Origin of the sequence: Kocuria palustris (genome assembly GCF_016907795.1) — a bacterium.
Lineage (GTDB): Bacteria > Actinomycetota > Actinomycetes > Actinomycetales > Micrococcaceae > Kocuria > Kocuria palustris.
The window spans coordinates 115344-173014 of the sequence record NZ_JAFBCR010000001.1 but is presented as its reverse complement, the minus strand read 5'-3'; the positions used below and the strand labels follow the sequence as shown (position 1 = coordinate 173014).

53 protein-coding genes, 3 pseudogenes and 1 other annotated feature (2 of these 57 cut by a window edge) are annotated in these 57671 nt (G+C 68.8%); of the genes and pseudogenes, 29 read left to right on the top strand and 27 right to left on the bottom strand.

Annotated features, from left to right (window positions below; genetic code table 11):
- Nucleotides 1-745: the 3' portion of a DUF3097 domain-containing protein gene (locus JOE55_RS00775; protein WP_006213247.1), read on the top strand. The gene continues 122 nt to the left of window position 1, outside the view; only the last 745 of its 867 coding nucleotides appear in the window; its start codon lies off the left edge, out of view; its stop codon occupies nt 743-745.
- Nucleotides 746-892: 147 nt separating this feature from the next.
- Nucleotides 893-1486, top strand: a complete 594-nt coding sequence (locus JOE55_RS00770; protein ID WP_338125382.1) for a DUF4870 domain-containing protein — start codon at nt 893-895, stop codon at nt 1484-1486.
- 117 nt (nt 1487-1603) lie between these two features.
- On the opposite strand, the gene hemW is transcribed toward JOE55_RS00770, so the two are convergent.
- The 3 genes from hemW to lepA all read right to left on the bottom strand — a co-directional run bounded on the left by hemW (nt 1604) and on the right by lepA (nt 5641).
- Complete coding sequence (hemW, locus tag JOE55_RS00765; protein WP_204781718.1) at nt 1604-2848, bottom strand: radical SAM family heme chaperone HemW; 1245 nt, start codon at nt 2846-2848, stop codon at nt 1604-1606.
- An 88-nt stretch (nt 2849-2936) separates the two neighbouring features.
- Complete coding sequence (locus JOE55_RS00760) at nt 2937-3791, bottom strand: protein phosphatase 2C domain-containing protein (protein ID WP_204781717.1); 855 nt, start codon at nt 3789-3791, stop codon at nt 2937-2939.
- 2 nt (nt 3792-3793) lie between these two features.
- Nucleotides 3794-5641, bottom strand: a complete 1848-nt coding sequence (gene lepA, locus JOE55_RS00755; protein WP_024290505.1) for a translation elongation factor 4 — start codon at nt 5639-5641, stop codon at nt 3794-3796.
- A 189-nt stretch (nt 5642-5830) separates the two neighbouring features.
- Between lepA and JOE55_RS00750 the strand changes: the two genes are divergently transcribed.
- Both JOE55_RS00750 and rpsT read left to right on the top strand, forming a co-directional pair.
- A complete protein-coding gene (locus tag JOE55_RS00750) occupies nt 5831-6421 on the top strand; it encodes a type II toxin-antitoxin system PemK/MazF family toxin (RefSeq protein WP_053447337.1) in 591 nt (196 codons plus the stop codon).
- 172 nt (nt 6422-6593) lie between these two features.
- Nucleotides 6594-6857, top strand: coding sequence for a 30S ribosomal protein S20 (gene rpsT, locus JOE55_RS00745; RefSeq protein WP_058870931.1), 264 nt, complete (start codon nt 6594-6596; stop codon nt 6855-6857).
- A 240-nt stretch (nt 6858-7097) separates the two neighbouring features.
- Here rpsT and holA read toward each other — a convergent pair whose 3' ends face one another.
- The 3 genes and pseudogenes from holA to JOE55_RS13255 all read right to left on the bottom strand — a co-directional run.
- On the bottom strand, nt 7098-8105 hold the full coding sequence (gene holA / locus JOE55_RS00740) for a DNA polymerase III subunit delta (RefSeq protein ID WP_204781716.1): 1008 nt from the start codon (nt 8103-8105) through the stop codon (nt 7098-7100).
- Nucleotides 8106-8237: 132 nt separating this feature from the next.
- Nucleotides 8238-9245 (bottom strand): ComEC/Rec2 family competence protein, encoded by a 1008-nt coding sequence (locus JOE55_RS13260; RefSeq protein ID WP_275580814.1) that lies wholly within the window; start codon nt 9243-9245, stop codon nt 8238-8240.
- Nucleotides 9222-9917: pseudogene (locus JOE55_RS13255) on the bottom strand (ComEC/Rec2 family competence protein); the annotation flags it as partial. The pseudogene JOE55_RS13255 and the gene JOE55_RS13260, both read right to left, overlap by 24 nt.
- Nucleotides 9918-10087: 170 nt before the next feature.
- Between JOE55_RS13255 and JOE55_RS00730 the strand changes: the two are divergent.
- From JOE55_RS00730 to JOE55_RS00680, 11 genes are all read left to right on the top strand, one after another.
- Nucleotides 10088-11713 carry an ATP-dependent nuclease gene (locus JOE55_RS00730; protein WP_204781714.1) on the top strand — a complete coding sequence of 542 codons (1626 nt, stop codon included), beginning with the start codon at nt 10088-10090 and terminating at the stop codon, nt 11711-11713.
- A complete protein-coding gene (locus JOE55_RS00725) occupies nt 11713-13365 on the top strand; it encodes a UvrD-helicase domain-containing protein (RefSeq protein ID WP_204781713.1) in 1653 nt (550 codons plus the stop codon). Before JOE55_RS00730 ends, JOE55_RS00725 begins: the two co-directional genes overlap by 1 nt.
- A 286-nt stretch (nt 13366-13651) precedes the next feature.
- A complete protein-coding gene (locus JOE55_RS00720; RefSeq protein WP_204781712.1) occupies nt 13652-14500 on the top strand; it encodes an AbiV family abortive infection protein in 849 nt (282 codons plus the stop codon).
- 414 nt (nt 14501-14914) lie between these two features.
- Nucleotides 14915-15682, top strand: a complete 768-nt coding sequence (locus JOE55_RS00715; protein WP_204781711.1) for a YfbU family protein — start codon at nt 14915-14917, stop codon at nt 15680-15682.
- A 35-nt stretch (nt 15683-15717) separates the two neighbouring features.
- Complete coding sequence (locus JOE55_RS00710; protein ID WP_204781710.1) at nt 15718-16428, top strand: hypothetical protein; 711 nt, start codon at nt 15718-15720, stop codon at nt 16426-16428.
- 210 nt (nt 16429-16638) lie between these two features.
- Nucleotides 16639-17886 carry a hypothetical protein gene (locus JOE55_RS00705; RefSeq protein ID WP_204781709.1) on the top strand — a complete coding sequence of 416 codons (1248 nt, stop codon included), beginning with the start codon at nt 16639-16641 and terminating at the stop codon, nt 17884-17886.
- A 154-nt stretch (nt 17887-18040) separates the two neighbouring features.
- On the top strand, nt 18041-19249 hold the full coding sequence (locus JOE55_RS00700) for a HEPN-associated N-terminal domain-containing protein (RefSeq protein ID WP_204781708.1): 1209 nt from the start codon (nt 18041-18043) through the stop codon (nt 19247-19249).
- A 137-nt stretch (nt 19250-19386) separates the two neighbouring features.
- Nucleotides 19387-19560, top strand: coding sequence for a hypothetical protein (locus JOE55_RS00695; protein ID WP_204781707.1), 174 nt, complete (start codon nt 19387-19389; stop codon nt 19558-19560).
- A complete protein-coding gene (locus tag JOE55_RS00690) occupies nt 19557-19883 on the top strand; it encodes a hypothetical protein (RefSeq protein ID WP_204781706.1) in 327 nt (108 codons plus the stop codon). The genes JOE55_RS00695 and JOE55_RS00690 overlap by 4 nt, the downstream gene beginning before the upstream one ends.
- Nucleotides 19884-20094: 211 nt before the next feature.
- A complete protein-coding gene (locus tag JOE55_RS00685; protein ID WP_204781705.1) occupies nt 20095-20301 on the top strand; it encodes a hypothetical protein in 207 nt (68 codons plus the stop codon).
- A gap of 563 nt (nt 20302-20864) precedes the next feature.
- Nucleotides 20865-21545, top strand: coding sequence for a recombinase zinc ribbon domain-containing protein (locus tag JOE55_RS00680; protein ID WP_204781704.1), 681 nt, complete (start codon nt 20865-20867; stop codon nt 21543-21545).
- A 98-nt stretch (nt 21546-21643) separates the two neighbouring features.
- On the opposite strand, the gene JOE55_RS00675 is transcribed toward JOE55_RS00680, so the two are convergent.
- A complete protein-coding gene (locus tag JOE55_RS00675; RefSeq protein WP_204781703.1) occupies nt 21644-22015 on the bottom strand; it encodes a hypothetical protein in 372 nt (123 codons plus the stop codon).
- A 387-nt stretch (nt 22016-22402) separates the two neighbouring features.
- On the opposite strand from JOE55_RS00675, the gene JOE55_RS00670 reads away from it, so the two are divergent.
- The 9 genes from JOE55_RS00670 (at nt 22403) to JOE55_RS00630 (ending at nt 30036) form a co-directional block, all read left to right on the top strand.
- Nucleotides 22403-22762 (top strand): recombinase family protein, encoded by a 360-nt coding sequence (locus JOE55_RS00670; protein ID WP_239358058.1) that lies wholly within the window; start codon nt 22403-22405, stop codon nt 22760-22762.
- A 121-nt stretch (nt 22763-22883) separates the two neighbouring features.
- Nucleotides 22884-23870: an Abi family protein gene (locus JOE55_RS00665; RefSeq protein ID WP_204781702.1), complete on the top strand. Its 987-nt coding sequence runs from the start codon at nt 22884-22886 to the stop codon at nt 23868-23870.
- Between the two features lie 178 nt (nt 23871-24048).
- A complete protein-coding gene (locus JOE55_RS00660; RefSeq protein ID WP_420870969.1) occupies nt 24049-25284 on the top strand; it encodes a sensor histidine kinase in 1236 nt (411 codons plus the stop codon).
- A complete protein-coding gene (locus JOE55_RS00655; protein ID WP_204781700.1) occupies nt 25281-25946 on the top strand; it encodes a response regulator in 666 nt (221 codons plus the stop codon). The genes JOE55_RS00660 and JOE55_RS00655 overlap by 4 nt, the downstream gene beginning before the upstream one ends.
- A gap of 129 nt (nt 25947-26075) precedes the next feature.
- Complete coding sequence (locus tag JOE55_RS00650; protein WP_204781699.1) at nt 26076-26984, top strand: ABC transporter ATP-binding protein; 909 nt, start codon at nt 26076-26078, stop codon at nt 26982-26984.
- Nucleotides 26981-27721, top strand: a complete 741-nt coding sequence (locus tag JOE55_RS00645; RefSeq protein WP_204781698.1) for an ABC transporter permease — start codon at nt 26981-26983, stop codon at nt 27719-27721. Before JOE55_RS00650 ends, JOE55_RS00645 begins: the two co-directional genes overlap by 4 nt.
- A gap of 1 nt (nt 27722) precedes the next feature.
- Nucleotides 27723-28472, top strand: a complete 750-nt coding sequence (locus tag JOE55_RS00640) for an ABC transporter permease (RefSeq protein WP_204781697.1) — start codon at nt 27723-27725, stop codon at nt 28470-28472.
- Nucleotides 28473-28500: 28 nt separating this feature from the next.
- Nucleotides 28501-28896, top strand: coding sequence for a hypothetical protein (locus tag JOE55_RS00635; RefSeq protein WP_204781696.1), 396 nt, complete (start codon nt 28501-28503; stop codon nt 28894-28896).
- 33 nt (nt 28897-28929) lie between these two features.
- Nucleotides 28930-30036: a VanZ family protein gene (locus JOE55_RS00630; RefSeq protein ID WP_204781695.1), complete on the top strand. Its 1107-nt coding sequence runs from the start codon at nt 28930-28932 to the stop codon at nt 30034-30036.
- A gap of 284 nt (nt 30037-30320) precedes the next feature.
- On the opposite strand, the gene JOE55_RS00625 is transcribed toward JOE55_RS00630, so the two are convergent.
- Nucleotides 30321-31247 (bottom strand): IS3 family transposase, encoded by a 927-nt coding sequence (locus JOE55_RS00625; protein ID WP_204781694.1) that lies wholly within the window; start codon nt 31245-31247, stop codon nt 30321-30323.
- Nucleotides 31161-31289 (bottom strand) — a sequence feature (AL1L pseudoknot). Its footprint overlaps the gene before it by 87 nt.
- 87 nt (nt 31290-31376) lie before the next feature.
- On the opposite strand from JOE55_RS00625, the gene JOE55_RS00620 reads away from it, so the two are divergent.
- Nucleotides 31377-32534, top strand: coding sequence for an IS30 family transposase (locus tag JOE55_RS00620; RefSeq protein WP_204781693.1), 1158 nt, complete (start codon nt 31377-31379; stop codon nt 32532-32534).
- Between the two features lie 6 nt (nt 32535-32540).
- On the opposite strand, the pseudogene JOE55_RS13505 reads toward JOE55_RS00620, so the two are convergent.
- From JOE55_RS13505 to JOE55_RS00550, 14 genes and pseudogenes are all read right to left on the bottom strand, one after another.
- Nucleotides 32541-32804, bottom strand: a pseudogene (locus JOE55_RS13505) (transposase); the annotation flags it as partial.
- 56 nt (nt 32805-32860) lie between these two features.
- Nucleotides 32861-34048 (bottom strand): annotated as a pseudogene (locus tag JOE55_RS00610) (IS256 family transposase); the annotation flags it as partial.
- A 253-nt stretch (nt 34049-34301) separates the two neighbouring features.
- Entirely contained in the window at nt 34302-34829 is a 528-nt protein-coding gene (locus JOE55_RS00605) for a DinB family protein (RefSeq protein WP_053447552.1), read from the bottom strand.
- Nucleotides 34826-35458 carry a class I SAM-dependent methyltransferase gene (locus tag JOE55_RS00600; RefSeq protein ID WP_053447553.1) on the bottom strand — a complete coding sequence of 211 codons (633 nt, stop codon included), beginning with the start codon at nt 35456-35458 and terminating at the stop codon, nt 34826-34828. The genes JOE55_RS00605 and JOE55_RS00600 overlap by 4 nt, the downstream gene beginning before the upstream one ends.
- Nucleotides 35459-35628: 170 nt before the next feature.
- The gene (locus JOE55_RS00595) at nt 35629-36234 is read right to left on the bottom strand and encodes a cadmium resistance transporter (RefSeq protein ID WP_053447554.1); all 606 of its coding nucleotides are present in this window, start codon (nt 36232-36234) and stop codon (nt 35629-35631) included.
- A 135-nt stretch (nt 36235-36369) separates the two neighbouring features.
- The gene (gene lspA, locus JOE55_RS00590; protein WP_053447555.1) at nt 36370-36888 is read right to left on the bottom strand and encodes a signal peptidase II; all 519 of its coding nucleotides are present in this window, start codon (nt 36886-36888) and stop codon (nt 36370-36372) included.
- Nucleotides 36885-38834 (bottom strand): heavy metal translocating P-type ATPase, encoded by a 1950-nt coding sequence (locus tag JOE55_RS00585; RefSeq protein ID WP_053447556.1) that lies wholly within the window; start codon nt 38832-38834, stop codon nt 36885-36887. The genes lspA and JOE55_RS00585 overlap by 4 nt, the downstream gene beginning before the upstream one ends.
- Nucleotides 38831-39202: an ArsR/SmtB family transcription factor gene (locus tag JOE55_RS00580; RefSeq protein ID WP_053447557.1), complete on the bottom strand. Its 372-nt coding sequence runs from the start codon at nt 39200-39202 to the stop codon at nt 38831-38833. Before JOE55_RS00580 ends, JOE55_RS00585 begins: the two co-directional genes overlap by 4 nt.
- A gap of 152 nt (nt 39203-39354) precedes the next feature.
- Nucleotides 39355-39999, bottom strand: coding sequence for a vitamin K epoxide reductase family protein (locus JOE55_RS00575; RefSeq protein WP_053447558.1), 645 nt, complete (start codon nt 39997-39999; stop codon nt 39355-39357).
- Nucleotides 40000-40050: 51 nt separating this feature from the next.
- The gene (locus tag JOE55_RS00570) at nt 40051-40734 is read right to left on the bottom strand and encodes a DsbA family protein (RefSeq protein WP_053447559.1); all 684 of its coding nucleotides are present in this window, start codon (nt 40732-40734) and stop codon (nt 40051-40053) included.
- Nucleotides 40735-40788: 54 nt separating this feature from the next.
- Nucleotides 40789-41703 (bottom strand): cation diffusion facilitator family transporter, encoded by a 915-nt coding sequence (locus JOE55_RS00565; protein ID WP_053447560.1) that lies wholly within the window; start codon nt 41701-41703, stop codon nt 40789-40791.
- A 167-nt stretch (nt 41704-41870) separates the two neighbouring features.
- Nucleotides 41871-43105 (bottom strand): IS3 family transposase gene (locus JOE55_RS00560; RefSeq protein WP_100244787.1). Its coding sequence is split into 2 segments (ribosomal slippage): nt 41871-42796 and nt 42796-43105, totalling 1236 coding nucleotides; the frame shifts between segments, so codons are not numbered across the junction.
- A 65-nt stretch (nt 43106-43170) separates the two neighbouring features.
- On the bottom strand, nt 43171-43656 hold the full coding sequence (locus JOE55_RS00555; RefSeq protein WP_204781692.1) for a recombinase family protein: 486 nt from the start codon (nt 43654-43656) through the stop codon (nt 43171-43173).
- Between the two features lie 46 nt (nt 43657-43702).
- Nucleotides 43703-44671, bottom strand: coding sequence for a hypothetical protein (locus JOE55_RS00550; protein ID WP_204781691.1), 969 nt, complete (start codon nt 44669-44671; stop codon nt 43703-43705).
- A gap of 523 nt (nt 44672-45194) precedes the next feature.
- On the opposite strand from JOE55_RS00550, the gene JOE55_RS00545 reads away from it, so the two are divergent.
- Nucleotides 45195-47039, top strand: coding sequence for a calcineurin-like phosphoesterase C-terminal domain-containing protein (locus JOE55_RS00545; RefSeq protein WP_204781690.1), 1845 nt, complete (start codon nt 45195-45197; stop codon nt 47037-47039).
- 214 nt (nt 47040-47253) lie between these two features.
- Nucleotides 47254-47466 carry a hypothetical protein gene (locus tag JOE55_RS00540; RefSeq protein ID WP_204781689.1) on the top strand — a complete coding sequence of 71 codons (213 nt, stop codon included), beginning with the start codon at nt 47254-47256 and terminating at the stop codon, nt 47464-47466.
- Between the two features lie 57 nt (nt 47467-47523).
- Here JOE55_RS00540 and JOE55_RS00535 read toward each other — a convergent pair whose 3' ends face one another.
- The 3 genes from JOE55_RS00535 to leuS form a co-directional block, all read right to left on the bottom strand.
- Nucleotides 47524-48636 (bottom strand): ComEA family DNA-binding protein, encoded by a 1113-nt coding sequence (locus tag JOE55_RS00535; protein WP_204781688.1) that lies wholly within the window; start codon nt 48634-48636, stop codon nt 47524-47526.
- Between the two features lie 133 nt (nt 48637-48769).
- Nucleotides 48770-49759, bottom strand: a complete 990-nt coding sequence (locus tag JOE55_RS00530; RefSeq protein WP_204781687.1) for a DegV family protein — start codon at nt 49757-49759, stop codon at nt 48770-48772.
- A 1-nt stretch (nt 49760) separates the two neighbouring features.
- Nucleotides 49761-52277, bottom strand: a complete 2517-nt coding sequence (gene leuS / locus JOE55_RS00525; protein ID WP_204781686.1) for a leucine--tRNA ligase — start codon at nt 52275-52277, stop codon at nt 49761-49763.
- Nucleotides 52278-52512: 235 nt separating this feature from the next.
- Between leuS and JOE55_RS00520 the strand changes: the two genes are divergently transcribed.
- A complete protein-coding gene (locus tag JOE55_RS00520; RefSeq protein WP_204781685.1) occupies nt 52513-53514 on the top strand; it encodes an alpha/beta fold hydrolase in 1002 nt (333 codons plus the stop codon).
- Nucleotides 53511-54632 (top strand): glycosyltransferase family 4 protein, encoded by a 1122-nt coding sequence (locus JOE55_RS00515; protein WP_204781684.1) that lies wholly within the window; start codon nt 53511-53513, stop codon nt 54630-54632. Before JOE55_RS00520 ends, JOE55_RS00515 begins: the two co-directional genes overlap by 4 nt.
- A gap of 44 nt (nt 54633-54676) precedes the next feature.
- Here the strand turns inward: JOE55_RS00515 and JOE55_RS00510 are convergent, their stop codons facing one another.
- Entirely contained in the window at nt 54677-57091 is a 2415-nt protein-coding gene (locus tag JOE55_RS00510) for a primosomal protein N' family DNA-binding protein (protein WP_204781683.1), read from the bottom strand.
- A gap of 3 nt (nt 57092-57094) precedes the next feature.
- A protein-coding gene (gene metK, locus JOE55_RS00505) for a methionine adenosyltransferase (RefSeq protein WP_024290517.1) crosses the window boundary here: on the bottom strand, nt 57095-57671 show its 3' end. 608 nt of this gene lie beyond the right edge of the window; the window shows 577 of its 1185 coding nt (coding positions 609-1185); the start codon falls outside the window, past its right edge — the gene reads right to left on this strand; it ends in the stop codon at nt 57095-57097.

Here is a 57671-nt window from a genome sequence, read left to right as displayed (position 1 = left end):
GGTCGGGGCCGTGGTGCGTCTGGAGACGATCGGCGGCATGCGCGTGCTCAGCCTCGAGGACCGTCGGGGCAGGATCCGCAGCTTCCCCCTGGGACCCGGCTTCCTCTTCGAGGGCGAGCCCGTGATCGCGGCCGAGCCTCAGCGCCGCAGCGCACCCAAGGCTCCCGCGCGCACCCGCTCCGGGTCGGTCGAGGTGGAGGGCTTCCGCGCCCGCACGGCCCAGGCCTCCCGCATCTGGGTCGAGGGCAAGCACGACGCCGAGCTGGTCGCGAAGGTCTGGGGCCACGACCTGGCGGTCGAGGGCATCGTGGTCGAGCCGCTGCACGGCGTGGACGATCTGGCCGCGGCCGTCGCGGAGTTCTCCCCCGGGCCGTCGCGGCGCCTGGGCATCCTGGTCGATCACCTGGTCGCAGGCTCCAAGGAGTCCCGGATCGCCGAGGAGGCCATGCGGGTGCCGTCCGCCCCCGGCAACGTGGCGGTGCTGGGCCACCCGTACATCGACATCTGGCAGGCCGTGAAGCCCAGCGCCATGGGCATCCGCGCCTGGCCCGAGGTGCCGCGCGGGATCGATTGGAAGACCGGGATCTGCCGCGGACTGGGCTGGCCGCACGAGACCCCCGAGGACATCGGACGGGCCTGGAGCTCGATCCTCTCCCGCGTGGACACCTACGCCGATCTGGAGCCGGCGCTGCTCGGGCGCGTCGAGGAGCTCATCGACTTCGTCACGGTCCCCGGCAGCGCCTGAGCAACCCGTCACACGGGGCCTCGCACGAAGCCCTCGGAGGCCGTCAGCGGCTAGACTGTGCAGGACCCGAGCGCTTCCCCGACCCCCAGGGGACCTGCGGCGCCCGCACGACCGGCCCTGCCGGTCACACGACCTCGAAGGTGGACAGTGGCCGTCTCCAGCAGCAGCCCCCAGCGTCTCAGCGACTCCGGTGCCGAGCCGGACGACCTCGGCTCCGACGACCAGGCGGCCCTCGCTCCGAACGAGTACGAGGGGCTCAGCGCACAGCCCGGTCCGGTCTCCGTCTCGGACGATCAGCAGCTGGCCACGCTGACGCACATGCTCGGAGTGGTCGGCTGTGTGCCCAGCATGATCATCCACCGCTGGGCCAGGGGCCGCGCCCGCTTCACCGAGCAGGAGTCCCTGGAGGCCGCCAACTTCACGCTGCTGCCCACCCTCGTGGTGATCGCCGGCGCGCTGCTGGCCTTCATCCCGTGGGTCGGCTGGATCTTCGCCATCCTGGCCGCCGCAGCCTGGCTGATCCTCGCCATCTCCTCGGTCGCCGCAGCCGTCTCCGCCAACTCCGGGCGTCCGTACCGCTACCGCCTCAACTGGTACCTCTACGACGCCCTGGCCAGCCGACGCCAGGAGCGCCGCCGGGAGCGCGAGACCTCCGGTCCGGTCACAGCCCAGGGCCAGGTCGTCACCCCCAGCGGCCGCACCGCTGAGGCCCCAGAGCCGGGTCCCGGCGCGCAGAGCTGACCCGGACGCCGCACGGCACGCGCAGAGGGCCCCGCTTCGGCGGGGCCTTCTGCATGTCATCCGCAGGTCTGCCCGGCCGTGGACCGGCCGTTCCGACGGGTCCGAGAGCCCTGCGGCTCAGTCGACGAGCAGCCGCCGCACCACGGCGTCCCCGAGCAGGCGGCCGCGCAGCGTGAGCACGAGCCGGCCCTGCAGCGCGCTGCGGCCGTCGATCAGCTCCTCGGCCACCAGCCCCGCGATCTGCTCGCGCCCCTCCGGACGCAGCGCCGTCAGCGGCATGCCGTCTGCGATGCGGGATTCGAGCATCACGCGCTCCATGTACCGGGTGTCGTCGTCGAGCTGCTCGCGGCCCACGGCGGGAGAGAGGCCCCTGCGCACCGTCTGCGCGTACGGCATGGGGTGCTTGCGGTTCCACCAGCGCACGCCGCCCACGTGGCTGTGGGCGCCGGGGCCGACGCCCCACCAGTCCTGGTTGTGCCAGTAGGCGAGGTTGTGCGCCGAGCGGTTCTCCAGCGCGCTGCGCCCGCCCGCGACCCGGGACCAGTTGGAGATCTCGTACCACTCGAAGCCTGCCTCGGAGAGCATCTGCTCGGCGATCCCGTACTTCTCCGCCTGGTCGTCCGGGTCCACCGGGTCCACGTCGCCGCGGCGCATCTGCGCCGCCATGCGCGTGCCGTCCTCCACGATCAGGGAGTAGGCGGAGAGGTGGTCCGGCTCCAGGGAGATGGCCTGGCGCAGCGACTCCCTCCAGTCCTCGGGCGACTCCCCCGGCGTGCCGTAGATCAGATCCGTGCTCACGGACAGCCCGGCCTCCTTGGCCCACTGCACGACCCTCGGCACGTTCGCGGGATCGTGGGTGCGCTCCAGGGTGCGCAGGACGTGCGGCACCGCGGACTGGACGCCGAAGGACACGCGGGTGAATCCTCCGTCGGCCAGCGTCTGCAGGTCCTCCCGGGTCACCGAGTCGGGGTTGGCCTCGGTGGTGACCTCCGCGCCCTCCAGCAGACCGAAGCTCCCGCGGGCGCTGTCCAGGATCTCCACGAGCGCCGAGGACGCCAGCCGGGTGGGCGTGCCCCCGCCGAAGAAGACGGTGTGCAGTTCGCGGCGCGCCGCCCCGGAGCGCTCGAGCGCCTCGCGGGCGAACTCGATCTCGCGCACGGCCTCGAGGTGGTAGGCCGCCTGCGAGACGTCGGGGCCCAGCTCCAGGGCGGTGTACGTGTTGAAGTCGCAGTAGCCGCAGCGCACGGAGCAGAACGGCACGTGCACGTACAGGCCCAGGGTCCGCTCGTCGCTTCCGTGAGCGGCGGTCTCCGGGAGCAGTCCGTCCTCCGGAGGGGTCTCGCCATCGGGCAGAGAGGGCATCTTTATCCTTCGAGTTCTACTTCAGGTTTTGATTATTCGCACGGGCTTCACGTTCGACGTGAACTCCAGGACGGAGCTCTCGTGCAGGTCAGAGCGTGATCGCCAGGCCGGTGATGTCGTCGTGCACGGTCATCCGGGGCGCGCGTACGCGGCGGGGATCCGCTCGCTCGAGCCCACGCAGGCTCTGAGCGAGGGAGCCGGCCGAACCGCTGTGCAGCGCCTCGAAGAGCCCGCGCCGACCGGTGATCGCGAAGGGATCGACCACGCGCTCCAGACCGTCGGTGAGCAGACACACGCGCCGCTGCTCGGCCCCGGGGATCAGCTCCACGCGGGCATGCTGCGCGGCCTGCGGCGAGCCGCCGAGGATCCACAGCCCGTCCTCCGTGCTGCGTGTGCGCCGGTCCCGCATCTGCGCCTCGAGAAGCTCGGCGTAGGCGGCCTCAGCGCTGCGGCCCTGTGCTCGCAGCTCGTGCCAGCGGCGCAGCACTCGGGCCTCGCCGCCGGCGAACTGCGGATCGACGACCTCCAGGATCTGCCCACCGTCCTCGAGCCACAGCGGCGAGTCCCCCAGCACGAAGCATTCGAGGCCCTGGGCGGTGCGCCGGATCAGCGACAGCGTGGCCGTGGGGATCTCGGCCCCGGGCCAGCCGATCTCGATGCTGCGCTGGGCCTCGGCGCGGGCGGCCTCGACGATCTGGTGCAGGGGCTGGCTGCGCGCTCGAGCTCCGGCGTCGGCGAGGATCGCGCGCAGGGCTGCGGAGAGCCTCCAGGCGAAGCGGGCGACCTGCTCGTCGGCGCTGCGGGGGTCCTGGGCGCCCAGCGCTGTGGCCCCGTCGAGCACCCAGGCCGCCTGGAGCCGTCCGCTGGCATCGCGGGCCGTTCCCCAGGCGTCCTGCGTGCGCCGCTTCGCCGAGACGGCCACCACGGCCGGGCCGCAGATCACGACTACTTCTTCTTCTCCGGCTCGTCCGCCGACAGCGCCGCCACGAAGGCCTCCTGGGGGACCTCCACGCGACCGACCATCTTCATGCGCTTCTTGCCCTCCTTCTGCTTCTCGAGCAGCTTGCGCTTGCGGGTGATGTCGCCGCCGTAGCACTTGGAGAGCACGTCCTTGCGGATGGCCCGGATGTTCTCTCGTGCGATGATCCGCGAGCCGATCGCCGCTTGGACGGGGACCTCGAACTGCTGGCGCGGGATGAGCTCGCGCAGCTTGTTCGCCATGGTGGTGCCGTAGGAGTAGGCCTTGTCCTTGTGCGTGATCGCGGAGAAGGCGTCCACGCGCTCCCCCTGCAGCAGGAGATCGACCTTCACGAGCTCGGAGACCTCGTCGCCGTCGGCCTTCCAGTCCAGGGAGGCGTAGCCGCGGGTCTTGGACTTGAGCTGGTCGAAGAAGCCCACCACGATCTCGGCCAGCGGCAGGCGGTAGCGCAGCTCCACGCGGTCCTCGGAGAGGTAGTCCATGCCGCCCATCTGGCCGCGCTTGGACTGGGCGAGCTCCATGATGGTGCCCACGAACTCCGACGGCGCCAGGATCGTGGCCGCGACCATCGGCTCGCGGATCTCCTTGATCTTGCCCTCGGGGAACTCGGACGGGTTGGTGACCAGCAGCTCGGTGCCGTCCTCGGTCGTGACGTCGTAGGACACCGACGGCGCCGTGGCGATCAGATCCAGGTTGTACTCGCGCTCGAGGCGCTCGCGCGTGATCTCCAGGTGCAGCAGGCCCAGGAAGCCGCAGCGGAAGCCGAAGCCCAGCGCCGTGGAGGTCTCGGGCTCCCAGACCAGGGCGGCGTCGTTGAGCTGCAGCTTCTCCAGGGCGTCGCGCAGCACCGGGTAGTCGGAGCCGTCGATCGGGAACAGCCCGGAGAAGACCATGGGCTTGGGGTCCTCGTAGCCGCCGAGCTCCTGCTCAGCGCCCTTGACGGCGGTGGTGACGGTGTCGCCCACACGGGACTGGCGGACGTCCTTCACGCCGGTGATGAGGTAGCCGGTCTCCCCCGCGGCCAGGCCGTCGGTGGGCTTGGGCTCCGGCGACATCACGCCGATCTCGAGCAGCTCGTGCTGGGCCCCGGTGGACATCATCTCGATGCGCTCGCGCGGTTTGAGGCTGCCGTCGAAGAGCCGCACGTAGGTGACCACGCCGCGGTAGGTGTCGAACACGGAGTCGAAGATCATGGCACGGGCGGGAGCCTCGGGATCGCCCGACGGCGCCGGGATCTCCTCCACGATGCGGTCCAGCAGCTCCTCGACGCCCTCACCGGTCTTGCCGGAGACCCGCAGCACGCGCTCCGGGTCCTCGCCGATCAGGTTGCCGATCTCCTCGGCGTACTTCTCCGGCTGAGCGGCCGGCAGGTCGATCTTGTTGAGCACCGGGATGATGGTGAGGTCGTTCTCCATGGCCAGGTAGAGGTTGGCCAGGGTCTGCGCCTCGATCCCCTGCGCGGCGTCCACCAGCAGCAGCGCGCCCTCGCAGGCGGCCAGCGAGCGGGAGACCTCATAGGTGAAGTCCACGTGGCCCGGGGTGTCGATCATGTTCAGGGCGTAGTCGGTGCCGTTCACGCCCCAGGGCATGCGCACCGCCTGCGACTTGATCGTGATGCCGCGCTCGCGCTCGATGTCCATGCGGTCCAGGTACTGAGCCTTCATCTCACGCGGCGTGACCACGCCGGTCGACTGCAGCATGCGATCGGCCAGCGTCGACTTGCCGTGGTCGATGTGCGCGATGATGCAGAAGTTGCGCAGCACCGACTGGTCGGTGCGCGCGGGCACCGGCGGATGGGCGGCCAGTGGGGACAAGGCGGGGCCTCTCTTGGTCGATCCGGACGCGCGGCTGTTCAGTGCTCGGCGCCCGACGGGCAGGGCGGATCAATGGCCCAGTGTCTCATGTCCTCTGCGCCGCGCTCGTCGCGACGACCGCGCCCAGCCGATGCTGTGCCCCAGCCCTCGGCGAGGCCTCAGCCGGTCCCGGGCAGCGGGCCTGGTTCAATGGCGGGCATGAACATCAACTTCCAGCAGGTCGCCCGCGGTCTGCTGCGCGGCTATCGGGTCGTGCAGCGCCTCCAGCGCGAGACGGGCCGAACGAGCTCGGGACCCTCGACCTCCACGACCGCCCGGGACAGTCCCGGATCCCAGCAGCGCTCGTCGTCGCCGTCGTCGTCGCACTCCTCCGGTCGCGGGTTGTCCGGTGAGTACCCGGGCGACTACCGGGGCCGTGTGGCGGTGTCCTACGCCCCGGACCCCGACGGCGAGCCCGATCCCGGGGAGATCGTGTGGACCTGGGTGCCCTACGAGGAGGACCACTCCCGGGGCAAGGACCGGCCCGTGCTGATCGTCGGGCACGACGGCCCGTACCTGCTCGTGCTGATGCTGACCTCCAAGGACCGCAACAACGCGAGCTCCTCGGATGCCGACTACCTCGACATCGGCACGGGCGCCTGGGACCGCGACGGCCGCCCGTCCGAGGTCAAGCTGGACCGCGTGATCCGGGTCCGGCCCGAGGATGTGCGCCGCGAGGGCGCGGTGCTGCCGAAGGACCGGTTCGATGACGTCGCCCGGGGGCTCGAGCGACGCGGCTGAGGCCTCGGGGCCGCCGGGCCCCCGCTCTGGTAGGCTTGTCCGCTGTGTGTCCGCGCTGATCGCCGGGCACTGCGGTCGACTGTTGCGAGCGTCCCCACTCTCATGTCTCAGTCATGGTCGGCCGTGAGCCCTCACCGATCCGATCAACGTGAACCTGTGAAGAGGAGTCCCTGTGGCTAACATCAAGTCCCAGAAGAAGCGCATCCTGACGAACGAGAAGTCGCGCCTGCGTAACAACGCGTACAAGTCGGAGCTGAAGACCTACGTGCGCCGCCTCGACTCGGCCGTCGCCTCCGGCGACAAGTCCGCTGCCGAGACCGCACTGCGCGACGTCTCCCGCAAGTACGACAAGGCCGTCTCCAAGGGCGTGCTGCACAAGAACAACGCGGCCAACAAGAAGTCGGGCTTCGCCAAGCGCGTCGCCTCGATGGCCTGATCCGTCAGGATCCGGCTGCCGCGGCCGCGGCGCTTCGTCGAATGGTCCCGCTCCCCTCGAGGGAGCGGGACCATTCGCTTTACCGTGGCCGCGACGACGGCATAGCGCGCAAGTCGATCAGAGCCGCCGCGAGGGCTTTGGATGTCGAACTGCCGTGAGGAGTCTCAGATGCGGAGCTCGCCACGCAGATGACCGGCACGAGCGACTCCTCACCGACGAGCAGGTCGGATGGCCCGTGCCTCAGCGCCGGCCGGACAGGGCGATCGTGGTGATCGCCTTCTCCACCGCGTACGGCGCGCTGCGGGACTCGCCCTTGACCTGAGCATCGGCCTCCGCCAGCGCGCGCAAGGCCTTGACCATGTCCGCCTCCGTGAAGCGACGGGCCTCCTGCTGCGCGCGCTCGACCTGCCACGGGGCTCCCCCGACCTGCCCGGCCAGCTGGTTCGCGCTGCCGCTCACACCGTGCACGGCGGCCACGAGCCGCACCTTGGCGGCCAGGGCCGCGACCATGGGCACCGGGTCCGTGCCGGTGTCCAGGGCCTGCCGCCACAGCTTCAGCGCCGCCGCCGGCTGACCGGCCAGGGCGGCGTCGGCGACCTTGAAGGCCGTGGCCTCCACGCGCCCGCCGTAGTAGGTCTCCACGACGTCGAAGGTGATGTGCTCCGGGCCGTCCGAGAGCAGCTGCGAGCACGCCGAGGCGAGCTCGGACGTGGAGTTGCCGACGGCCTGCGTCAGCGCTCGGGCGGCATCCGGGTCGATCGTGCGCTGATGGGTGCGGAACTCGTGGCGCACGAACTCGACCTTGTCGCGATCGTTCTTCAGCGGAGCGGCATCCACCACGACCGCCTTGGCCTTCAGGGCGTCGAGCAGCTTCTTGCCGCGATTGCCGCCCGAGTGCACGAAGACCACCACGACCTCGGGATCCGCCTGTCCCACGTACTCCAGGCCGTCCTTGAGCAGGTCCTCGCTCATCTGCGCGAGATCCTCGATCACGATCAGCTTGGGGTCCTCGAACAGCGACGGGCTGGCCAGCACCTGGAGCTGACCCGGCGTGTAACCGGACGCGTCCACTCGCGAGAGCTCGATGGCCCCGCGTGATTCCTTCAGCTGGGCCCGCAGCCTGTCCACGGCGCGGGCGATCAGGTAGCCCTCCTTGCCGGTGATCAGGATCAGAGGGGCGGGCTCGACATCGCGCCAGGAGACTCCGGGGGCGGCGGCTGCGGCGGTGCGACGACGAGGCGGAGTCATGTCCCCAAGGATCGCACGAGCGGCAGACAGCAGACGCTCACCCACAGCTGCGACGGGCATCTGCTGCTCGAGCTTCCGCGCCGCCTGGGTCCTGCCGTCTCGGACGCCCCGGGAGGCTTCGGCTCGGGCGGCTCACCCGGTGGCCTGGGCCACCAGCGCACCGTCCTGCACGTGGATGGCCACCGCACCCATCCGGTCGGTGCGCGCCAGGGGGATCGAGCCCTGCGCCAGATGCTCGGTGATCACGGGATGCGGGTGGCCGTAGTCGTTGTCCGCTCCCACGGAGGCCAGCGCCAGGCTCGGTGAAGCGGCGTCGATGATCGCCACCCCGCCGTTGCGCGCGCCGTGGTGGGAGACCTTGAGCAGATCCACGTCCAGCACGGAGGGGTCCGTGCGCAGCAGGGCACCGGCCCCCGACTCCTCCAGGTCCCCCGCGGCGAGCATCGAGAAGCGCTGCGAACCGTCGGAGACCTCGGCGCGCAGGACGATCGAGGCGTTGTTCTCGTCCTCGGACTCGGGGCTGATCCGGGTCGTCGCGGGATCGGGAGCGAGCACGAGCAGCTCCAGCCCCGCACCCTCGAAGCGCTGCCCGATCGTCGGGCGGGCGGCGCGGTCGTCCAGTCCGGCGAGCTCCTGGGGGGCCCGCCCGGAGGCCGAGGACCACCACACCCGATCGATCTCCACGAACTGCCCCAGGCCCTCGGCGCCGGCCACGTGGTCGGCGTGGTCATGGGTGAGCACCAGCAGGTCCAGGCGCTCGACCCCGGCGTCCTTCAGGCAGCCGCGCAGCGCACCCGGATCGGGCCCGGCATCGATCAGGACCGTGGACTCGCGGTCGTCCTGGCGGCCGCGCAGCAGCACGGCATCGCCCTGGCCGACGTCGCAGGCCAGCACCGACCACTCCTCCGCATGCTGATCCGGCCAGCGCAGCACCGCGACGAGGGCCGCGATGCCCGTCGCGATCACGATCAGCCCGGCGCTGCGCCAGGCCCGCTCGCGTCGTCGGGCCCGGATCCAGGCAGCCTCGGAGACGGGGCCGGGTGCCGGTCCGGAGCGGACCTCGCCCACGCGGGAGCGCTCCAGCCAGCGGGCATCCAGGCGGTGCAGGGCCACCACGATCCCCGCACTGAGGATCAGCATGAGCACCGGTCCAGCAGGCAGGCCCAGCCAGGGAGCTGTGGAGCCGGGAAGCCCTGCGAAGAAGCGGGCCGAGCGCGCGATCACCCCCACCGCCCACGATCCCGGCTCCAGCAGCGCCGAGCCCAGCGCCTCCCCCACGGGCCCTCCGAGCCCCAGCAGGATCAGAGCTGCGAGTCCGAGCACGGTGATCAGCGGGACGACTGGGGCGGCGATCACGTTGGCGGGCACGGCATAGGTGGCCACGGTGGGCGTCAGCAGCGCCAGCACGGGCCCGCACCACAGCTGGGCCACGAGCGGAACGGCGAGCACGATCGCGAGGACCGTGGGCATGAGGCGCTCCAGGACCCGTGTCAGCGGTCGGGCGGTCACCACAATCCCGGCGGTGGCACACACGGAGAGGGCGAAGCCGAACTCGGGGCCCAGGCCCGGATCGATCACGAGCAGGACGCACATGGCCGTGGACAGCGCGGCCAGCGAGACGGGTCCGCGCCCGGAGAGGACCGCGAGCGCGGCCACGGCTCCCATCACCGCCGCGCGCAGCACGGAGGGGTCCGGTCCCACGAGCACGACGAACAGCCCGAGCGCGCCGAGACCGGTCATCACGCACACCCGCCGACGGGCGCCCAGCCCCAGGGCGAGCTGGCCGGCCAGGGCCATGACCAGGGCGCAGTTGGAGCCTGATACTGTTCAAAATAGGGGTGGGTCTACATGTGCATGTTCCATCGTCCCGCGTAGGCATCGTCTGCCGGAGAGCCGACCCAGTTTCGGGCGTCGCGCTCAGTACGCTGATCGAACAGACGGTCGACCGATTGTCAGGAGTAACGCAGCGTAGCGAGGAACCGATGAAGCTCTCTCAGATCAAGATCATGGGGCACGCCGTGCTTGCCGACCTGGAGGTCCCCGTTCGGGAGCACCTTGTGATCGTGGGAGGGAACGACGTCGGGAAGACCTCGATTCTTCGGCTTCTCCACCAGCTGCTGGGCGCGTCGACTCAGCAGCTCTACCAGTCGATACATCCTGAGCACATCCGCGCGGGAGCGGACATGCTCGTCGTGGAAGCGCGACTCGAAGGCTTCAGCGAGGAAGAGGCAGGCCAGTTCCCCTTCCAGATGTCGGTTCGGGAAGGTGAGCCCGACTATCTGCTCCTTCGCCTTGAGGTGGCGAGAGTGGAGGGAGACCCCGACAACGTCCTGATCGATCGCTACTTCCCCGACTCTGGCAATCGGAGGCAGCCGACTCGTGACCAGCTCGCGGTGATCGGGTGGCAGTACCTTCCTGCGGACCGCAGCAACTCGGCCGACTACATGGAAGGCAAGCGGAGCGCCTTCCGGATGATGCTCGATTCGGTCGACGTGGGTAACGACAGCGAGGCTCTGGAGGATCTCCTGGAGTCCTTCAACGAGAAGCTTGCCGACAACGACGCGCTTCACTCGCTCCGTCAGGAGATCGCGGGGCACCTCTCCCGCGCTGTTCCCCGGTCCTACGACGCCGACGGTCTGACAATCCGCACCACGGCCGACCCGCAGTCGAGTCCGCTCGACGGTGCCACCCTCTACCTTCGCGACGGTGACCGCTTTAAGGCGCTCGGAGATCAGAGCGATGGCATGCGTCAGCTCATGGCGCTGACGTTCTTCGATCTCGCACAGTCAGCGGCGAACATCGTGGCGGTCGACGAGCCCGAGATCCATCTGCACGCCGCCAGCCAGCGAACGGTCGCCGCTCTGTTCGCCGCGTCATCGAAGCAACGGATCGTCGTCACGCACTCCCCTTACGTGGTCCAGCGGTTCGAGCCGAAGCACGTGCTCGTCGTCAACCCGGACCGTGAGGTCAGGCAGATCCCTGAGGCGAACTTCAGTGCCGTCGAGAAGGAACGGATCCATTGGTGGTCGCCGCAGCTGCTGGAGGGTCTGACGGCGCGAAAGCTGCTGTTCGTCGAGGGCGCTGCAGATCGAGTGATCGTCGAAGTCGTCGCGGCGAACGCGGGTGTGAGCCTCGATCGCGCCGGCGTGTCTGTGTTCGCTCTCGACGGCGCGGACAAGTTCAAGAAGGTGCTCGAGATCGTCGGCAAGAACGGCTTCGACCTGGCATTGTGCGGCCTGTGCGACGAGGATCGTGAGCATGCTTGGTCCGGGGCGCTGGGCATCAAGCCAAAGTCCCTCGGCAAGCACGGGTTCTTCGTGGCAAGGTCGGATCTCGAGCACGAGTACGTGTCGCTGCTGGGTGCCAGGACCGTCGCCGACGCACTCATCGAAACCGGAATCGCCCGCGAGCAGGGACTGCTCAACGCCGGTGGAGCATCATCGCTCGATGATCTCACCGACAACCAGGTCGCCGACTTCATCACGAAGCAGGACAGCCGGAAGATCCCCGCGGCACGCGCGATCGCGCCTCTGCTCACACCCACGGTGATCGCTTCGTCCGACGCACTCAACGGCCTGATCCAGCACATCAAGGCGATGGTGGTCTGATGGCGAACACCCCGATCGGCGCGCAGCGCAGGGCAGTCGAAAGCACCGCAGATCGTTTGCTAGTCGTCGCGCCGCCGGGTTGCGGGAAGACGGAGCTGCTTGCCATGCGAGCGCAGCGCTTGATCCGAGACGGCACCGTGCGGCCCGGCCGTCGACTTCTCGCAATCACGTTCACCAACAGGGCGAGGGACAACCTTCGCGAGCGACTGCGGCAGCAGCTCGGCGAGGCGCAGATGCGCGCGAGCGTGTCGACTATGAACTTCCACGAGCTCGCGGCGCGCATCGTCGAAGCGCACGCTCCGGTGATCGGGCTCGAACGGGGCTATACCGGTCCGAATCCCTCGTGGCTGCGTCGAGCCATGGCGGACCGAGGCCTCGATCGCACGCGCACGAAGAACGTGAAGGATCTCCTTCAAACGGGCAAACGCGAGCCCCTGACCGACGCCGAGGTCCTCGAGCGCCTGGCAAGCGATCAGGACGCACTGGACATCGAGCGCGCAAGGCAGACGGAGAACTACGTCGACTACGGAGATCTCCTGCGCTATGCACAGCTCATCCTCCGCAACGACCGCGTCGCGGCACTCTTCCAAGCCCACTTCGACGCGCTTCTCGTCGACGAGTTCCAGGATCTCTCCCTCCAGCAATACGAAATCACCCAGCGCGTCGCCCGACGAAACGTGACATATGTCGGCGATCCGTTCCAAGGCATCTTCGGCTGGGCTGGTGCCGATCCGGATCATATCCACGCTGAGCTCGAGTCGAGCTGCGAGGTCGTGCATCTCACGAGCTCGTTCCGCTCCTCCCCCGCCGTCCTCAGCGTCGTCAACAGCGTCTCCGTGGACCTCGGTTCACCTGCGCTGGAAGCCGCCCAGCCGGAACGCTGGGGCAAGTCCGGCGGGCACGCGTATGCCGCCGCTTACCCGAACGACACAGCAGAAGCAGACGGCATCGTCGCGCTCACCGACTACCTCGCCGAGAAGTACCCCGACGATCGGATCGGCGTGATCTGCCGCGCCGTGTATCGCCGCGGCGCGCTGGACCGCGCGTACGAGCGCGCTACCCATTACCCCCAGTTCTGGGACATCGCGCTGGACACACCACGGGTGGTGCGCCTGCTTAAGCTCCACGCTCGACACGTCGACGCAACAGCCTCATTCGCTGAGCAGGTGGCCGAGCTCGAGGAGCGCGCATGCACAGCGCTGCCGCCCACGGAGGTCGACACGCTGACAGAGATCCACGAAGCCTGCGAGCAGCTGAGCGAGTACGAGGACACCGAGTCATCCGTCGCTTCGCTGGTGAACCGCATTCGCGATCACCACGCGGTCTCCGCGATCGCACCGGGGGTGCACGTCTTGAACGCGCATGTCGGCAAGGGCCAGCAGTTCGACTGGGTGATCGTGATGGCGCTCGAGGACGGTCACGTACCAAGCTCGTATTCCCGAACGGAAGAAGCCGTGCTCGAAGACGCGCGGATCCTTCTTGTGATGGTCTCCAGGGCACGGAAGGGGCTTTTCCTCACCCACGCGACATCGAACACGAACCAGTACGGACGCGTGTTCCACAACGATCCGTCGAGGTGGTGGGAGCAGATGGCGGCTGCCGCAAAGTCCATGCCACAGAACGTGGCGAAACTGCTCAAGGTGAGCGGCTAGCCTTCGCCGGCTGCGGCCAGGAGCACAGCGGGCCGGTCGTGCCCCTGACGCGAATCCGCAGCGAGATGTCGAGGCCGCACCCGCGAGACATGAGGAGGTGGGTCGCAGCGCGCAGACGCGCCGTTCTTCAACGCAGGCACTTCATATGCACCCCCGGCGGCTGACCGTGCACGATCTCGAAGGGCTACAGAAGCAGAGGCTCTCGTTCTGAGCTCACTGACCAACACGCGAACCGCCGATGCCCTTCCGCACTGGCGATGTCCGAGGCACGAGGGAGACTCGGAGCATGGCAGGCAAGCAGCACCTCCCCGCAGACCTCAGTCCCGACCAGGTCATAGCATTGCAGGACGCCCTGCTCGCGAATGCGGATCGACTTCTCCGGGCAGCAGTGGCCATGCTGGACAGCGAGAACGTGTCCCTTGCACGGTCGCTGGCAATCCTTGGCATGGAGGAGTCAGGGAAGGCGATCGCTCTCCACGAACGGCGCGTGCAGATCGCCTCTTCCCCCGAAGGCGAGCCTTTCGTGAACCAGAGGCTGAGGGATCTGTGGGGGCTGCACGGGCTCAAGCTCGAGGTCGTGCACAACTTCCTGGTCCACGAGGACTACTGGTTCGGCACCGAGCCGTCGGACCCCGAGGAGAACGCACGGGTGCTCGGCACCATCGACGAGTGGAAGCGCGACCACAACCACCTCAAGCAGCGCGGGTTCTACGTCGACGTCACGCCAACGGGTGATCCGATCACGCCGCAGGAGACGGCCGACGCCGACGCCGTTCGCGCTGTAGTCGGCCAGGTGCATCAGATCGGCTGGCAGCTCCGCCTCGGCGAACACATCGAGGGCAAACGCCAGCTCGAGCAGCACCGGGATGTACCGCCGGCGTCCGAAGAGGAGATCGAACAGACGCGAAGCCTCATGCGCAGCGTCGATCCGGAGATCGTCGAGCAGATCGTCGAGTCGATGCGCAGCGGCACGACGGGCGAGAAGCTCCACAACACCAGCTACGCGTTCGTCCTGGCGAAGAACCCCTTCGAGAACGTCGGTCGACCTGGATACGAAGCACAGGACCGCGAACTCTGGGCGCTTGCGCAGGACATCGAGTGCTCGTCCGACGCGAACTCTGAGACGAGCAATTGACACCGCGAGACAAGTCGTCGATCGCATCGTAGATGCTGGAGACTTCGACAACTATGACCACATCGTCATCGCCGAGGGACCAGCGCCCGGCGTCGAGCAGCGACACCGCGTCGACGACCGGATGCGCAGCCAGCACGTCGACCGAGTCGAGCGCGAGGTTCCGCTCCGCACGCTCGATGCCGACGACATAGTGAGGCGTGGCAGCCAGCTGCTCGGCAGTTCTTGGGCGGCACATCGCACGATCGCGCTCCGGACGATCCCCGGAGAACACCGGCTGGGTCGCCGCCTCAGTTCAACGGGCTGGCCGCCACGCGACTTCGATCAGGTCCATCGACACGCCGGGATCGCTCACTCAGGCTGAGGCATGTATGACGCAGCTACACTAAGCGTCATACACGATGATTGGAGGACGGCATGGCTGTTCTGAATATTCGGGTCGAGGACCGGATCCGCGACCAGCTCAAGGAACTGGCGGACGACGAGGGCCTCTCCCTCAGCGAGTACGTGCGCAACCTAGTGATGGAGGCCGTGGTGCCCGTGTACGAGCAGGAAGCAAAGCACGGCGACGAGCCTCCGCAGACGACCTTGCGGATCATCGATCGGCAGATCCTCTCGATGCTCCACCGCATCCTCGGCCGGGTTCTCCCTGAGGACGCGAACGACGTCGACGGCGACCTCGACTACCAGCTCATGCGAGCGCAGATCCTGGAGGCCGGTTACACAGGCGAGTACTGGTTCGAGACCGCAGGCTTCCAGACGGAGCTCTCCCAGCGCGACTGCGGGCGCGTCAAGGACATCCTCGACATGTTCCGGATCATCACCTACAGCATCGACCGTCTCGAGGAGGACGGGTCGACGGTCGACGAGAAGCTGAAGAACAGCCTCGAGTTCAGGGGGTTCGATCACAACGACGCACTTGAGGGCCACATGGCCAGCTATGTCGAGTATCTCATGCGCGACGACCGGTGGACCGAACTGAGGCCCCAGCTGGAGCGCAACGACAGCGGCAACTCGCATCACCGTGTGCTCGCCGTGTACGTGCGCATGCTGGCCGAGTACCGCCGGATCATGGACGGCCGCGGACGCGGCTTCAGCCGGACGGACTACTTCCTCTCGCTGGAAGAGCTGCAACAGATCGACGAGGCGAGCATCCATCCCTCGAACCGGAAGTCCAAGGGCTGATGATGACGGCTCCTACCGCCTCGATCCCACAGCTCGTGGAGCTGGTGGAGCGACAGGCCAACGTCATCGTCGCAACCGGGACAGGTCAGGGTCGTTTCGACGACTTCGATGCGGACTACCAGCGCAACGATCGTGTGCTGGCCGCCCAGTTCAAACGCCTCGGACTCACTCCCCCGTTCCCCTGGCGGTCGCTATGGGAGTGGCACGGCTATTACTCCCAGGAGCTGCCGACCTACGCCTCCCGTAGGACCCACGTCGCGACGTTGAAGCGCGAGGCTCTCGACCAGTTGGAGGAGCAGGCCAACGGAGTGACAGTCCATGACCCCGCCGTGGGCGTCTCGAGCCCTACGTGGGATGCCATCAATCTTCGGGTCAGAGGGCTGATCAACGAGTACACCGGTGCTCGCGATAAGGACACATGGCAGGACGTCGGGCGTCGTAGCCGCGAGATCCTCATCGATCTTGGCAAGCTGATCGCGGATCCGGCGCTTGTCTCGGAGGGCCAGGAGCCTCCGCGAGGGGCCGATGCGCGCGCTTGGTTCGACCTCTTCATCGACTCTCACGCCAGCGGCCGCGACCGGGCCGAGCTTCGCGCGCTGATGCGCAAGACGTGGGATCTCGCACAGAAGGTGACGCATGGCGACATCGACGACGTCGACGCCTTCGCAGCTGCACAAGCCACAGTGCTGCTCGTGCGGACCACCGAACTGATCGTGGGGCGGGCCGCGGGCAGGAAGACGTCATGAGCTTCTCGGAGCGCTTTTGACCTGTACCTCATCGCCAACACCGAGGTGTTTATCGCCCCCTCCTCGCGCCATCTTCTGGTGGAGACTGGGCGAAGCTCATGGGGTATCGCTGAGACGTGGCAGCGAAGATCGCCGACACCGTTCTGAGGACAGTCGACACTTTGATCACGAGCAGTGCGCCGACAGGTCCTTCACCACCATCCTGGTCCCATGGATCTATCGCTGAACGAAACTCAACTCCTCGTGCTTCGCTGGGTCGCTGCCGGCGCTGATCTCGACAATCCGCCCAGCGACACGTTCAAGACGAGCGCCATTGCGCTCCGCAACCGCGGCCTCGTGGATCTCGACAAGCGGCGCGGGCACTGGCGTATCGCCATCACCGAAGCTGGAGCGTTCTACCTCGAGCACGGACGCCACCCTAAGGATGAGTCGTCGAAGAAGAAGCCGCTGGCACCGCCCGAGCCGGCGCAGAAGCGCGAGCCGGAGGACACCACCGCTGAGGGCACCAAGACGGAGCCCAACCCACAGCCTTCCGAATCGGCCGGCCCGAAGGCCAAGCCCGCGCGCGTCGTGAAGGACGAGACCATCCCGATGCCCGAGCAGGTGCGACGCCCCCACCAAGCCGTGCGGGAGATCGTCGATCACAAGGCACGTCTCGACGTTCCAACCGAGGAACGACAGCGCGCTCTGCTCATCCTCCACGCGCTCGTCCAGGAGGCTCTGCGCCGCGGATGGACGGTGACGGCCAAACCTGCCACCTTCGAGCAAGATCCTTGGAACGGATGTCGCACTCGGGTCTCCCCCGGACCGGATCTGCTCTCGATCGACGCAGGCGACGCACCGGCGACGATCCGCATTCGGATGCAGCAGAGGCGCGTCGACCACGTTCCGACCGAAGAGGAACTGGCCAAGGAGACCCGCTACAACTGGCGCAGCTATCCGAAGCACGACTACGTCGCGACTGAACGGATGCGCCTGGAGATCAGAGCCGGAACTCATGACGTGCTCGCGCTCGACGACACCGTCGCCACCCGTATCGAGGATAAGCTGCTGCGCGCTATCGAGAGGATCCAGCAGCTCTCCGTCGATGCCCGAGCAGCCGTCGAACGGCGTCGCCAATGGGAGCTCGAGCGCGCCGAGCAGCAGCGTCGCGCCGAAGAGCTGCGGAAACGGGCGGCCCGCTACACCAGCTGGGCCGAGACGCTCGAGCAGCTCCGCAGCGACTTCGTGCGGCACCGCGAGCTCACGGACGCGGTCACCGGCCTGCGAGGAGCCGTCACGGACCGCGGCCCGGAGCACGAGCATGCCGGAATCCTCGGGGAGTACCTCTCATGGGCGGAGCAGCACCTCGAAGAGTCCGACCCGCTCCGCCGCATCTGGCTGCCACAAGGCGAACGCCCCGACTTGAGCCACGACGAATGGCAAGACTGGAAACACCGTAACCCGCAGCACTGGTGAGCACGTATACGTGTTTGTTCCGCGTAGAGCGCGGCGGGACCGTGCTGCGCGCCATCACCGTCTGGCTCAAGAACCTATTGGGAGACACGCCCTAGCGTCTGGATCTCGCCGCTAAGGTGACTCCCATGCATCCGATGCAAGGACTGGGGGATGAATGGGCCAGGTGAAACGGTGGCTCGAGGAGATCGAAGCGCGGGGATGGAGCCAAGTCGATAAGACGGTCTGCACGCAATGCCTCACGGACTACGCCCTCGTCGAAGCCGTCCGGGCCTTCGCCGGCACCACGACGTGTGACTACTGTGGCTCTCCCCCTGCCAGATCTGGAGCAAGCGCGCCGGTATCGCTCCTCCTAGACCTCATTGTGGGCAGTCTTCGATGCGAATATGAGGACCCTGTCGAGCAGGTGCTTTGGTCCTCAGCCGACGGCGGGTATCAGATGCCGTGCGTGGATACCTACGAAGTGCTTGAGGCTCACGAGGTGACGGAGAACGGAGATCTTCTCGACGACCTCACCGCAGCCATCGGCCAGACCGAATGGGTTCAACGCGACCCTTACAAGGTCGCGCCGGCCGACGCGCTTCGGTACGGATGGTCAGAGTTTCGAGATCATGTGAAGCATCGACGCCGGTACTCTTTCTTGCTCCAAGGGCCCACTCCGCACCAAAGTCCCGGCGAGATCACGATTAACGACGTGCCGGCCGCGGTTCTCAGAGCAGTGGCCGAGGCCGACCAGGTTCGAACCCTGCCCGCAGGAACCAGGTGGTGGCGACTTCGTCCGCACGCCCCAGCCGAAACCTATGTCAGCGCCAAGGATCTGGGTACGCCTCCCGATCACGTGGCGCGCGACAATCGCATGAGCGGCAAGGGCATTGGTGCCTTCTACGGGGCGTCCACCGCGCTGGGCGCACAGCGGGAGGTCGCGAGCTACGCAGATCCGTCCCACGTTGGCACCATTGGTCAGTTCGAACTACTTTGCGACATCACCGTGGTCGACCTGACGAATGCTCCTCGAGTACCATCGCTATTCGACTCGAGCGAACGGCACCGACGTCCTTCAATGAGATTTATGCAGGACTTCGTCGAAGACGTTCGACGGGTGGCCGACCCGGATGATCGTCTCGACCTCGACTACGTCCCGACACAGATCATCTCCGAGTTCCTCCGATACGAGCTCAACCACCGGACCGGACCCGTGCTTGGAGTCCTCTGGCGCTCATCGAAAGACCCAAGCATCGACTGTTGCGTCATCTTCGCTTCGCACGAGGAGATGACGGACCTCCCCTTGGTGGATAGTGCGCATGTTCTCGGACTGGATCCCGGATCCGTACGAGTGCTGAGCGCCCCTCTCACGACGGGCCTGTAGCGGGCCAGTGCAGTTTCCGAAAACTAAGTGGTGACCGATCAACAACGAGCTACTGAACGTGGCATTGCGCCTCGTGTCCCAGTTGAATTTGCCCTGAGCCGCTGCGCTGTCGCACGGCCGTCGACGACAATAGGAACATGTTCGATCCGCTGGCGCGCGAAGACGAGTCCTACCGGACATGCCTCGAGTGCGGTGCGGACTGCCCACCCGAACCGTTCGACGCGGGCGAAGGACAAGGAATCAGGATTGCGTTCTCCTGCCCCACCCATGGCGTGCACAGCGTCGTAGATCCCTTCGAGGAACTGCGATGAATCCCGTCGGTCCGCTCTTCACAATCAGCACGATCAATGTGGCGCGCGCTGCGGTGCGCGAGGCCGAACACGCCGTTTCGATCGATGCACCGGTCGACATCCGCGTCGGCAGCCATGAGCCGGATGGCTCCGCCCGGCTCTACGTGGAAGTGTCTTCGCACTCCGGTGCAACCCAGAAGATCGACGTCGACGACGCTGCGATCAGCGCCTGCTTGGCAGAACAGGACTACGACGCTTACCGTCGAATGGTGAACGCGCTCGTGGAGGAGCTGGCCAGTGAGATCAAGACAGTAGTGCGAGCGCAGATCGCTCGTGAACGCTGAGCCGGGCAGCGGCCCGCTGCGGGGCTTCGACGATCGGATCTACTCCGAAGACCAGCACGGCTGGGGCCCGGACGACTTCTATGCGCTCTGGCAGAATTTCAACCGTCTCGCGTAGTACATCGCACCGACCCCGTACGAGCTGGCGAACACCGAGTCACGCGCCACCAAGATCCAGTCCAAGCGGCAGGGCCGGCGCGACAAGGAGCTCGTGGTGATGGATCTCGACCGCATGTCGGAGGAGAACCGATATTTTCTCAAGCACATCATCATCCACACGCAGCGCTACGAACGGGCCCATAAACGCTTCCCGAAACTGCGGGGCCTTGCCGACGTCGGTCAACTCGGCCGCCCGCTGATTCCCTCAGAAAAGCCGATGTTCGCGCATGCCTACTTCACCGAGGCCGGCATCTACTTGTAGTCGGTTGGGATCCTAGGAGGCCGGGCTTTCCAGCCCCACCCCAACAGAGTAACGCATTCGGATCTGCTGTCCGCTAGGAATTAGCGCGCACGTCAAGTAGTGCCCTAGCCGAGACGTCCGCTGGACCGCCAGCGCGTCGACCGAGTCGAGCGCGAGGTTCCGCTCACCGCGTCCGATCCCTGCCAAGCAGCGCGGCGTCGCACCAAGTTGCTCTGCAAGCCCTTCCTGGGTCAACTCCCGAGAACGGTGCAGGTCGCGCAGCTGCGCGCCCAGCACCGGCTGGAGGGATCCCCTCACTCATCCAGCGTCCGAGCGACCTACAAGGATTCGGTCACGGCGCAGATCGCAGCCGCTGCTCCCCCGCTGACGGACTGGACTATCAGGTGCACCTGCTCACCACAGCGTTCATCGACAGGCGCGACGTTTGGCCGAGCGAGGAGCAGTGGCTCACTCTCCGCCAGGAGGCGGTGCACGAGTGGCCGAGACCCGACGCACCAGGACGATGGGGATCCGCGGCACGGGCGTCCACATAGCCGACCCATTCGTGAGCGAAACTCATCAGTGTGGACGGACAGATCAGCACAACGAGGAGGAGAGGCCGACCTCCCCGATACCTGCTCAGCGCGATCGCGGTCTGCGGCGTCTGCGGGGCCGCCACCCGGGTCGGCGCGCAGAACACCGGTGGCGGAAAGCATCAGCCCTCTCACTACCGCGTCTACGAGTGCGCGGGTGCCCCGGGACGCACCGGTTTCCACGTGTCCATGCGCCAGGAGCATCTCGATGAGATCGTCACGGACGCCGTGCTGGCCCGGATCCTCGGGCCCGACTTCCGGGTGCCACGTGCCAGGGAGGAGGACGAGGACGGCTCGGAGCGCCGCGCCCTGCGGCTCGAGATCAAGGGCCACCGGGCATGGCTGGAGGCCGTGCGCAAGGAGGCCAGGCGGAGAGGACGGCCCCGTGTGCTCGCTGCTCAGGAGCGGATCGTGCGCCTGAAGATCGAGGCGGCCCAGGCCAGGATCGACGAGCTGGAGCGACTCAATCCGCTCGTGGACGAGCTGAGGAGATCGCAGAGGGTCCGGGACACCTGGTCAGGCATGTCGCTGATCCAACAGCGGCACGTCATCGAGTCGCTCATGGTTCCCCGCATCCACCCGGTCGACCCCGCTGAGCGCGGCCAGCGCGGCCCCAACGCACGACGCGTCGACCTCGTGTGGCGAGACCCGGACCCCTGTCAGGCGAGATGACGGGCTTCGTCCAGTTGGCTGCTAGAACTGGACCGTCAGGAGCCCTGTGCACGAGAGGTCTTCTTGCTCAGAAATCGTGTGCGCGACCCTGCACATCCTCAGGAGCCAGCTGCACGAACCGACACCGGGTCCCCGATGGAGCCGATGGCGGTCGTGGACGCCTCGTGCGGGACGAGTCTGGCTGCGCCTGTGGGTGCCGGAACCGCCACCGGCTTCCGACCGTGAGGGCGGGCCACGATGACGTGGCAGGCACCCGTTACGCTCGTCACATGGTCAGTGGCCAGCAGCTGCTCGCGGATGGCCACCGTGGTGGGACCGGGCCTCCCGTCGCCGACCGTCACGTCGAACTCGTCCCCGCGCAGCCCGAGGACGGGGCTGATCACCGCGGCGGTGCCGGCGGCGAAGACCTCGGTGATCGCCCCGGCGCGGCAGCCTTCCAGCAGCTCCGCCAGACCGATGGTGCGCTGCACCAGGGCCAGGCCGTGCTCGGAGCCCAGGGCCAGGACGCTGTCGCAGGTGATGCCCTCCAGGATGGTGCCCGGCCCCGGGAGTGAGCAGCTGCCCCTCGGCGGTGACCAGGCACAGGTTCATCGCCCCGGCCTCCTCCAGGCCGCGGTCCTTCCCGGTGCCAGCGGTAAACAGCACCTGCTCGCACCCGTGGGCCCGGGCCTCGAGCTGGGCCGGCAGGCCGGAGGCGTAGTTGCCCCCTCACTCGGCTGACCCGGTGCCTCCGGGCACCGCCCGGGTGTAGGTGGTCGTGACCCACAGCCGAACCTCGGTCATGCCACCGGGAAAGTAGGGCCCGGCCGGGGTGGTCGGCCCTGGACGAACGGCTACCCGAGGACGACGAGCTCGTCGTGTGGCGCATCGACCGGATCGGGCGGTCGATGATCGACGTCATCACCACGGTCCAGGACCTGCTGGGCCGCGGCGTGAAGGTCCGTTCCCTGACCGATGGCATCGACCCCTCGATCCGCGAGGGCCGGCTGATGCTCAACCTCATGGCCACCTTCGCCGAGTACGAGCGCGAGCTCATCCAGGAGCGCGTCCAGGCCGGCGTCGACTCCGCTCGGGCCCGCGGCCTGCGGTTCGGCCGACCGGCACCCGACGCTGTGAAGGTCGCGCGGAATCTCAGGATCGTGAAGCACCCCATCAACGTAGAGGGGCTCGGCGTCGTCGAGGCAGCCCAAACCGTGGGGTGGTCGAAGGCGACGTAGTACCGGCACAGGTCAGCGACTCCCGGCGCATAACTCTGTCGTGCCCGTCGTGCTATCATCGAACCATCACGATCAGCCCGTTGCCGCAAGGCGCGGGCTGATTTTCTTTCCGGGGAGGCTCATGGTCGCGTACGACAAGCCCTGGCTGTCGGTGGACAAGCAGGTCGCTCAGCTCGTGGAGCACGGCCTCGAGGTCGGAGACGAAGTCCGTGCAGCCAGGGTCCTGGCGGCGATCGGCTACTACCGCCTCACAGGATATCTGTACCCGTTCCGCGCGTCCGAGGAGTACGTCGACGAGGAAGACCGGATCCGCACCCGCGTTCTCAGCGACTTCCGGCCAGGCACGCGCCTTGCTCACGCCGAGGAGATCATCGACTTCGACCGGCGGCTCCGCATGCTCGTCCTCGATGGGCTCGAGCGGGTCGAGGTCGCCGTCCGCATGCGTGTCGGATATGTACTCGGCAGGAGGTCGGCCTTCGCCTACGAGGACCCGTCCTGCTTCACGGAGGCCTTTACCGTGGACGGGACCGATATCCACGACCCGGCACCGAGCAAGCACGTGCAATGGCTCCAGCGGGTCAGCGACCGCCAGGCCGACTCCGACGAGCAGTTCGTGGAGCACTTCCGTGACAAGTACGACGACCGGATGCCGGTCTGGGCGCTCACGGAGATCCTCGAGCTCGGCCACCTCTCCGTCCTGTACCGCGGGATGAACCAGGTCGACGCAGAGGAGATCGCACACGCGTTCGGCGTGCCGACGAAGAAGATGATGACCAGCTGGCTGGCCAGCCTCAACTACGTCCGGAACGTCGCCGCCCATCATGCGCGGCTGTTCAACCGTAAGCTCCAGAACGCGCCGTCGCGCCCCAAGATCGGCCAGATCCCCGTACTCGACCACCTACGAAGCTCCGAGGACGCCAAGAAGGTCTACGGCACCTACAACGCACTCGCGGTGATCGCCTACCTGCTGCCCTCCATCGAGCCCGACACCGACTGGGCTGCGCGGCTTGCGGCGCTGCTCCGCGACTTCCCGACCTCGAGCGCGCTCACGATCGAATCGCTGGGAGCGCCCCTGGACTGGGACGCGCTCGAGCTCTGGCAAGCCTGAGCGAGCACCATCTCAAGTACCCGATCTCGTTTGTGCGCCCGACGAGACCGACTTCTGAGACCGCGGCCCCCGCAGGAACACTGGGGCCTCATAGCGTCCCGTCAAGGTGATGTCTGTGAGACTTGCTTGGTATATTCGGAGCGAAGGCGTTCGCAGTCCGGCCGGTAATGTTGGGATTGTGAACCTTCTGTCACCGGTGACCGCAAAGAGCGCCTCCAGTGGCTCCGTGGCTTCCGGTGCGTCTCCGTCCCCTGGTTCGTGGTTACGGGAGCGGATGTGGCTGGTCGACCTGCTGGTCGCGGTCGGGGTGTTCTTGTACAACCTGCCGATCGTCCCGATCTACTTCCGCGGTCCCGCTCACGCTGTTGCGCTGCTGATCGTGTCGGTTGCGCTGTGCGCGCCGTATCTGCTGCGCCGCCGACACCCGGTCGGGGTACTCGCATTCATGCTGCTGGCCGCATCCGTACAACTGCTGCTCGGCGCGCCGGTCCTCCCTGCGGACGCGATGCTGTTGTTCGCGGTCTACAACCTCGCCACCCGGCACGTCTGGATGATCTCCTTCCCCGGCGCAGCGGTGACGGTCGCGTGGCTTCTGGTCGCGACGCTCCCCCACCTCGGCAACGCATTCCTGGACATCGGCCAGCTCGGCGTGCTGATCGTCGTGACGCTGTGGGTATGGACGTGGGGCACTCTGGTGCGGATCCGCCGGCAGTACGTGTCCGGGCTGCAGGAGAGGGCCGAGCAGGCAGAGCGTGAGCGGGAGACCAACGCGCGGATCGCGGTCGCCGACGAACGGGCACGCATCGCGCGGGAGATCCACGACATCGTCTCTCACAGCCTCAGCGTGGTCGTGCTGATGTCCGACGGGGCCGCGGCGAAGGTCGAGTCGGAGCCGGCGCGCGCGAAGTCGGCGATGCTCCATGTGCGCGACACCGGCCGAGGAGCGCTGGCCGACATGCGCCGCATGCTCGGGGTGCTGCGCGAGAACGAGCCGGGATCGGACGCCCCGCAGCCGGGCATCGACCAGCTCGACGCCCTGGTCGCGCAGTCCCGCATCGCCGGCTTGCCGGTCGCGCTCACAGTCAGCGGTGATCGGGCATCGCTGTCGGACGGGCTCGGGCTGACGGTGTACCGGCTGGTGCAGGAAGCCTTGACGAACGCACGGAAGCACGCCGGTCCGTGCCGCACTCGCGTCGATGTGCGCCTGGAGTACCGGGAGGACGAGGTCGAGGTCCGGATCACCGACGACGGTCACGGCCAGGCCGAGGATTCGGAGGCCGGCACGCAGGGCCACGGCTTGCTCGGCATGCGTGAGCGAGTCGCCGCCCACCACGGTGCACTGCGGGTCGGGCCCCGCGAAGGCGGCGGGTTCGAGGTCGTCTCGGTGCTGCCGCGAGAGGAGGGAACGACGTGACGGTGCGGGTGGTGCTGGTCGATGACCAGGAGATGATCCGGATGGGGCTGAGGATGGTGCTGGAAGCACAGCCAGGGATCGAGATCGTCGCCGAAGCCGACGACGGCGACACCGCGCTGGACGTGCTCGACCGGGTCGAGGCCGACGTCGTGCTCATGGACGTGCGGATGCCGCGGATGAGCGGGGTCGAGGCGACCAGGCGCATCTGCGCCGGCGAGGACGTCCCGCGCGTGCTAATCCTGACCACCTTCGACCTCGACGAGTACGCCTACGACGCGCTGCAGGCCGGTGCATCGGGGTTCCTGCTCAAAGACACCCCCGTCGAGGACGTCGCCGCCGCGATCAAGCACATCCACGCCGGCGACGCCGTGGTCGCGCCGAGCACGACGCGGCGTCTGCTCGACCACTTCGCCCGATCTCGCCCGCAGTCGGAGCCGAGCGGCGCAGTGCGGCTGAAAGAACTGACGCCACGCGAGCACGAAGTGCTCGGCCTGATCGCGCGGGGCCTGTCGAACGCGGAGATCGCCGCCGAGCTCGTGCTGGCCGAGGGCACAGTGAAGGTGCATGTCGGCCGCATCCTCACGAAGCTGGATCTGCGCGACCGCGTCCAGGCAGTGGTCCTCGCTTACGAGTCCGGTCTCGTTGAAGCCGGCGAACGCTGACCACTGCGCCAGCCCTCTTCACACGCTCCCGCGACATGGGGGCGGGCATGCACGTATGCCTCAAGTGATAGCCCGAAGATATGCCTCGGGCGAGACGATTCCGGGGCCGGATCTCGGGATCGTTGAGGCATGCCTTCCACGATCGTCGCCACCGAGAACCTGACCAAGCGCTACGGGCAGCGCAGCGTCGTCGAGAACCTGAACCTGCGCATCCCCGAGGGGTGCGTGTACGGGTTCCTCGGCCCCAACGGGGCGGGGAAGTCCACGACGATGAAGATGCTGCTCTCGCTCATCCAGCCCACCAGCGGCGAGGTGCACGTCATGGGCCGCCCCATGACCCGCGGCACGAGGCGGGAGCTCCTCGGCCGGATCGGGTCGCTCATCGAGGCACCGCCCGGGTACGCGCACCTGACCGGCGCGGAGAACATGCGTCTGGTGCAGCGGATGCTCGGCCTGAACAGTCAACAGATCGACTACGCGGTCCGGGCGGTCAGGCTGCAGGACCAGATGGACAAGAAGGTCCGCAACTACAGCCTGGGGATGAAACAGCGCCTCGGGATCGCGATGGCGCTGGCCCGGCAGCCGAAGCTGCTGATCCTCGATGAGCCGACGAACGGACTCGACCCGGCGGGCATCGAGGAGATGCGGGTCCTGCTGCGTCGCCTCGCGAACGACGGGGTGACCGTGATGGTGTCCTCTCACCTGCTCGGCGAGATCGACAAGACCGCAAACGTGCTCGGCATCCTCTCCGGCGGGCGGATGATCTTCCAGGGATTGCGCTCCGAGCTCATGGCCGCCTCCAGCCCCGACGTCATCATCGCCTGCTCGAACCCGCACGCGGCCACGACCACGCTGCGCTCCTACGACGCCCGCCTCACCGCCGACGACGAGGTCGCCGTGCCCGGCCTCGGCGACCGGCAGACCGCCGGGATCGTCGCCGCGCTCGTCGGCTCGGGCGTCGGCATCTACGGGGTGCGCCGCGAGGAGCAGACGCTCGAGGACGTGTTCATGACCCTCACCGCCGGAGGCGGGCTGTGAACGCCCGGGCGGTGGCGAACGAGTTCGCCAAGATGCGCCATCTCAAGGTCGGACTGATCGCTGTGGTCATGGTGCTCGGGCTGTCCCTGTTCGCGGTGGTCTCCAGCCCGGACTTCGACCCCGCCACGCCTCAGGCGTGGAACGCGCTGCTGGCCGGCATTTCGCTCGGCATCCCGCTGTTGTCCCCGCTGCTACTGGCGGTGCTCGCCTCCCGGCAGACCGACATCGAGCACCAGGGCAACGGGTGGCTGCTGCAGTCGACCTTCGGGATCACCCCGGGCGGGGTGTGCCGGGCCAAGCTCGCAGCCCTCGGCGTGATCGTCGCCGCGGTGACCCTGGGCACCAGCCTGATCGTGCTGGCCTTCGGGAAACTGCTGGCCGGCATCCTGCCACCGGCCCCGCTCGGGCACTGGGCCGGGTTCACGCTCTGCATGCTCGTGGTCAACCTGGCCGTCTTGGCGCTGCACATCCTGCTGTCGGCGAAGGTCGAGAACCAGCTCGTCGCCCTCGGCATCGGAGTGCTCGGCTGCATCCTCGCGGTGTTCTCCCAGGGCCTTCCGGTCGCCGCCGCGCACGTCACCCCGTGGGGCTACTACGCCCTCGCCCGCGCCGCCGGCTACGAAGGCGATGCGATCCAGGCCCTGCCGATCGCGTACCCGAGCATCGCCGTCCTGGCCGTGGTCGTCGCGGTGCTGTTCACCGTCTCCACCGTCCGCTTCGACCATCAGGAGGCCTGACATGAGCGCACTGTCCGCCGAACTCATCAAGCTCAAGCGCTCCCTGGCCTGGCCGATCGTGGTGCTGCTGCCGATCGTGCTCGTCCTCGCGGGGGCCGCCACCCAGCTCGCCGACGGCCGCCAGCCGCAGAACGGCTGGCACACCGTGTGGCTGCAGTCGGTCAGCTTCTACGGGCTCTTCCCACTGGCGATCGGCATCGCGATCCTCGGATCCCTGGTCTGGCGGGTCGAGCACCGGGGCAGCAACTGGAACGCCCTGATGAGCGGCCCGACCAGTTCGCTGCGCATCGTCACCGCCAAGACCGCAGTCGTCGCCGGGCTCACCGCGATCATGCAGGTCGTCCTCTTGGTCTTCGTCATTGTCATCGGCAAGGGCGCGTTCGGGCTGCCCGGGATGCTCCCGGGCGAGTACTTCGCCGTCACCGGGCTCCTGGCCCTGGCCACGATCCCGGCCGCAGCGATCCAATCGGCGCTGTCGATGTTCCTGTGGTCCTTCGCCGCGCCCGTCGCCGTCGCCCTGGTCGCCTCCGGCGTCTCGACCGCCGCGCTGATGGCGGTCGGCAACGCCGCCCTGATCTCGCCCTACGGCGTCGCCACCCGCACCGCGCTGCTGGGCACCGGCTCCTTCGTCGACGACGGCACCATCACCGGCGGAGACGTCGCCGCGATCCTCACCGCCGGCGGCGTCCTCACCATCGTCCTCATCGCCCTCACCACCTGGGTGCTCAACCGCCGCGACACCCGCATCTGACCCCCACCGCGCGAGAAGGAGAACTCTCATGTCCGAGAATCCCGGCCAGCAGGCCCCCGTCCACGTCATCCAGAACAACCAGCCCCCGACGGGCAAGTCCGCAGCCGGGAAAGGGGTCATCGCGCTCGTGCTGTGCGCGGCGGCATTCCTCTCCGCACCGCTGCTGATCCTCATCCCGTACGTCGGGTTCTTGCCGGCCATGCTCGCCGGCGCGGCGATCATCGTCGCCTGGTCCGGGCTGCGCGGAGCGACCCGCGGCGACGGCACCGCCGTCACCGGCCTGATCATCGGCGTCGTGCTGTTCGCCATCCTCGCCGGCATCGCCACCGTCTGGAACCTCGTGGTCGCCGACCCCGCGATCCGCGACTACGACGAGCTGCACGACATCATCGAGCACATCAAGAGCCTCGTCTTCGGCTCCTGACCGTCCGCAGCGCAGATTGGAGGGAGTGGGTCCGTGACGTCCCAGGTGACCGGCTCGATCCTGGTCGGCCTCGCAGTGTCGGCGGTGCTGTTCCTGCCCTTGGTCGTGTGGCAGTACCGCCGGTACGGCCGCTTCGATGCGATGCGGATGCTGTGGACGTCGGCCGGGTTCGTCTACGCCGCGGGCATCGCCGCGTTCACCGTCTTCCCTCTGCCGGACTTCGCCCCCGGCTACTGCGCCGCCAACGCCACCCATCCGCTGCTCGACCCGCTCCGATTCCCGAAAGCGGTCATCGACGTCTTCCGCACCGGCGGCCTCACCGCCGTGATCAGCGACTGGGTGGTATGGGAGTTCGCGCTGAACATGGTGCTGTTCATCCCGTTCGGGGTTATCGTGCGCCGGGTGCTCGAATGGCCCCGCGGCGTCGTCCTGGTCGCCGCATTCGGCACCTCACTGCTCATCGAGCTCACCCAGCTCACCGGGAACTGGGGGCTCGCGCCCTGCCCGTACCGGTTCGCCGACGTCACCGACCTGTTTACCAACACCACCGGCGCGGTCATCGGCATCGGGTTGGAGAGAATCACCCCGCGCCTGCTGTCGAGCAAGGCCCACCTGCTGGCCGAACGCGACCGCGGGCGACCGGTCGGGCGGGGGCGACGGCTGCTCGGGATGCTGCTCGACACGTGGTTTCTTGCTCTCGCCGTTTTCATCGGCGGCACCGTCGCCTCGACCCTCTACGCTCTCGGCCAGGGCGGCACCGGGCAGGACCTCACCCCTTCTCAGCTGCTCGACCTCGAACGCTGGCTCTTCACCGGTGCCGCCGTCGCCGCCCTCGTGACCGTCTTCTTTCCAGCGCTGACCGGCAGCGGCGCGTCATTGGGGCAGCGCACGGTCTACCTCGTCCCGAGCTCTCATGACGACGCGCGCTGGCGGCTGGTCGCCCGCGCCGTCGCCATCCAGGGCGTGGGCGGGTTCCTTGTCTGCTTCGGATTCCCGTGGTTGCTCATGATCCCGCTCCTCGCATTCCTAGCGGCGGTGAGCGCATGCGTCACGCCGCGCGGGCTCAGCGGGATACTTACGGGTTGCGCCTTCCGCGACGCACGCAGTCCTACCGGGATCATTGGGGATCGACTGGTCTGACCCGGCGTAGCGGCCGGGTTTGGCGTGGCAGCGTCTCGTAAACCCCGCTTCAGACGAAGGCATCCGAGACACACTTTTCGAGACAGAGACCGAGACCCCTGCAGGAACGCGAGGGTCTCGGCGTGTCTCCACAAGCAGATGTTCGTGGGACGCGGAACGAGTTGAACCGGAGCATTCGGGCTGGTGTCAAAGCACCGCGAGTCCTGTCCGGAGGGCGAAGAGGACGAGCTGCACGCGGTCTCGTGCGCTGGTCTTAGCGAGTAGGTTGAATCGCCCCGGGTTTGTTAGAGGCTCGCAAGTGCCGCGTCGGCGGGTGCCGGTGCGGGGTTGTTGTGATGGTAGACGTCCTCGAGCTCGACGGGCGGAATCATGCCGATCTCGCCGTGCAGACGACGGTGATTGAACCAGTCGATGTATTCCGCGGTCGCGATCTCGAGGTCGTCGATGTTCTTCCAGGGCCCGAGGTTACGGACCAGTTCTGCCTTGAACAGCGAGTTGAAGGCCTCGGCCAGGGCGTTGTCATACGAGTCGCCGGTGGAGCCGACCGAGGCGACCGCGCCGGCCTCAGCAAGACGCTCGGTGTAGCGGATGGCGACGTATTGAACGCCCTTATCGCTGTGATGCGTGAGCCCGGTGACGGCCTGGCCTGCGTGATCGCGGGTCCAGATGCCCATCTCGAGCGCGTCCAGCGCAAGGTCGGTTCGTAGCGACTTCGACAGCTGCCAGCCGACCACGCGGCGGGAGAACACGTCGATGACGAACGCGGCATACACCCAGCCGGCGAAGGTGCGGCAGTAGGTGATATCCGCGACCCACAACTGGTTCGGAGCAGTCGCCGTGAAGTCACGTTCGACCAGGTCAGGTCGATTGTCGGGGCCGCGACCGGAGATCGTGGTGCGTGGGCCCTTGACCCGGCTGATCCCTCGCAACCCCGCGACGCGCATGAGCCGCTCGACCGTGCAACGCGCCACCGAGATGCCCTCCCGCAGCAACTGGGCATGGACCTTCTTCGCCCCGTAGACGCCGAAGTTCGCCGCATGCACGCGGTGGATCTGGACCAGCAGTTCCTCGTCGCGCACTGCCCGTCTCGAGGGTGGGCGGGTCTTGAACGCGTAGTACGTGCTCGGCGCGATCTGCGTGCCCGCTGCGGTCAGCGTCCGACAGATCGGCTCGACGCCGAACTCATGCTTGTGCTGGTCTATGTACTCCACGATCAACGCTGTGGACGGTCGAGCTCCGCCGCGAAAAAAGCCGACGCCGACCTCAGGATCGGCGGATTCAAGCGGTCAGTGCAACGAGTCCTGTGAGATGAGGCAGTCACTGATCACAGGAGGATCCGGATGCAGGGCAGGCATGGTCATCTCAGCCGGGAGCAGAAGCAGCTCGCGCTCAGGCTGCACGGGAAGGGCTGGCGGCTGGTCGACATCGCGAAGGAGATCAGCTGCAGCGCGCCGCTGGTCGGCATCATGGCCCGCACCGGCAGGCACCTTGACGCCAGGCCGTTTGGGTGGGAGCCACGTCAGGGCTGTCTGACGATCGACGAGCGCGAGCAGATCCTGCTCGGGATCAATCGCGGCGATACCTTCACCGCGATCGCAGAGCAGCTGGGGCGTGCGGTGTCGACCGTCAGCCGTGAGGTGAAGCGCGGTGGGGGTCGCTGCGGCTACTCGGCGTGGCGTGGTCATGAACGTGCCCGCGATAAGGCGCGTCGACCGAAGCCGTTCAAGCTTGCGTCGGGCCGGCTGCTCGAGGAGGTCGCCAGCCGGCTGGAGCAACTGTGGTCACCTGAGGAGATCGCAGCGCGCCTGCGGTTGGATCACGCCGACGACCCGGAGATGCGCGTGAGCCACGAGACGATCTACCAGTCGCTGTTCGTGCAGGGCCGAGGCGAACTGCGCCGTGAGCTGGCGCGGTGCCTGCGGTCCGGAAGAGCGGCCCGCAAGCCCCGCGGAACCACGGACGGTCGCGGCCGCATCCCCGGCATGATCATGCTCAGTGAGCGCCCCGCAGAAGCCGACGACCGCGCCGTGCCAGGCCACTGGGAAGGAGATCTCATCCTCGGCGAGGGCAGCCGCAGCGCCATCGGCACGCTCGTTGAGCGCTCGACGCGAATGACACTGCTGCTGCACCTGCCCGACGGCAAGAGCGCCGAGCAGGTCGAGGCCGCGATGCGCGCCGCAATCAGCAAGCTGCCGTCCTCGTTGATTCGAACGATCACCTGGGACCAAGGCGCGGAGATGTCCAAGCACGCCGCGTTCACCATCGCCACAGGAATCCCGATCTACTTCTGCGATCCCCACTCGCCCTGGCAGCGGGGGAGCAACGAGAACACCAACGGCCTGCTGCGCCAGTACCTGCCCAAAGGCACCGACCTGAGCGTCGTCAGCCGCGAGGAGTTGGACGCGATCCAGGACAGCCTCAACGGACGCCCCCGCAAGACGCTGGGCTATCTGACACCATCAGAGAAGCTCACAGAGTTCCTTGCGCCCACCGCTTGAATGCGCCATCGAGTTCGCCCGGCGCAGCTCACACACTTCCTTCTCCAGCTCGACCAGGCGTTGGGACTCGCTGGTCGTGGTCCCGGGACGGTGCCCCTCGTCAACCTCGGCCTGCACGACCCAATTCCTCAGAGTCTCGGGATTGATCCCGAGCTGCTCGCCCACACGACGGAACGTGCCCGACCTCGTCGATGGATCCCGTCGCGCCTGAACAGCCATCCTCGTGGCTCTCTCCCGAAGCTCGTCCGGGTACTTCCTCGGTGCTGCCATGCTCCTCATCCTCCCGTGGAATCAGAGCCTCCACCAGACCCGGGGCGATTCACCTTGCCGGTCGGGTCCAGGGCCATCACGGCGAGATAGACGCACTTGAGCGCGGCCTGCTCGTTCGGGAAGTGGCCACGCGCCTTGACGGCCTTGCGGATGCGGGCGTTGACCGACTCGATCGCGTTCGTGGTGCACACCACCCGACGGATCTCGCGGTCGAACTGTAAGAACGGCACGAACTCCGCCCAGGAGTTGGACCACAGCCGCACGATCGCCGGGTACTTCCGACCCCACTTCTCCTGGAACTCCAAGAAGCGCTCCTCGGCCTCGGCCACGGTCGCGGCCTGGTAGACGGGCTTGAGGGCCCGCGAGATCGCGTCCCAGTCCTGCCGGGCGGCGTAGCGGAAGCTGTTGCGCATCAGATGCACCACGCAGGTCTGCGCGATCGTGGCCGGCCACACGGTGGCCACGGAATCAGGCAGGCCCTTGAGACCGTCGCAGACGAGCATGAGCACATCCTCGACCCCACGGTTCTTGATCTCGGTCAGGACCTGCAGCCAGTACTTCGCGCCCTCTCCGCCGTCCCCGGCCCACAGCCCGAGGATGTCGCGGTTGCCGTCCACGGTCACGGCCAGGGCGATGTAGATTGGCCGGTTGGCGACCTGACCGTCACGCACCTTCACGTGGATGCAGTCCACGAAGACCACCGGATACACCGGGTCCAGCGGACGGTTCTGCCACTCGGACATGCCCTCGAGGACCTTGTCCGTGATCGTGGAGATCGTCGTCTTGGACACGTCCGCGCCGTAGACCTCGACCAGGTGTGCACTGATGTCCCCGTGTGTCAGCCCGCGGGCGGACAGTGAGAGCACCATGTCTTCCACGCTGCCCAGCCGCCGCTGCCGCTTCTTCACAATGGCCGGCTCGAATGTCCCGGCACGGTCGCGGGGCACCTCGACCGCCACCGGCCCAGCCTTGGTCAGCACCGTCTTCGCCCGGGTGCCGTTACGGCTGTTGCCGTCGCTGGATCCGCCACGCTCGTGGGGCTCGTAGCCCAGGTGGTCGGTGATCTCGCCCTCCAGAGCCGACTCCAGCACCAGCTTCGTCAGCTGGCCCAGCAGCCCGTTCTCCCCGGCCAGGTCCAGGCCCTGCTCTCGGGCACCGGCCACCAGCTGCGCCACCAGAGCCCGGTCCACCGCCGGCACCTCCTTGCCGCGATGCTCGGCGCCCTGCCGCTGCTCCCCAGTCATGGTCACGGGCTCCTGAACCTCCACGTTCTGCGATGCCATCACGTCATCCATCGGTCATACCTCCCAGTTCGGGAGTTACACCGAAAAACGTACAGTCCCTTTAACCCAGGCTATCGAGGTACCGGCACATCCCTGGGATCAGGATGGCCCGACCAGCGCCTTCAGCGGTTCCCGCGGTGACGTGGAGCAGACGTGCACGATGTCCACGCCGGAACCGCAACATGCATCACCAGGTCCGTGAATCGGAGCGGGTTCACGGTGCTCGGCTGAGCGTCAATTGCTGACGGTGGTGGTCGTAGTGCTGGGTGTCGTAGTGGTAGATCTCGGCCAGGCTCATCCAGTCCCGGAAGTAGGGATCCCAGTGCACCGGCATGTGCATCCCGCGGGCCAGCGCATCCTCCGACTCGATTCTGAGCCGGGCCTGCAGAAAGTCGAGGGTGCGGTCGAACCACCGGATCAGCCGCGGGCCGTGGATCACCCGGGCCGCACCCCGGTCGCTCTGGTAGTTGATGACGTGGAAAGCTCGGGTGCCGGCCTCCAGTGCTCGGGCGAAGATGCGGCTGACCGGATCGGGCAACCTGCCCACCAGGGGTAGCAGGCGGCGCACGATGAGGTAGCCGAAGAACATGTGGAACAGCAGCTGCCCGTTGGTCCACCGGGTGCCCGACGAGGGCCGGCGCAGATCCGCAGGGGTCGCTTCAGTGACCAGGGCATGGAAGTCCGCGCGAACCCGCTCCAGCTCCTCATGGATGGTCTCGGGGGTGATGGGCGCGCTGTTCATCGGCTGCTCCTGGAAGTGATGTCGTTGCCGGAAGCGTCCTGGGCATTGCCCGGCTTGTGGGCGACAAAGCGCACGACCGGCCCGCCGAAGGACAGCCGGAGGGCGAGTGGGTCCAGGCCGGCCTGGTCGAGGACTGGTTCGAAGGCTCCAGGTTCGATGAGCCGGTGCGGTGACCGATCGGCACGGTGCACCAGAGATACCATCCGTGAGGCCAGCAGGTCGTATCCCACGAAGGCCCCGCCCGGTCGCAGAACCCGGGCCACCTCGGCCACCGCGCGTTCCCACTCGATGACGTGGTGGAGCATCAGGAAGCTCAGAACCGTGTCGAACGACTCGTCCTCGAAGGGCAACCGAGTGGCATCGGCCTGACGCGCCTGGGTCAGGGGGAATCCGGCCAGGCGGTCCTGGGCGGCTTCGACCATCGCCGGGTCGGCGTCGGTCGTGGTGAGCCGAACCCGGGGATGGGCTCGGGCGATGGCTTCGGCCATCGCGCCGCTGCCTCCACCGATCTCCAGCACGTCCCCGGTGACGGGGAACCCCTGGGTCGCCCAGGGAACCATCCGCCGGGCCACAAGAGCCCATGGCGCGCTGCGACAGAAGAAGGCCTCCAGCGCGGACATCCTTGGCATGGTCTCCACCTCTTAGCGCACCCGCATGGTTTCCGCCGAGCCTAGTTTCACCATCGACGGCAGTGAACCGTCCAGGCAGGAGGTGGGACGACCTGGCCGTTCACGCCGCCCCGGGGCGGGCGCGGAGGGCCAGCGTCCCGTCGTGGGGCTGAGCTCAGCCGGCAAGTGGGTTAGAGGCCGAAGGCCCCGCCCTCGAGGAGGATGGCCACGCCCAGGCCGATCAGCACGATCGGGAACAGGATGTGTTCCCACCGTTCCAGGACCTCGGCGATGGGTTTGCGGGTGGCGACGTACTTGGCGATGGCCACCAGCACCGCGACCATGGCCAGGAAGGCGATGCAGTAGGCCACCATCGCGGTCGGGCCCACGGTGACGAATACGGGCACGTAGACCCCGATGTTGTCCCCGCCGTTGGCGAAGGTGACTGCGGCGACAGTCCAGATGCTGACCTGTTTGCCGGCGACCTTCCCCTCGTCATCGTCATCATCGTCGTCGCTGCGCCAGACCTTCCAGGCCGCGATGAGGCCGAGGACCAGGGGGATGAGGCCGAAGTAGGGAATGGCCTCGGGCGGCAGGAAGGTGCTGGCGCCCAGGGTCACCAGCACGGAGGCGATCAGGATGCCGCCGAAGCCTACGTACTGGCCGATCCCGATTTTGACGGTGGTGCCTCGGACCCCGGCTCCGCGGGCGAAGAACAGGGAGAGCACGATGATGTCGTCGATGTTGGTGGCCGCGAACAGGCCGATCGCTTGCATCACGGGGGAGATGAAGTCCATAACTTGTCTTTTGTCGGGGATGGAAGGTCCCTGTCTCACGTCTGCTGTGCAGTCCTTCGGATGCGGCGGCATCCGTGCGGGGCGCGAACCGGCTCGGCGGCCCTGGTGGCAGGTCGTGGGCAGTGAGGTGGCCCGCTACTCGGTGGGGTCGGGGCGGGGTTCCGGGGCCAGCAGCGCGCCCAAGACGAAGACAACGACCCCGGTGGTGACGAAGGCGTCGGCGAGGTTAAAGGTGGGGAACCATCCGGTGTGCAGGTAGTCCACTACCCCGTTGCCGTCGAGGCGGTCGAGGAAGTTCCCAGCCGCGCCCCCGAGCAATAGGGTCGCTCCCGTACGGGCCAGCCGGGTGAAGGCGGGTGCCGTAGTGAGCAGGTACCAGGTCAGCCCCGCGATGATCAGTCCGGTCGCGGCGATGACGACCCAATCGGGCAGGCCCGCCCCGAGGCCGAAGGCCACCCCGGGATTGTGGTGCAGGCGCAGCGTGAGCAGCCCCAGATCCACCGTCTCGCCGCTCGCAAGCCGGGCTTCGGCCACGGCTTTGAGGATCAGGTCGACGGCGGCCAGCGCCGCCGCCCCGACCAGCAGAACGACTTTCCTGCTGCGGGTCTCCGGTCTGCTCGAGGCGCTGGTGCGGGGCGGGGGTGCGTCGCTCATGCGGCCGGTTCCAGGGCCGGGGCGGGCTGGGCGGCCAGGCGCGCAGTGTCACGGCGGATCCGGCCGGCGCGCACCCCGTTGGCGATGATCAAGATCTCGGCCACCTCGTGCACCAGCACCACCGCGGCCAACCCCAGGATGCCGAACAGAGCCAAGGGGATTAGCACTGCGATCAGCGCCAGGGACACCCCGACATTCTGCAGCATGATCGACCGGGTTCGCCGGGCGTGGTCGAGAGCCTGGGGCAGGTGGTGGAGGTCCTCGCCCATCAAGGCGATGTCGGCGGTCTCGATGGCCACGTCGGTGCCCATCGCGCCCATGGCGATGCCGATGTCAGCGGTGGCCAGGGCCGGGGCGTCGTTGACGCCGTCACCGACCATCGCCGTGGGGCGCTGCTCCCTGAGGGTGCGGATGATCTCTGCTTTGCCCTCCGGGCGCAGGTCGGCGTGGACCTGAGTGATGCCGGCGGCCTCGGCCAGGGCGGTGGCGGTGAGGGTGTTGTCCCCGGTGAGCATCGCGGTGGTGTATCCGGCGCGGTTGAGCCGGGTAATCACCTCTCGGGCCTCCGGGCGCAGCTCATCACGCACCGCGATCGCCCCAAGCACCTTGCCGTCCTGCTCGATGAGCACGGCCGTGGCCCCGGCGCGCTGCATCCGCTCGATTTCGGCGGACAGGGGCCCGGGTGTGATCCATCCGGGGCGGCCCAGGCGCAGACGCGCACTCTCGAAGGTGCCGTACAGCCCGGCCCCGGGAACGGTGTCCACGTGGGTCACCTCGGCGCGCTCAGATGTGGCGGCGAGGATGGCCCGGGCCAGGGGGTGTTCGCTAGCGGCCTCCAGCCCAGCCGCCAGAGAGAGCACCCGCTCTCGGGTCGCCCCGGCGGTGGTGGCGACCTCGATGACGGCCGGGTTGTTGCGGGTGAGGGTGCCGGTCTTGTCCAAGGCAATGGTGCGGATCTTGCCCAGGGTCTCCACCGCGGCCCCGCCCTTGATCAGCACCCCGATGCGGCTGGCCGCCCCCACCGAGGCAACCACGGTGACGGGCACCGAGATCGCCAGCGCACACGGGGAAGCGGCCACCAGCACGACCAAGGCGCGTTCGAACCACAGCAGCGGCTCCCCGACAATGAACCCGTAAGCCACGATCAGGGCCGCGGCGATGAGGATTCCCGGCACCAGCTTGCTGGCGATGGCATCGGCCAGCCGCTGGCTGGGGCCCTTGCGGGACTGTTCGGCCTCGACGATGTGCACGATCTTCGCCAGAGAGTTTTCCTCGGCCGTGCTGGTGACCTCCACCTCCAGCGGGCCGGTGCCGTTGATGGACCCGGCGTAAACCTCCGAACCCGGTCCGACCTCCACCGGCACGGGCTCCCCGGTCAACGCCGAGGTGTCCACCGAGGTGCGGCCAGTGAGGATCCGTCCGTCAGTGGCCACCCGCTCCCCGGGACGGACCACCATCCGATCCCCCAGGACCAGCTCGGCCGGGGCCACGGTGACCTGCACCCCGCCACGGAGCACCGTGGCCCGATCCGGGACCAGATTCAGCAGCGCACGCAGCCCGCGCCGGGTGCGCGCCACCGAGTACTCCTCCAACGCCTCGGCGATCGCGTAGAGGAAGGCCAGCGCCGCCGCCTCCTCGATCGCACCCAGGGCTACCGCCCCGACGGCGGCGATCGTCATCAACGTGCCGACCCCGATGCGGCCCTTGGCCAGCTGGCGCACGGTGGAAGGCACGAACGTCCACCCCGCCAACCCCAGCGCCACCACGCTCACGACGGTGGTCAACCACTCCGAGCCCTCCAGGAGGTGGATGAACCACCCGACTGCCAGCAGCGCTCCGGCCGCGGTAGCGAACCGCACCTCGCTCACCTGCCAGAAACCAACCGGCTCCGTCTCCGCCTCCTCGTGGTGAGCGGGATCGTCGTGGGCGCAGCAAGCATCACTCATCGAACAACCCCCTGGTTCTCTTGGGCCTGCTGGGCGTCCCGGCCGTAGTTCGGGCACAGTGCGACCTTCGACCCGGTGGCCGCCAGCAGGGTTTCGGCGGTAGCCAGTAGGTCCATCAGCTCCGGGCGGTCCAGGGCATAGAAGGTCTGGCGGCCCTCGGACCGGCCGGCTACCAGCCCGCAGTCCCGCAGACAGGCCACATGGGCCGAGACGGTGGACTGTGCTAGTCCGGTCTGCTCCACCAGATCTCGCACCCGGGCCTCTCCGGCGGCCAAGCGGGCCACGATGGTCAGGCGAGTGGGATCGGACAGGGAATGGAACAGGGCCACGGCCGGGTCCAGGCCGGTCGCACAACTAATATTCGGCATGACCCGATGGTATCGCTTAAAACCGATTGATCGGACCGGGGCAATGTAATGTTGTTTGCCTCCGTGCGCCGCAGCCCTCTTGCCCCCCGACAGCACACGACCCTGGCGCCCCTCCTTCAGGGATACCGGGGCCGAGGTCGCTCAGGGGTTGGTCAGAGGCCTGTGAAGGCGGTGAAGAAGCGGAAGAACACCGAGGCGGCCACGGCCACGTAAGTGATCGCCACCAGGGTCCAGGCCCACTCGGAAGCGAAGCGCACCAACCGGGGCGGGGCGGGAATGATGCCGTGGGCGAGGTTGCGCACAGTGAGCAGGATGAACAGCGGGATCATCGCCGCCCACACGATCATGCAGTACAGGCACAGGATGTAGATGGTGAACAGCGCCTGGGACCACAGCCAGATCACGAACACCATGCCAGCGGTGACTCCGATCTGCAGGCCGATCCAGTACCAGCGCCCGAACCGTGCCCCGGCCAGGGCCGCCATGGCGGTGGTGATGACCACGGCGAAGGCGATGATGCCGATCAGCGGGTTGGGGAAGCCGAACAGCTCCGACTGCCAGGTGCCCATGACCTGACCGCAGGACACCCACGGGTTGATGTCGCAGCTGGTGACGTGGTCGGGGTCCCGGTAGAGCTCCAAGCGCTCGAGCACCAGGATCGCTGAGGCGATCCACCCGATCACCCCGGTCACCAGCAAGGTCAGGGCGAAGGGGCGGTGGCGGGCGAAGCCGGGCAGGTGCGCCTGCCCGTCGGGTTCGCTGCCGTGGGGGCGGTCGATGGTCGTGGAATCAGTCATGGGAGGGCCCCTCGAGGGTGCAAGCGGTCGGTGGTCTGGTGACGGAGTGAGTCAGCTGGTGGCGGCGGCTTCGATCTCGGCTCGGAACTGCTCCAGCGTCTCCGGGTTGAGCACTTCCCCATCGAGGAAGAACATCGGGGTTCCGCCCACGCCCAGAGCCTCACCGTCAGCGACGTCGAGCTCGATGCGCTCCTGGGTGGCCGGATCGGCCATCGCGGCATCAAAGGCGGCCATGTCCAGGCCGAGGTCCTCGGCGAAGCCGCGGAAGACCGCGCTCTGGTCCTCGGCCGACTCCCCCCATTCGGTCTGGGTTTCGTACATGCGCTGGTACATCGCCTCGTACTGGCCCTGCTGGGCGGCGGCCTCGACCGCGAGGGCGGCGTTCATGGAGTTGCGGTGACCAGGCAACGGGAAATAGCGGTGAACGAAGGTGACGGTGTCGGCGTATTCGGCCCGCAGCTCCTCGATAACGGGGTAGGCGGCCCGGCAGGACTCGCACTCATAGTCCAGGAACTCCACCAGCACGGCTTGTTCGTTCGGGGCCTGGGAGAGCACCCGGCTGTTCTCCCGAACCACCTGTCCCCCGTCATCGGGCACCGCCGGGGTGGAGTTGGCCCGGGCGATGAGGATGGGGATGGCCACGGCTGCCACGACGGCGGCCAGGAGGACCCACACGATGATCTTGGCCTTCGAGGACTTCTGCTGTGGGGTGATGGTGCTGACGGTTGTGCTCACAGGGGGTTTCCGTTCTGCGTTCAGGGAGCGGGGCGTACCGGGGGTGGAGGCTCACTAGGGGTGGAGGGTCTCATCGTGGCGGTGGGAGGCCGGTTCGATCTGGAAGGTGGAGTGCTCGATGGCCACGTGGAAGTCACGGGCCACGCAGGCCTGCAGATCCGCCAGCACGACACCGGCGTGCTCAGCGGTCAGGCAGCCGTCGTGGATGGTGACGTGGGCCGAGAGCACCGGGGTGTCGGAGTCGATGCGCGAGGCGTGCAGATCATGCACGCCCACCACGTGCGGCAGGGCTTCCAGGCGGGTGCGGACCTCATCGAGGTCCAGGCCCTTCGGGGTGGTTTCCATCAGGACCTCGATGGTGTCGCGCAGCAGGATCAGGGCCCGGGGGACGATCAGGGCGGCAATCAGCAGGGACACGATCGCATCCACCTGGGTCCAGCCGGTGGTGGCGATGACGATCGCGGAGACGATCACTGCTACCGAGCCCAGGGCGTCGTTGGCCACTTCCAGGAACGCGGCCTTCATGTTCAGGTTCTCCCCCCGGCCCGAGGCGAGGATGGCCAACCCGATGATGTTGCCGACCAGCCCGATCACCCCGAACCAGAGCATGGCCGTGGACTCGACCTCCGGGGGGTCGAACAGCCGGCGGACCCCTTCGACGGCGATGAATCCGCCCACGGCCAGCAGCACCGAGGCTTGGGCGGCCGCGGCGACGATCTCGGCGCGCTGGTACCCCCAGGTGCGTTTGTCGGTGGCCGGTTTCAGCGCCAAGGTCGCGGCGGTCAGGGCGATCAGCAGTCCGGCCGAGTCGGTGAACATGTGTCCGGCATCGGCCAGCAGCGCCAGGCTGCCCGAGATCACCGCGCCGATGATCTCCGCGACCATGATCGTGGCGGTGATCGCGAACACCACCGCCAGCTTCCCCCGCCGCCCGGTGCCGGCGTGGGAATGGTTGTGCTCTCCACTCATGCCGGAACCTCCTGGGTGGTGGCGTCATCGGCGAGATCCTCGGCGGCACACTCGGGTGTCCCGCACCGGCACACCGACTCGACGGTCAGGATCGTGCCCAGCAGATCCTCCAACGCGTGGGCCAGCTTGGGCCTTGACCCTGAATCTTGGACACGGTGTCATTTCGGTTATGCCGCTTCCGGGAGTGTAGCGGAGGCGGCGGCTTCGTAGGCGTTCGGAGCGATGTTGCCGATCGCGCAGTGGCGCCTGCGGGTGTTGTAACGGTTCGCCCACCGGAACACGGCCCGGTATGCCGTCGGCGCGTCGGGGAACCCCGCCCGACCCTCGAGCAGCTCGCGTTTGAGGGCGGCGTTGAAGCTCTCGGCGAGGGCGTTGTCGGCCGAGGAGCCGATCGCGCCCATCGACTGCGTCACGCCCAGGTCCGTGCAGAGCTGCGCGTAGGCCTTCGATGTGTAGACGGCGCCGTGGTCGGAGTGGAACACCGTCCCGGCCAGCGTCCCGCGCTCGTGCCAGGCGGCCTTCAGCGCGTCCTCGACGAGCTCGGTGCGCATGTGATCGGCCATGCTCCAGCCGGCGAGCTTGCGTGAGCCCAGATCGATGCAGGACGCGAGGTAGAGGTTCGTGCCGTCGGCGATGGGCAGGTAGGTGATGTCCCCGACGTAGCGGCGGCACGGCACGCCGATGCTGAAGTCGCGGCCGAGCAGGTCGGGGAACCGCCTGCCGGACTGGTCCGGGAGCGTGGTCCTCACGCGCTTGCGCAACCGGATACCGGCCAGGCCGTGCTCGCGCATCACGCGGGCTACTCGCTTGTGGTTGACCCGATCGCCGGGCGTCGTGCCCTCGTTGAGGTCGGCCGTGACCCGGGGCGCGCCGTAGGCGCGGTCCCCGCCCCGGGCGGGATCCTGCAGCACCTGGATCCGCGCCACCAGCGCCGCGTCGGCCGCCGCTCTCGCTGCCCGTGTCGGCGCGGCGGCCAGCCACGCGTAGAACGATGACCGGGCGACCTCGACGACCTCGCACAACCGCTTCACGCCCCAGGCGTCCTTGTGGTCCTCGACGAACTGGAAGCGGTTCACCAGTTCGTCTCCCCGGCGAAATACTTCGCCGCCTGACGGAGGATGTCCCGCTCCTGCGCGAGCTTGTGGGCCTCGGCTTGCGCTGCGGCCAGCTCGGCTTCCAGCCTCCTGACCTTCGCCGCCTGCGACTCCGACCGCCCCGCGACCGGAGCGACCACCTCCCCGGTCCTCGTGGTCCCGGAGCCGAGCTTGTCGACCCACTCCTTCAACGAGCCCCGGGACACGCCCAGATCCGCCGCGATCCCCTTGAGCGTCGCGCCCGGCGTGGACTCGTACAAGTCCACCGCCCGGCGACGGAACTCGTCGGTGTAGTTCTTCCTTGCCATCCTTGGATTCTCGCTTCCCCAGCATCGTGCTGGATTCCGCGTGTCCAAGATCAGGGGTTAAGCCCCTAGATCCGCCGGTATCCGTAGAGGTTCTTGCCATGGACCTGACCTCGTTCGGCAGCAGCTCGAGTGCTGCGACGCAGTCGTTCAGAGGTCTTGGCCGACTCGTACTCGCTGTCCACGGCGTCTTCGAGCATGGAGCGTCGATCGCGGGCGTTGGTCGGGTCGTAGTCGCGAGCGTGGGTGGTGACGAAGATGCGAACCTTTCGCATCTCGCACAGCTCGATCAGGTTCACCCACTCTCCGGTGCGACGTGAGCCGCGCGAGGACTCCCAGATCACCAGGATGTCGGCATCGAAGGTGTTGTGTTCGAGGTCCGTGATCAGCTGGGCGAAGGCCTCGCGATCTCGACGGGCGTAGCGAGAGGCCGAACGGTTGTCATCGCGATACGGCCGAGGGTGCATCGACCAGCCTCTTGCGGAGACGGCCTGCTTGTTGTCGTGGTGCTGCTGATCGGGGCTCTTGCCCAGACCATGGCGGTCCTTGGACACACGCAAGTACTCTCGCGCGACTAGGTTCTTGCGTGGCCTCTTCGAGTCATGATTCATAGGGTGACCCACCTCCTTGAGTAACTATATCTCCGGAGACGGCGGTCAGATGGGTCAGGCCCGTGACCTTCATGGCCTTCTCGAGTCCGGTGTCCAGTCCGCTGCGGTCGCCGTAGGTCATCCCCGGCAGCAGCCCGGCGGCATCGGGTCCGCGGGCCTGTGCGGCCAGGGCGAAGCGCTCGGTGGCCGTCTCGAGCAGGGACGGGCGGTCCTGGGCTTCCGTCATCGGCTGCGGCGGCCCGGTGCTGCGCAGCTGCAGGTCGGTCTGCTCGATCTCGGGGGCGCTCACCACGGCCTCCGCGCGATCCCCGCTGCGCAGGCTCGCCCACCGGCCGTCCTGGGCGAAGACGGTGGCCCGGGCTCCGCTGCTCAGCCGCACCGGCACGACGACCCCGCTGGAGGCTTCGCCGACCTCCTCCGGTCCCGGCCCGAAGCTCGAGGCGGTGGCGCTTTGCCATGTCACGGGTCGGTCGGTCACCTCGACGACCACGCGCTGCGCATCTGCGTCCATCCCGCGCATGTCCTCGGCGGCCGCCAGCTGCTGGGTGCCCGCGCGCAGCAGGACGCACGCGACGACCACCACGCACAATGCGGCCGTCGGCAGCAGGGCGGCCAGTGTCCGGCCGCGAGGCGAGCCCGGTGCTGCTCCCCCGGGCAGTCTGCGCCCGCTCCGACGAGCGAACACGGCCACGAGGAGGACCATGGCGAGTCCCGCTGCGACGAGCAGCAGGAGATCCACCTCGAGCACCGCTCCCGGCGCAGCGCCCACCGACTCCGACTGCGACGTCCCTAGCAGCGCGGCTCCCCACGCGCTCAGCGCCACGGGCACAAGGCGCAGATCCCAGGTGGGGCGCAGCGCCCTCTGGGCCGCCTCGAGGCGCTCCTCCCGGCGAGCGCTGTGTGCCAGCGCCCACCGCTCGGGCATCTCCTGCGAGTGCAGCCACAGCCGCGCGAGCAAGCCTGGAGCCTCGGGACCCGCTCCGGAGGCGCCACTCGGTCTGCCCGGCTTCCGTCGGCCACGTCCCCGTTCAGATCCCGGCTCCTGCCGACCCCGTGGAGGCAGGGCGCGGGCGGGACGGCGGGAGGAGGTCACCGGCGCATTGCACCAGTGCCTCCTGCGTGGCAGTCCTCAGCTGAGGCGGGCAGAGGCCCCCCGTCCGGCCGGCCTTCGGACGAGTCCCCTGTGGAGGCGCGAGGGCCCGACCGCTCCTCGCTGCGACAGAGACAGCGACGCAAGTCACAGCACCGAGCCACGTGCGTCAAGACCCCCGCGCAGCTCGAGACGTCAATGCACCGAGTGTTTCCCGAGGCGTCGGCACCGGGACGGGAAGTGGTCGACTGCTGTCGACCCTCAGGTGGAGCGGAGGACATCTTCCCAGGTCAGCCTGGGCCTGTCCGCCCCGCCGAGGGCCGATCAGGGTCCGCTTCCCGGCCCTGTCGAGCACGGATCTGCATCCTCCGCACCACCCGTCAGGAGCATCATGTCCCAGCACCTCTCCCACCCCAGCACTGCCCGTTCCCGTGATCCTCGCCCGCGACGCGCGCTCAGCGCCGCCGTCCTCACCGCGGGGCTGAGCCTCACCCTGCTCGCGCCGACGCCAGCCCTGGCCCAGGAGCCGTCGCGACCCTCCACCTCCGCAGACGACTGGAACGGCAAGGCCTTCCGCGGCCAGGTGGACGTCACCGCCGGTCCCGATGCCGACCAGGACGTCCTGGACGGCGCCGTCTTCGACGACCGCAACCGCAACTCGCAGCAAGACCCCGGTGAGCACGGGATCGCCGGGGTGGAGGTCTCCAATGGCCGCGAGATCGTCACCACCGATCGCCAGGGCCGCTACGAGATCTCCGTGCGCGACGGCGAGACGGTGTTCCTCACCCAGCCGGCCGGCTACCAGGTCCCCGTGGACGAGGACAACGTGGCCCAGTTCTTCTACACCCACATGCCCGCCGGCTCCCCCGAGCTGCGCTACGGCGGCATCGACCCGACCGGCCCGCTGCCCGATGCCGTCGATTTCCCGCTGGCGCGCACCACGGACACGCTCAGCCGCGATCAGCGCTGCCTGATCGGCGGCGACATCCAGACCTACACGCAGGAGGAGGTCGACTACGCCCTGCGCGGGGCCTTCGCCGACCTTGCTCAGCGCACCGACTTCACCGGCTGCGGTGCGCTGTTCATCGGCGACATCGTCGGCGATGACCTGGACCTGTACGACCAGACCCGCGAACTGACGTCGCTGCTCAACGGACCCGCCCGCTTCCTGCCGGGCAATCACGACCTGGACCTCGCCGCGGACTACGACCACCGCTTCGACACCTACCGGTCCCAGTTCGGTCCGGACTACTACTCCTACGACGCCGGCGACGTGCACGTGGTCTCACTGAACACCGTGCAGCACTCCCAGGGCGCGCCCTACAACGGCACGTACAACGGCGGCATCGACGATGAGCAGCTCGCATGGCTGCGCCAGGACATCGCGAACACCCCCGAGGACAAGCTGATCGTGCTGGCCACGCACATCCCGCTGCTGAACTGGCACGACCAGGGCTCGGACCGCCACCAGGTGGATCAGGTCCAGGCGATCCACGACATCATCGGCGACCGTCCGGCCGTCGCCTTCGGCGGGCACAGCCACACGCTGGAGGTCATGCGCGAGGGCGATTCCATGGAGGGCTGGAAGAGCCTCTACGGCGTGGACGAGCTGCCGTTCGACCACATCACCGCAGGAGCGATCTCGGGCGACTGGTACACCGGGCGCGTGACGGAGGCCGGCTACCCGACCGCACTGCAGCGCGACGGCGCCGTCCCCGGCGTCTTCACGCTGGAGGCCCACGGCAACCGGTACCAGGACTCGTTCATCGGCACCGGGCGGGCGGCCTCGGAGCAGACGTCCCTGGGCTTGAACACCCCGGCCTACCGCGACTGGTACGACGCGAACCGTCGCAATGTCGGGAAGGCTCCCGCCTTCGAGACCCCGCTCGAGGTCTCGGCGGACGAGCTGGGCGAGTCGTGGCTGACCACGAACGTGTGGGCCGGCGGCACGGGATCCGAGGTCTCGGTCTCGATCGACGGCCGCCCGGCTCAGCAGGCGCAGCGCACCCAGCAGCTGGAGGGCGAGTCCAAGCACGTGGGCGCCGAGTTCTCGGATCCGGCGGCTGCCCAGGAGCAGCTGGTCCACGGCGGCTCCGTCGCCGAGGCCTCCGGTCACCTGTGGCGTCTGGATCTGCCGGAGGACCTCGCTCCGGGCGAGCACACGGCGACCGTGACGCAGACGGATCGCTACGGCGTGTCCACGACCGAGCGGATCACGTTCACGGTCACCTCCTGAGGCGGCCTCCGGCTTCGGCGGCCCTCGGGTGCTGCGGACCAGGTCACCGTCCGTTCGCCTGAGCGTCGCCGAACCGTCGTCCGGGGGTCGGCTCCGGGAGACCGGCCGTCGACGTTCCGGACACCTGCCGGGCGCATTCTGATCCTGACCAGCAGTGCCGCCCGGCAGCGCCCGGCCCCGGCCGGGGCGTCGAGATCAGCACCCGAGGAGCATCATGGCCCAGCTTCGCCTCCTGCGATTCCTGCCCCAGTCCAAACACCAGCGGCCGCTTCAGCTCGTGACGGTCGCTGCGCTGGGGGTCGGCCTGTCCTTCACGCTGCTCACCCCCGGCGTCTCGGAGGATTCCGAGGCTCCGGCCCCCGGACCGATCACCGCCGAGGACTGGCAGACCCACGTGCAGTTCGCCCAGATGGACACCGCCCCCTGATCGAGCCTGAGCCCTCAGCGCAGAACGAAGGTCCCGACGGATGCCGTCGGGGCCTTCTCACACGGTGACCAGCGGCGCGATGGCCTCCATCATGGCCGGGCCGATGCCGGAGACGTCATCGAGCTCCTCGACCGAGCGGAATCCGCCGATCTGCTCTCGGTGCTCGACGATCCGCTGAGCCAGAACGGGTCCGACCTTCGGCAGCTCCTCGAGCTGTGCAGCCGTGGCGGTGTTGAGATCGATCGCTGCGCCCGTGGCCGCAGGCCCAGCCCCCTCCTCGGGGCTCCCGCCTGCGGCTGCCCCTGATCCTGCGGCGGCAGATCCGTCCTGAGCGCTGCCGGTGGCAGTCTGTCCGCCGGATCCCGAGGACGGCATCGGCGGGTCCTGCTCCCACTGCTCCGCCAGTGCTTGGTCCGGGATGACGATCTGGACGCCGTCGGCCGCGGGGGCCGCCATGTTCACCGCATCGGTCACGGCCGACTCGCTCAGCCCGCCGGCGGCCTCCACTGCATCGGCCACGCGGGACCCGGCCGGCAGCTCGACCACCCCGGGCTCGCCCACCTCCCCCACCACATGGACCGTGACCGGGCTGCCGGAGGCCGGTGCGTCGACTGTCCCTGCGCTGGCTCCGTCCCCGGCCGCACCGAGCGCTCCCGCCCCCTCCACGGATCCGCCCTCCGCTGCCGCCTGCGAGGCACCCGCCTGCTCGTCCACGACGGGTCCTGCGGACGACGGAGCCGAGACCACGGCCTCCTGCTCGCGCCCGCGAAGCAGGACCGAGACCACCACCAGGATCAGCACCAGACCCGCGATCGCCAGTGTGGCCCAGGGCAGACGCGCGCGGATGGGCGAGACCCAGGGCTGCTCGTCGGGATCCAGCGGCAGAGCCCTCGGGCCAAGGGGCTCCGCAGACGAGCTCGACCCCGACGCGGGCGGCGCGGCGAGCAGCCGTCGGCGCCTGGCGGCCGCCCATCCGCTCTCGGCAGGTGCCGACTCCGCGGACTCGGTCTCGGGTGCCGAGGCAGAGTCCTCCACCCAGTCCTCGGGGCGGTCGTCGTGGGGCAGGTCGTGGCCGGTGGCGCGCAGGTCGTCATCCAGCAGTCCGCGCAGGCGCTCGACGGGCCGCTCTCGCTCCAGACGGCGCCGTCCGCGATGGGTCACAGGGGTCATGCCCCCAGTCCACTGCGGCAGCAGGATCCCGGCGGGCCGCGCAGGTGCGCAGCAGAGGCTTCACCCCGCGCTTGGGAGAATCCCGACGCTGTGGAGACGCGGGGCAGGCGCGCGGGCAGCAGAGCCGCCCGGCTCAGCCGTGGATGATCACGCTGAGCGCCCCGGCACCGGCGTGGGCGGCGAGCACCGCGGGCATGGGCACGCAGCGGGCGCGGGCGTCGGGACAGTGCTCGGCCACCAGCTGCTCGGCGAACTCCTCGGCGCGCTCCCGGCCGTGGTCGTCGAGCAGGTGGTGCACGGTGACCTCGGGGACGTCCCGGGTGGAATCCCGCAGCGCACGACCCGCTCGGCGCAGCAGCCTCGTGCGGGCGCGCTGCTCGGTCATGGGCAGCTCGGCGATCGCAAGCTGGCCGTTGACCAGACGCAGCACCGGGCGCACCTGCAGCATGGAGCCCAGCGCAGCCACGGACGGAGGGATCCTCCCGCCGCGGCGCAGCGCGTCGAGCCCGGGCACCCACAGCAGCAGCTGGCTGGCCGCGCTGCCGGCCCGCGCCGCCTCGGCCGTCTCTGCCAGATCGGCCCCTGTGCCGGCGGCCTCCCACGCCTCCATGACGCCGCGGCCCTCGGCCATGGCGATCGTGCGCGAATCGACGATCTCCACCGGGATCCCGACGGCAGCCGAGGCGATCCGGGCCGAGGTGGCGGAGCCGGAGAGCTGGGCCGAGCAGTGCACCGAGACGATGCCCTCGTAGCCCTGCGCCTCCAGCTGACGGTACTGGCGCAGCAGCTGACCCGGCGACGGCCGAGAGGTCACCGCGCTGCGCCCGGCCGCCAGGGCCTCCTCGACCACCGCGAGCCAGTCGTCGCGGTCCTGGTCGAGATCGGTGTCATCGACCGACACGGGCATGGCCGCGACGGCCAGCCCGGGACGGCCGGAGCGTGCCACGGCGCGCTCGTCCTCGTCGGTCAGCACCGACGACGCGTCCGCCGCGCCCTCCGTGCGTTCGGGGTCCTGGCCGGCGACGTCTGCGCCGGCAGACCCGCCCGCCGGCGGGAAGACCCACTCCGGCGGCAGGGCTGCGGCGTCGTCGGTGACGACCGCTGTCCTGCGCTGGCCGGACATCTCAGACCACGATGTTCACGAGCTTGGGGGCCCGCACGATGACCTTGCGGATCTCGGCGTCGCCGATCGCCCGCTGCACGGCCTCGGAGCCCAGCGCGAGCTCGCGCAGGTCGTCCTCGGCGATGTCCACGGGCACCTCCAGGCGGTCCTTCACCGTGCCCTTGACCTGCACGACGGCGGTGATCGTGTCGTCCACCAGCAGCGACTCGTCGACGACCGGCCAGCCGGCATCGATCACCGCCGAGTCGTGGCCCATCGCATGCCACATGTCCTCGGCCGTGTAGGGAGCCACCAGGGACAGCAGCACGGCCACCGCTTGGGCGCCCTCGCGCACAGCGGGATCGGCGGCACCGGCCCCGGAGTCGATCGCCTTGCGCAGCGCGTTGACCAGCTCCATCGCCTTGGCGATCACCACATTGAACTTGCGGTTCTCCAGCGCGGACTCGGCCTCGGCGACCGCGCGGTGGGTCGCCTGGCGCACGGCGACGTCGCCGGCGGCCGGATCGGCGTCGACGGCGCTGCCCGAGGCGGCGACGTCCTGACCCACGCGCCAGGCGCGGCCCAGGAACTTCTGGGCGCCGCCCGGGGAGACATCCGCCCAGTCGACGTCGTCCTCCGGCGGGGAGGCGAAGACCATGGTCAGGCGCACGGCGTCCACGCCGAAGGCGTCGAGCTGCTGGCCCAGGTCCACGCCGTTTCCCAGGGACTTGGACATGGCCTTGCCCTGATTGAGCACCTGGCCCTGGTTGAGCAGACGGGCGAAGGGCTCGTCGTGGTCGATCATGCCAAGGTCGTACAGGACCTTGGTGTAGAAGCGGGCGTAGAGCAGGTGCAGGATCGCGTGCTCCACGCCGCCCACGTACTGATCCACCTGGCCCCAGCGGCGCACGGCCTCCGGATCGAACGCGGCCGTCTCGTCCTGCGGGGACACATAGCGGTAGTAGTACCAGGACGAGTCCACGAAGGTGTCCATGGTGTCGGTGTCGCGCAGGGCGGGCCCGCCGCACGACGGGCAGGCCACGTTCACCCAGTCCTCGACCGAGGCCAGCGGCGACTGGCCCTTGGGCGCCAGCTGCTCGCCCCTGAGATCCTCCGGAAGCCGCACGGGCAGCTGGTCCTCGGGCACCGGGACCTCGCCGCACTGCGGGCAGTGGATGATCGGGATCGGGGCGCCCCAGAAGCGCTGGCGGGACAGCAGCCAGTCGCGCAGGCGGTAGTTGATGTGCCGAGCACCGGCATCCGCGGCCTCGAGCAGCTCGATGGCCTTGTCGATCGCGGCGTCCTTGCTCAGCCCGTCGAGCTCTCCCGAGTTCATCAGGACGCCGTCGCCGCCGGTGGCCGCGCCGGTCTCGGACGGGTCCTCCGCCCCGGTGTCCACCACCGCGCGCACGGGCAGGCCGAAGGCGCGGGCGAAGTCGAGGTCGCGCTGATCGTGGGCGGGCACGCCCATGACCGCTCCGGTGCCGTAGTCGGCCAGGACATAGTCCGTGGCGTAGACGGGCAGGCGCTCGCCGTTGAGCGGGTTCACGGCCCAGCGGCCCAGGAACACGCCGGTCTTGGTGCGGTCCGTGGCCTGGCGTTCGATGTCCGAGACGGCCTTGAGGGACTCGCGGTACTCGTCGAGCTCCTGGGCGTGCTCCTGCGCCACGAGATCCTGCGCCAGCTGCGAGTCGGCTGCCACCACGAAGAACGTGGCGCCGAAGATCGTGTCCGGACGCGTGGAGAACACGGTCAGCTCGCGCTCGACCGCCGCGTCGTCGGCGTCCCGGTCCACGATCCCGAAGGAGACGTGGGCGCCCTGCGAGCGTCCGATCCAGTTGCGCTGCATGGACAGCACGCGCTCGGGCCAGGCGCCCTCGAGCTGGTCCATGTCATCGAGCAGCCGATCGGCGTAGTCGGTGATCTTGAAGTACCACTGGTTCAGCGACTTCTTGGTCACGGGCGTGTGGCAGCGCTCGCAGGCGCCGTCGACGACCTGCTCGTTGGCCAGCACCGTCTGGTCCTTGGGGCACCAGTTCACCGGGGAGTTCTTGCGATAGGCCAGCCCGCGCTGCCAGAACTGCAGGAACAGCCACTGCGTCCAGCGGTAGTACTCGGGATCGGAGGTGTGCAGCTCCCGGGACCAGTCCACAGCGATGGCGTAGCGCTGGAACGAGGCCTTCTGGGTCTCGATGTTGCGGTAGGTCCACTCGGCCGGGTGCGCGTCGTTCTTGATCGCCGCGTTCTCCGCCGGCAGCCCGAAGGAGTCCCAGCCGATGGGGTGCAGGACGTCGAAGCCCTTCTGGCGCCAGTAGCGGGCGACCACATCCCCCATGGCGAACGCCTCGGCGTGGCCCATGTGCAGGTCGCCCGACGGGTACGGGAACATGTCCAGCACGTAGCGCCGCGGCTTGGAGCCGTCGTCGAGGGGACGGAAGACGTCGTTGCGCTCCCACCAGCCCTGCCAGCGTGCCTCGAGCTCGTGGGCGTCCCAGACCTGCCCGGTCGTCTCTTCCTGGCCATCCTGCTGCGTGCTCACGTGCCTGCCTTCATCCGCCGGGGCTGCCCCGGCTGTCTCTCGTCCGACTGCTGTGCGGTCCTGCCGGGGCGCTGGGCCCGGCCGCCGTGCGCCATCCGCGCCGGGAGCCCGACGGGGCTGCGACCATGACGCGATGACGCCGCCATCCTATCCGCGCCGGGGGCCCGCGGCGTCCGAGGCCCTCCGTAGACTCGGGCCCGAGCAGACACGGACAGATCCGCCCGGAGAGGAACGCGTGCAGCAGAATCCGCAGGCCGAGCAGCGCAGCATGAGATTCGACGGGTACAAGACCCGCTACTGGTTCTACGACATCGACACGCAGCGCAAGCCGCTGCTCGTGATGGTCCACGGCTTCCGCGGCGACCACCACGGCCTGCAGCTGATCGCCGACCGCCTGCGCGATCGCTACCACGTGGTCGTGCCGGATCTGCCGGGCTTCGGACGCTCGGAGCCGTTCCCCCAGGACCCGCACGACGTCCCCCACTACGTCGGCTTCCTGCGCCGGTTCATCACCGAGCTCACCGATGGCGCGGTGCATCCGCAGGGCGAGCGAGGGGTGCTGCTGCTCGGGCACTCCTTCGGCTCGGTGATCGCCTCGCACCTGGCCGCCGAGCACCCGGCCATGGTCGAGCAGCTGCTGCTGCTGAACCCCATCTGCGAGCCGGCGCTCAGCGCCCAGGACGCAGCCGCCACCAAGATCGCGGACGCCTACTACACCCTGGCCATGCGCCTGCCGAAGGCCATGGGCGAGCGCCTCCTGCGCAGCCACGCGGTCAGCGACCTTATGAGCCGGGAGTTGACGGTCTCCCAGGACCCGCAGCTGCGCAGCTACGTGGAGAACCAGCACCGCGCGTACTTCGGCTCCTTCGCCGATCGCCGCGTGGTGGCCGAGGCCTACCGCGCCTCGATCTCCGGCACCGTCGCCGAGGTCGCGCCGCTGCTGTCCATGCCCGTGCTGCTCGTGGTGGGCGCCCAGGATCCGCTGGGCTCCGTCGAGGCGCAGGAGAGGATGGCCACCTGGATCCGCCGGCGCCGCCTGGTGATCCTCGACGACGTCGGCCATCTCATCCACTACGAGAAGCCCCTCGAGACCGCCGAGCTGATCCACGAGTTCGTGCAGGGCCCGGATCCCGAGCCCATCGATGTCCACGACGAGCTGCCGCCCATCGATCAGGCTCGGCCGAACACCTCGCAGTTCACGCAGCTGCTGCCGATCGTGCGCAGGGGGCGGCGATGACCGGCCCCCTGCACCTGGTGCTGGATGCCCGATACGTGCGGGTGGGACCGCACGACGGCATCTCGCGCTACAGCGCAGGACTGGCCCACGGGCTGGCGCAGCTGGCCGCGCAGGATCCCTCGCTGCGGGTCGAGCTGATGATCTCGGATCAGGCTCAGCTGCAGCACCTCCCGCGCCTCGAGTGGTTCATGGGGCCGGATCCGGTCTCGGCCGGGGAGCTGCTCACGAGCCGGCTGCTCAACCGCCGGGGTCCGGATGTGGTCTTCTCCCCCATGCAGACCATGGGGGCGCTGCGGCGGCGCTTCGGGCTGATCCTCACGCTGCACGACCTGATCTACTACGACCACCCCGCGCCCCCGCCGGAGCTGCCGCTGCCCGTGCGTCTGGGCTGGCGCGCCTTCCACCGTGCCTCATGGCCGCAGCGCCTGGCCCTGAACCGCGCCGACGCCGTGGCCACCGTCTCCCAGACCTCCGCGGGGCTGATCCAGGGCAGGCGCCTGAGCGATCGGCCCGTGCGCGTGATCCCGAATGCCGCGGCTCAGGACTCGATCGTCAGCGAACAGACCGCGCTGCAGCGGCTGGACGAGCGCGACGACTCGATGGTCTACCTCGGATCCTTCATGCCGTACAAGGACGTGGAGACCCTGGCACGCATGGCGGCACGGCTTCCGCCCCGGCGGCTGCACCTGCTCTCGCGGGTCACCCCCGCCCAGCAGGAGCGCCTGGTGCAGGCCGCCGGACCCGAGGCCCGGCTCGTCTTCCACAACGGGGTCTCCGAGCAGGAGCACGCGCGTCTGCTGGCAAGAGCGGGAGTGCTCCTGCACGCCTCGCGGGCCGAGGGCTACGGCCTGCCCCTGATGGAGGCGTTCTGCGCGGGCACCCCCGTGGTGTGCACGGACATCCCGATCTTCCACGAGGTCTGCGGCCGGGCCGCCGCCTACTGCCCTGCCGGCGACGACGCTGCCTTCGCCCGCGCCGTCACCGAGCTCGAGGACCCGCAGGTGGCCCAGGCCCGCGTGCTGGCGGGGCTCGAGCGGGCGGCGTCCTGGACCTGGCGGGACTCGGCCGAGTCCCTGGTGGAGCTGGCCCGGGAGATCGAGCGCAGCCGGCGCTCCTGAAGCCGACGCAGCCGCCGTCCCGGTCTCGTCCCTGTCGCCTCGTCTCAGAGCAGGTCGGCCACGTCGCAGCGGACGTTGACCGGGGCGTGCTTGCGCTGAGCGGAGGCCTCGGCACGAGCTGCGCGCAGCCGTCGAGTGACCTCGGCGGCCTGCGAGTACGTGAAGAACAGCAGGAGGCGGTGGGCCTCGTCGTCGTCGGGAAGTCCGCCGAGGACGTCTGCGGAGGCGGCCTCTGACTGCGGGTCCTCTGCCTCCTCGTCCCAGCGCTGATGGACGGGAGCAGGGCCCACGGTGCGGACGTCGTCGGGCAGATCGACCAGCTCCAGGAAGGCCTCGAGCGCCGGCAGCGGTCCGGTCAGGGCGGCGCAGCGCACGGCCGGCGGCAGCTGCAGGGTCCGGCGCTCGGCCAGCTCGCGGGCGGCATGGCCGCGCACGTCCCAGCGCACGAGCGAGGCCACGACGCGCTCGTGCTCCGAGGTCACCACCACGGTTCCGCCGGCGCTGCCGCGGCGCACGAGCGAGGCGGCGTGCACCCACTTGCGCAGCACCTCCTCCTCGACCCGCAGCCCGGGCCGGGAGAGCATGCGATCGCCATCGAGCAGCAGCGCCGCGGCGTAGCCGCCCTCCGCCTGCGGCTCAGCCCCCGGTGTGGCCACCACGAGCGCCGGTGCCGCGGGGATCTCCCGGCGGACCTGATCGCCCGAGGACCAGATCACCGGCACCTGCGGGAACGCCCTGCCCAGCTCCTCGGCGGTGCGCTCCGAGCCCACGGAGGAGAAGCGCCACTGGGTGGCACCGCAGTGGCCGCAGGACCAGTTCGCCGCCTGGCGGGCGCACCAGCCGCACTGCGGCAGCCTGCCGCGGGCCAGCACCGACAGGGGTCCGTCGCAGACGGTGCAGCGCGCGGCATTGCGGCAGCGCTGACAGGTCAGCGACGGGGCATATCCCGTCCTGGCCACCTGGACCAGGACCGGACCGTCGGCCAGGGCGCGACGAGCCACGCGGAACGCGGTCTCCGGCAGCCGGGCACGGCCTGCCAGGGGGTCGTGCGCCTCGTGCCAGGAGTCCGAGGTCGACTCGATCCGCGGCATGTTCGCCCGCAGGACCGGGCGCTGGGCGGCGATCGAGCTCGCCCAGCCGGTCTCCACGAGCCGCTCGGCCTCCGGAGTCACGGCCTGGCCCATGACGAGCAGGCCGAGATCGTCGTGCTGTGCGCGCAGCAGCGCCACATCGCGCGCGTGGTGGTACGGCGCTCGGGGTTCCACGAGGCTGTGGTCGCCGTCGTCGACGACCACGATCAGGCCGAGGTCCTCCACCGGCGCCCAGACCGCCGGGCGAGTGCCGATCACGACCCGCGCGTGGCCCTCCAAGGCCTGGACGAAGGCCCGATAGCGCGGGGTCGGCTTGTCCTCGCTGTGCAGCCGCGCCACGAGCTGCGGCTCCACGACCGCCTCCACAGCGCGCTGGGCGCGCTCGAGGGTCTTGTGGTCCGGGACCACCACGACGCTTCCGCGCCCCGACTCCAGCGCCGCGGCGACCGCCTGGGCGATGAGGTCGTAGAGGTCGTGCTCGGGGTGCGACGGCAGGGCCTGCACCACGGCCCGCACCCGCTGCCCGCCGCGCAGGGCCTCGATCGCCTCACGGCCGCCCACGTACTCCGACCAGGCGCTCGGGGCCGCAGGCTCAGCTGCGATCAGGGGTCGGGCCCTGTGCGCCGCGGTCTCCGGGTCAGCTTCGGCCTGCGCGTCCGGGAGGGCCTCAGCGGCTTCTTCGGCACCGGGATGACCGGCCCGCTGCGCAGCACCCGGATTCACGGCGGCGACTGCTGCTGAGGCCTCGGCCGAATCGCGGGCGGCCAGAGCGGCCTTCTCGACGGAGGCCACGCGCGGGGGCACCGCGCAGCGCAGGACATCGGCGACCGTGCCGGCGCAGCGCTGTGCCGTGAGCTCGGCGACGGCCAGCACCTGCGGCACGAGCACCGGAAGGGCGGACTGCAGCGACAGAATGGGCTGCAACCGATCGAAGGCGACCTCCGATGACGCGGTCCGCTCGACGATCCAGCCGCGCATCTGCTGCCCGCCGAAGCGCACGCGGATGCGCGTCCCCGCCTGGGCGCCCTCGGAGAGGTCCTGGGGCACGCCGTAGTCGAACAGCCGGTCCAGGTGCGGCAGGTGCGATTCGAGCCGCACACGGGCCACCGGATCGGTCTCGGCCAGGTACGCCGGCTCGAGCGGGCCCGAGCGGTGCCGGGCGCCGCGGCCTCCGGACGCACCGCGCCCACCGGCGCGTGCGCTCCGGACGGGCTCGGCCATCAGCGCCAGCTGCTCTGGCCCCTGCTCCTCCGCCGGGGCCGGCCGCTCGGGGTCACGCCCGGGCGTGGGCGGCACCTGCTCGGGTGCACGCTCGGTCGCGAGCGGAACCCGATCTGGTGCCTGCTCGGGCGTGCGGTCGGCCGGCACGGATCAGGCTCCGACCGCCGATCGCAGGGCGTCCACGCGATCGGTCTTCTCCCAGGTGAAGTCGGGGTCCTGGCGGCCGAAGTGACCGCCGGCCGAGGTCTTGGCGTAGATGGGCCGCTGCAGCTGCAGGTCCTCGATGATCGCCAGCGGTCGCAGGTCGAAGACCTCCTCCACGGCGGACTCGATGCGCGCCGGGTCGACGGTCTCCGTGCCGAACGTATCCACGTAGACCCCCACGGGGCGGGCCTTGCCGATCGCGTAGGCCACCTGGACCTCGGCGCGCGCTGCCAGGCCCGCCGCCACGACGTTCTTGGCGACCCACCGCATGGCGTAGGCCGCCGAGCGGTCCACCTTGGACGGATCCTTGCCCGAGAAGGCGCCGCCGCCGTGGCGGGCCATTCCTCCGTAGGTGTCCACGATGATCTTGCGCCCCGTCAGACCGGCATCTCCGACCGGTCCTCCGGTGATGAAGTCCCCGGCCGGGTTCACGATGACCTTCAGCTCCGAGAGATCCAGCCCGGTCTCCTCCAGGACGGGGTCGATCACCGAGGCGCGGATGTCGTGGCGCAGCTGCTCCAGG

Bases quoted from the DNA above. Each gene is read 5' to 3' on its own strand.
- hemW (WP_204781718.1), bottom strand. From the start codon at position 2,848: ATGCCCTCTCTGCCCGATGGCGAGACCCCTCCGGAGGACGGACTGCTC.
- JOE55_RS00750 (WP_053447337.1), top strand. From the start codon at position 5,831: ATGGCGGGCATGAACATCAACTTCCAGCAGGTCGCCCGCGGTCTGCTG.
- holA (WP_204781716.1), bottom strand. From the start codon at position 8,105: ATGACTCCGCCTCGTCGTCGCACCGCCGCAGCCGCCGCCCCCGGAGTC.
- JOE55_RS13260 (WP_275580814.1), bottom strand. From the start codon at position 9,245: ATGCTGATCCTCAGTGCGGGGATCGTGGTGGCCCTGCACCGCCTGGAT.
- JOE55_RS00730 (WP_204781714.1), top strand. From the start codon at position 10,088: ATGAAGCTCTCTCAGATCAAGATCATGGGGCACGCCGTGCTTGCCGAC.
- JOE55_RS00725 (WP_204781713.1), top strand. From the start codon at position 11,713: ATGGCGAACACCCCGATCGGCGCGCAGCGCAGGGCAGTCGAAAGCACC.
- JOE55_RS00720 (WP_204781712.1), top strand. From the start codon at position 13,652: ATGGCAGGCAAGCAGCACCTCCCCGCAGACCTCAGTCCCGACCAGGTC.
- JOE55_RS00715 (WP_204781711.1), top strand. From the start codon at position 14,915: ATGGCTGTTCTGAATATTCGGGTCGAGGACCGGATCCGCGACCAGCTC.
- JOE55_RS00705 (WP_204781709.1), top strand. From the start codon at position 16,639: ATGGATCTATCGCTGAACGAAACTCAACTCCTCGTGCTTCGCTGGGTC.
- JOE55_RS00700 (WP_204781708.1), top strand. From the start codon at position 18,041: ATGGGCCAGGTGAAACGGTGGCTCGAGGAGATCGAAGCGCGGGGATGG.
- JOE55_RS00695 (WP_204781707.1), top strand. From the start codon at position 19,387: ATGTTCGATCCGCTGGCGCGCGAAGACGAGTCCTACCGGACATGCCTC.
- JOE55_RS00690 (WP_204781706.1), top strand. From the start codon at position 19,557: ATGAATCCCGTCGGTCCGCTCTTCACAATCAGCACGATCAATGTGGCG.
- JOE55_RS00665 (WP_204781702.1), top strand. From the start codon at position 22,884: ATGGTCGCGTACGACAAGCCCTGGCTGTCGGTGGACAAGCAGGTCGCT.
- JOE55_RS00650 (WP_204781699.1), top strand. From the start codon at position 26,076: ATGCCTTCCACGATCGTCGCCACCGAGAACCTGACCAAGCGCTACGGG.
- JOE55_RS00640 (WP_204781697.1), top strand. From the start codon at position 27,723: ATGAGCGCACTGTCCGCCGAACTCATCAAGCTCAAGCGCTCCCTGGCC.
- JOE55_RS00635 (WP_204781696.1), top strand. From the start codon at position 28,501: ATGTCCGAGAATCCCGGCCAGCAGGCCCCCGTCCACGTCATCCAGAAC.
- JOE55_RS00620 (WP_204781693.1), top strand. From the start codon at position 31,377: ATGCAGGGCAGGCATGGTCATCTCAGCCGGGAGCAGAAGCAGCTCGCG.
- JOE55_RS00605 (WP_053447552.1), bottom strand. From the start codon at position 34,829: ATGAACAGCGCGCCCATCACCCCCGAGACCATCCATGAGGAGCTGGAG.
- JOE55_RS00600 (WP_053447553.1), bottom strand. From the start codon at position 35,458: ATGCCAAGGATGTCCGCGCTGGAGGCCTTCTTCTGTCGCAGCGCGCCA.
- JOE55_RS00595 (WP_053447554.1), bottom strand. From the start codon at position 36,234: ATGGACTTCATCTCCCCCGTGATGCAAGCGATCGGCCTGTTCGCGGCC.
- lspA (WP_053447555.1), bottom strand. From the start codon at position 36,888: ATGAGCGACGCACCCCCGCCCCGCACCAGCGCCTCGAGCAGACCGGAG.
- JOE55_RS00585 (WP_053447556.1), bottom strand. From the start codon at position 38,834: ATGAGTGATGCTTGCTGCGCCCACGACGATCCCGCTCACCACGAGGAG.
- JOE55_RS00580 (WP_053447557.1), bottom strand. From the start codon at position 39,202: ATGCCGAATATTAGTTGTGCGACCGGCCTGGACCCGGCCGTGGCCCTG.
- JOE55_RS00575 (WP_053447558.1), bottom strand. From the start codon at position 39,999: ATGACTGATTCCACGACCATCGACCGCCCCCACGGCAGCGAACCCGAC.
- JOE55_RS00565 (WP_053447560.1), bottom strand. From the start codon at position 41,703: ATGAGTGGAGAGCACAACCATTCCCACGCCGGCACCGGGCGGCGGGGG.
- JOE55_RS00545 (WP_204781690.1), top strand. From the start codon at position 45,195: ATGTCCCAGCACCTCTCCCACCCCAGCACTGCCCGTTCCCGTGATCCT.
- JOE55_RS00540 (WP_204781689.1), top strand. From the start codon at position 47,254: ATGGCCCAGCTTCGCCTCCTGCGATTCCTGCCCCAGTCCAAACACCAG.
- JOE55_RS00535 (WP_204781688.1), bottom strand. From the start codon at position 48,636: ATGACCCCTGTGACCCATCGCGGACGGCGCCGTCTGGAGCGAGAGCGG.
- JOE55_RS00530 (WP_204781687.1), bottom strand. From the start codon at position 49,759: ATGTCCGGCCAGCGCAGGACAGCGGTCGTCACCGACGACGCCGCAGCC.
- JOE55_RS00515 (WP_204781684.1), top strand. From the start codon at position 53,511: ATGACCGGCCCCCTGCACCTGGTGCTGGATGCCCGATACGTGCGGGTG.